Source organism: Frankia sp. R43, from assembly GCF_001306465.1.
GTDB lineage: Bacteria > Actinomycetota > Actinomycetes > Frankiales > Frankiaceae > Parafrankia > Parafrankia irregularis.
Map to the genome: position 1 here is coordinate 115,344 of NZ_LFCW01000015.1, position 40,790 is coordinate 156,133.

The 40,790-nt window shown below is 71.7% G+C and carries 27 protein-coding genes, 1 pseudogene and 2 riboswitches (1 of these 30 only partly in view); of the genes and pseudogenes, 13 read left to right on the top strand and 15 right to left on the bottom strand.

Annotated elements, in window-relative coordinates; all coding sequences use genetic code 11:
* Positions 1 to 834, bottom strand: partial view of a hypothetical protein gene (locus tag ACG83_RS39885; protein ID WP_054571434.1) — the 5' portion only. Its footprint begins 237 nt before the window's first position; only the first 834 of its 1,071 coding nucleotides appear in the window; the start codon lies at positions 832 to 834; the stop codon falls past the left edge of the window.
* A 583-nt stretch (positions 835 to 1,417) separates the two neighbouring features.
* Here ACG83_RS39885 and ACG83_RS39890 point away from each other — a divergent pair.
* The 4 genes from ACG83_RS39890 (at position 1,418) to ACG83_RS43455 (ending at position 9,378) form a co-directional block, all read left to right on the top strand.
* The gene (locus ACG83_RS39890) at positions 1,418 to 2,539 is read left to right on the top strand and encodes a cysteine--tRNA ligase (protein WP_054571462.1); all 1,122 of its coding nucleotides are present in this window, start codon (positions 1,418 to 1,420) and stop codon (positions 2,537 to 2,539) included.
* Between the two features lie 608 nt (positions 2,540 to 3,147).
* Entirely contained in the window at positions 3,148 to 4,761 is a 1,614-nt protein-coding gene (locus tag ACG83_RS39895) for a diguanylate cyclase (protein ID WP_235498490.1), read from the top strand.
* 437 nt (positions 4,762 to 5,198) lie between these two features.
* Positions 5,199 to 7,757 (top strand): MMPL family transporter, encoded by a 2,559-nt coding sequence (locus tag ACG83_RS39900; RefSeq protein WP_054571436.1) that lies wholly within the window; start codon positions 5,199 to 5,201, stop codon positions 7,755 to 7,757.
* 169 nt (positions 7,758 to 7,926) lie between these two features.
* A complete protein-coding gene (locus ACG83_RS43455) occupies positions 7,927 to 9,378 on the top strand; it encodes a class I SAM-dependent methyltransferase (protein ID WP_235498491.1) in 1,452 nt (483 codons plus the stop codon).
* A gap of 256 nt (positions 9,379 to 9,634) precedes the next feature.
* Here ACG83_RS43455 and ACG83_RS39910 read toward each other — a convergent pair whose 3' ends face one another.
* From ACG83_RS39910 to ACG83_RS39925, 4 genes are all read right to left on the bottom strand, one after another.
* A complete protein-coding gene (locus ACG83_RS39910) occupies positions 9,635 to 10,087 on the bottom strand; it encodes a MaoC family dehydratase (protein WP_054571437.1) in 453 nt (150 codons plus the stop codon).
* Between the two features lie 139 nt (positions 10,088 to 10,226).
* Positions 10,227 to 10,970, bottom strand: a complete 744-nt coding sequence (locus ACG83_RS39915; protein WP_235498492.1) for an FkbM family methyltransferase — start codon at positions 10,968 to 10,970, stop codon at positions 10,227 to 10,229.
* A gap of 433 nt (positions 10,971 to 11,403) precedes the next feature.
* Positions 11,404 to 14,664 (bottom strand): aminomethyl-transferring glycine dehydrogenase, encoded by a 3,261-nt coding sequence (gene gcvP / locus ACG83_RS39920; RefSeq protein ID WP_063793371.1) that lies wholly within the window; start codon positions 14,662 to 14,664, stop codon positions 11,404 to 11,406.
* Between the two features lie 105 nt (positions 14,665 to 14,769).
* Positions 14,770 to 14,880: riboswitch (glycine riboswitch) on the bottom strand.
* A gap of 3 nt (positions 14,881 to 14,883) precedes the next feature.
* A riboswitch (glycine riboswitch) is annotated at positions 14,884 to 14,977 on the bottom strand.
* Between the two features lie 528 nt (positions 14,978 to 15,505).
* Complete coding sequence (locus tag ACG83_RS39925) at positions 15,506 to 15,724, bottom strand: hypothetical protein (protein WP_054571439.1); 219 nt, start codon at positions 15,722 to 15,724, stop codon at positions 15,506 to 15,508.
* Between the two features lie 395 nt (positions 15,725 to 16,119).
* Between ACG83_RS39925 and ACG83_RS39930 the strand changes: the two genes are divergently transcribed.
* On the top strand, positions 16,120 to 17,682 hold the full coding sequence (locus ACG83_RS39930; protein WP_054571440.1) for a serine/threonine-protein kinase: 1,563 nt from the start codon (positions 16,120 to 16,122) through the stop codon (positions 17,680 to 17,682).
* Positions 17,683 to 17,926: 244 nt separating this feature from the next.
* Positions 17,927 to 18,604 (top strand): enoyl-CoA hydratase-related protein, encoded by a 678-nt coding sequence (locus ACG83_RS39935; RefSeq protein WP_235498493.1) that lies wholly within the window; start codon positions 17,927 to 17,929, stop codon positions 18,602 to 18,604.
* Between the two features lie 77 nt (positions 18,605 to 18,681).
* Here the strand turns inward: ACG83_RS39935 and ACG83_RS46345 are convergent, their stop codons facing one another.
* From ACG83_RS46345 to ACG83_RS39955, 4 genes are read right to left on the bottom strand one after another with little or no spacing between them, the layout of a single operon-like run.
* Positions 18,682 to 20,028, bottom strand: coding sequence for an acyl-CoA thioesterase II (locus tag ACG83_RS46345; RefSeq protein WP_235498494.1), 1,347 nt, complete (start codon positions 20,026 to 20,028; stop codon positions 18,682 to 18,684).
* Positions 20,012 to 22,717, bottom strand: coding sequence for a DUF3488 and transglutaminase-like domain-containing protein (locus tag ACG83_RS39945; protein ID WP_235498495.1), 2,706 nt, complete (start codon positions 22,715 to 22,717; stop codon positions 20,012 to 20,014). The genes ACG83_RS46345 and ACG83_RS39945 overlap by 17 nt, the downstream gene beginning before the upstream one ends.
* Positions 22,714 to 24,348, bottom strand: coding sequence for a DUF58 domain-containing protein (locus tag ACG83_RS39950; RefSeq protein WP_054571442.1), 1,635 nt, complete (start codon positions 24,346 to 24,348; stop codon positions 22,714 to 22,716). Before ACG83_RS39950 ends, ACG83_RS39945 begins: the two co-directional genes overlap by 4 nt.
* Entirely contained in the window at positions 24,345 to 25,319 is a 975-nt protein-coding gene (locus ACG83_RS39955; protein ID WP_054571443.1) for a MoxR family ATPase, read from the bottom strand. The genes ACG83_RS39950 and ACG83_RS39955 overlap by 4 nt, the downstream gene beginning before the upstream one ends.
* A gap of 914 nt (positions 25,320 to 26,233) precedes the next feature.
* Here ACG83_RS39955 and ACG83_RS39960 point away from each other — a divergent pair.
* Complete coding sequence (locus ACG83_RS39960; protein WP_054571444.1) at positions 26,234 to 27,706, top strand: hypothetical protein; 1,473 nt, start codon at positions 26,234 to 26,236, stop codon at positions 27,704 to 27,706.
* 16 nt (positions 27,707 to 27,722) lie between these two features.
* On the opposite strand, the gene ACG83_RS39965 is transcribed toward ACG83_RS39960, so the two are convergent.
* The gene (locus ACG83_RS39965) at positions 27,723 to 28,412 is read right to left on the bottom strand and encodes a hypothetical protein (protein ID WP_054571445.1); all 690 of its coding nucleotides are present in this window, start codon (positions 28,410 to 28,412) and stop codon (positions 27,723 to 27,725) included.
* Positions 28,413 to 28,740: 328 nt separating this feature from the next.
* On the opposite strand from ACG83_RS39965, the gene ACG83_RS39970 reads away from it, so the two are divergent.
* Entirely contained in the window at positions 28,741 to 30,093 is a 1,353-nt protein-coding gene (locus ACG83_RS39970) for an extracellular solute-binding protein (RefSeq protein WP_054571446.1), read from the top strand.
* Between the two features lie 181 nt (positions 30,094 to 30,274).
* Here the strand turns inward: ACG83_RS39970 and ACG83_RS39975 are convergent, their stop codons facing one another.
* Positions 30,275 to 30,826 carry a VOC family protein gene (locus ACG83_RS39975; protein WP_054571447.1) on the bottom strand — a complete coding sequence of 184 codons (552 nt, stop codon included), beginning with the start codon at positions 30,824 to 30,826 and terminating at the stop codon, positions 30,275 to 30,277.
* Between the two features lie 146 nt (positions 30,827 to 30,972).
* Between ACG83_RS39975 and ACG83_RS39980 the strand changes: the two genes are divergently transcribed.
* Complete coding sequence (locus ACG83_RS39980; protein ID WP_235498496.1) at positions 30,973 to 31,725, top strand: TetR/AcrR family transcriptional regulator; 753 nt, start codon at positions 30,973 to 30,975, stop codon at positions 31,723 to 31,725.
* A 138-nt stretch (positions 31,726 to 31,863) separates the two neighbouring features.
* On the opposite strand, the gene ACG83_RS45055 is transcribed toward ACG83_RS39980, so the two are convergent.
* Positions 31,864 to 32,127, bottom strand: coding sequence for a hypothetical protein (locus tag ACG83_RS45055; protein WP_131831176.1), 264 nt, complete (start codon positions 32,125 to 32,127; stop codon positions 31,864 to 31,866).
* A complete protein-coding gene (locus tag ACG83_RS39985; protein ID WP_054571448.1) occupies positions 32,124 to 32,363 on the bottom strand; it encodes a hypothetical protein in 240 nt (79 codons plus the stop codon). Before ACG83_RS39985 ends, ACG83_RS45055 begins: the two co-directional genes overlap by 4 nt.
* A gap of 647 nt (positions 32,364 to 33,010) precedes the next feature.
* Here ACG83_RS39985 and ACG83_RS39990 point away from each other — a divergent pair.
* The gene (locus tag ACG83_RS39990) at positions 33,011 to 34,255 is read left to right on the top strand and encodes an inorganic phosphate transporter (protein WP_054571449.1); all 1,245 of its coding nucleotides are present in this window, start codon (positions 33,011 to 33,013) and stop codon (positions 34,253 to 34,255) included.
* Positions 34,256 to 34,274: 19 nt separating this feature from the next.
* Here the strand turns inward: ACG83_RS39990 and ACG83_RS39995 are convergent, their stop codons facing one another.
* On the bottom strand, positions 34,275 to 35,159 hold the full coding sequence (locus ACG83_RS39995) for a 5'/3'-nucleotidase SurE (protein ID WP_083473954.1): 885 nt from the start codon (positions 35,157 to 35,159) through the stop codon (positions 34,275 to 34,277).
* A 630-nt stretch (positions 35,160 to 35,789) separates the two neighbouring features.
* Here ACG83_RS39995 and lysA point away from each other — a divergent pair.
* A complete protein-coding gene (lysA, locus tag ACG83_RS40000) occupies positions 35,790 to 37,109 on the top strand; it encodes a diaminopimelate decarboxylase (RefSeq protein WP_054571450.1) in 1,320 nt (439 codons plus the stop codon).
* A gap of 128 nt (positions 37,110 to 37,237) precedes the next feature.
* Here lysA and ACG83_RS40005 read toward each other — a convergent pair whose 3' ends face one another.
* Positions 37,238 to 37,972, bottom strand: a complete 735-nt coding sequence (locus ACG83_RS40005; RefSeq protein WP_235498497.1) for a dienelactone hydrolase family protein — start codon at positions 37,970 to 37,972, stop codon at positions 37,238 to 37,240.
* Positions 37,973 to 39,334: 1,362 nt separating this feature from the next.
* Here ACG83_RS40005 and ACG83_RS40010 point away from each other — a divergent pair.
* Entirely contained in the window at positions 39,335 to 40,516 is a 1,182-nt protein-coding gene (locus ACG83_RS40010) for an ABC transporter substrate-binding protein (RefSeq protein ID WP_369812954.1), read from the top strand.
* A 143-nt stretch (positions 40,517 to 40,659) separates the two neighbouring features.
* Positions 40,660 to 40,790, top strand: a pseudogene (locus tag ACG83_RS43460) (sensor histidine kinase KdpD); the annotation flags it as partial.

The following is a 40,790-nucleotide window of genomic DNA, read 5'->3' on the forward strand; positions in this document are numbered from 1 at the left end:
GCGCCGCCGCTGGAAGTAGGCCTCGAGAACATCGATTGTGAAACTGATCTCATGGAACTGCTTGACCAGGTTGTGGTAGTGCTGACCAACCTGATACTTGATCGGCAGCTCGACCTGTAGACAGTCCGCGTAGTCGAGAAGGTCCAGGGCGAGAACCTTCAGGGAAGTCTCCACCCCGTAACCGCGCGAGAACGCGAGCGACGCAAAGACGTCGGCGTCAATCACGAACTCCCCGATCAATGGCTGGATTGCCCGGGTGATGGACGGCACATGACGCGCGAGCTGCTTCGAGAGAAGCGAGCGCAGCATCTCGGTCGTTCGCCCGCCGGGCTGCCCGTCACCGGTGACCCTGCGCGAGCTTCCGTTCACGAATAGCGGAGCGTTACCGGCGGTCGCCGCCGCCGCCAGAACGCCGACCGTGATCGGGTCATAACTTTCAAGATCGGCGTCGTGGAAAATCAGCCGGTTACCGAACGCGAGGTACGCGAGGCTGCGCATGGCACCGGCCTTGCCACCGGCCGCGGCGTCCTCCGCCCCCGCGTGCCGTTCCATGACGGACTGGCCTCGGGCGACCCAGCTCGCCCCCGCCTCCGTCGCGATCCGCACCAGATCGTGCTCGTCACCGTCCGAGGACGGATCGACTATTACGCCGATCTCGTCGATGACGCTGCGTTCCTGCATCCACCGTTGCCGGTTGAGCGCGATGATGGTCCCGAGCGCCCGCGCCGCCTCAGGCCCGCGGGCGGGTATCAGCAGACTTAGCGTGACGCCTCTGTTGAGCTTGTCCACCTCGATCGCATCGAGGTCGAGGGTGGTGGGTTCGAGCGTTCGCACGGACGCCCCTCTCTCGAGACCTTTCTTGGCTTAAGACCCCCCCAGGTCCGACCACGCCCGCGCAGACGTGGCCGACATAACACCTGATGGTTCGCGTACCACGTGAACCACGTCAGGCGAAGCTTTCCGGGCAGGCGCTCCCCGGTCAACCGGACGCCGCTGGCGATCCTCCCTCTTCACACCTTTCCATACCTTTACCCGCGGATCCCCCCAGGGACCGACCGCCGTGGAACACACGGCCGGCGTGCGGGGATCAAAGTATGGATGTTGCGCGACGGATCGTCACTCCCCCGGAGGAGTCCCCCAGAACATCACTTTCGGCCCGCTCGGCGCGCCGGCCCGGGCCAGGTTCACCGGCGCCCGGCCGTCCGTCGCGCCGGCCGCCCATCCGGCCGGCGCGACGGGATACACGACGGGACACCAGACCCTTCGCCGGTGTACCCGGGAGCTGTCCGGACGACGCCCGGCGGGTCCGGACACGTCCGCGTGGATCCCGGCCGTCCCGGCTGGTCGGGCCCCGGTTGGGAAGGCCGGCTCGGCGACACGATGGCATGCTGAGGTGGTGGATGTCGTACTGGACCCGATGCGCCCGGACCTCCGGCTTGGCCGGACGCCGATCCCTGTCGTCGGCCGCGCCCGGGTCTATGTGTGCGGCATCACTCCCTATGCGGTCACACATCTGGGCCATGCAGCCACGTACCTGTGGACGGATCTGACAGCGCGGGTATGGCGTGCGGCCGGGGTCCAGGTGGAGCTCGCCCGCAACATCACCGACGTCGACGACGCGATGTTCGCCGAGGCCCGCCGGCTGGGGATGCCCTTCGACCAGGTCGCGGCGATGCAGCGGTTCTCCTTCGACCGCTCGATGTCCGCGCTCGGGATCCAGCCACCGGACCACGAGCCGACGGCGCGCGCCGCGGTGACCCGGGTGATCGAGCTCACGACCGCGCTGCTGCGCGCCGGTCATGCCTACGAACGCAACGGCACCGTCTACGCCCGCACGGCCGAGGCCGCGGACCGCGCCGGCCTCGACCGGGCCGCGGCGATCGCTCTCGCCGCCGAGTTCAACGACGACCCGCGGGATCCGAACCGTGACGACCCGCTCGACGTCGCGGTCTGGCGGGCCGACCCGGCCGACGGTGAGTTTCCGAGCTGGCCCAGCCCCTGGGGGCCGGGCCGTCCCGGCTGGCACGCCGAGTGCGCGGCGATGGTGCTGTCGACCTTCGGCTCCAGTATCGATCTTCATGTCGGCGGCGCCGACCTGCGGTTCCCGCACCACGCCGTGGAGTCGCTGCTGGCCGAGCAGGCGACGGGCGTCCGGCCGTTCGCGCGGGCCTGGCTGCACCCCGGCACCGTCCGGGTGGGCGGGGTCAAGATGTCGAAGTCCCTGGGCAACCTCGCCTTCGTCGACGACCTGCTGACCCGGCACACACCGTCCGCCCTCCGGCTGCTCTGCCTCGGGCGCGCGTGGGACGCCGACTGGGACTTCGACGAGTCGGCGTTCGACGCGGCCGAGGCGGCGCTCGACGCGCTCTATGCGGCCGCGGCGCGGCCCGGTGGCGGTGGCGAGCGGGAGAGCCCGGCCGCGGCGGAGGTCGACGCGGCGCTGCTCGACAACCTCGACACCGTCCGGGCACAGGCCGTGGCGTTGGAGGCCGGCGGCGACGCGGCCCGGCGCTTCATCTCCGTCCTGGGGCTGATCTGACAGCTCCGCGCTTCGGACAGCGCCGTGCTTCCAACAGCTCTGCGCTTTCTGATGGCTCTGCGCTTTCTGATGGCTCTGCGCTCGCGCCACCCCGAGACTGCCTCCGCCGGCAACGGCACCGCCACCATCACCGACTGATCACCGGTTGCTCACCGGCTGACCGTGGGTCGAGCCACGACAGGACCGCGCACTCGCCCACACCCGGCGTACCGGGCCGACGCCGCGACACAAGAATCAGACAAAAGCTCATACCCTGCGTCAAAGGATCGTGCACACGGAGCTACCATCAGGATGGTTCTGTTGTGGTCCAGGTCCGGCCCAACGGGCTGAAGCGCTTTTGTCGGGCTACCTCCGGTACTCGGGCCGTCTCGGGTACGAGGTGGCGTTGCGGGCCGCACCGGCGCCCCGGCTGCTGGGAGTGCGCCCGTCCAGCGTCTCCGGCGTTCGGATTCCGCGATCCCCCACACCACAACCCACGGACCCCGCTCCCGCGGACCCGCGCCCCTGCACCGGCGCCTCCGCAGCTTCACGCATTCGTATTCGGAGACGCTGCTCATGCCCCGGTCGCTTCCGCCCGGCACCCGGTCGCCGGCGATTCCCGGTGATCGGTGACCGCACCCCGAGCCATGCGGCCGTCGTCCGACCGCCGCTGGGCCCTGGCGCTGGGCGGCGGGATCGGTCTGCTGGTCGTCTTCTGGGCGCTGTCGGCAGCTGGCACCGTGTCGGCCGGGCGCACCGCCGTCGAGCTGCTGGCCGGCGTCTGTGCCACGGCCGCGGTGTGCGTGGGGGTACGCCGGCACCGCCCGGCGGCCACGCTGCCGTGGTGGCTGTTCGCCGCCGCCCAGGCCACGGCGACCGTCGGCGACTCGCTGCTCTACGGCATCGGGAACCTGCTCGACCGGCACCGTTTCCCGGGGCTCTGGGACGTCTGCTACCTGGCCCAGTACCCACTGCTGGTGGCCGGCGTCGTCGTGCTGGCCCGCCGGCGTGGCCTGCCCGGTGGGCTCACCGACGTGCTGGACAGTGCGACCATCGGGGTCGCGGGGGCCCTCCTCGCCTGGGTCTATGTGATCGCCCCAGGCCTGTCGGCGGAGCATTCGTCCTCGTTCGCGACCCGCGTCACCGCGCTGGCCTACGCCGCCTCGTTCCCGGCGCTGTTCGCGGCTGGCCTGCTGCTGGTGCTCGACCGCGGCCGGCGCGGACCGGCCGGCTACCTGCTCCTCACCCATCTCTCGGCGGTCCTGGCCGCATCGCTGCTCTACCTGCCGCGGCAGATCGACGGGACGGACCAGTTCGGCGGCGGCGCACAGCTCGTCGCCCTGCTCGGCGCGCTGGGGCTCGGCGGCGCCGCCCTCCATCCGAGCATGCGCGAGCTCACCAGCACCCGGAAACGGAGCACGGCGGTCCTGTCGACGTCCCGGCTGCTGGCGCTCACCGCGGCGGCGCTGGTCGCGCCGATCGTGCTGACGGTGCAGAGCGTTCGCGGCGAGACCGACGGCCTGGTGGTCGTCGCCGTCTCCAGCGGCGCGATGTTCGTCCTGATCATCTTCCGGATGGCGGGTCTGGTCGCGGACCAGCACCAGGCCGCGATCACCGACGGTCTGACCGGCGTGCACACCCGCCGCCACCTGGACGGTGAGCTGTCCGCGGCGGTCGACCGCGCGTTGCGGGAGGGCCACCGCCTCGGTCTGTTCCTGATCGACGTCGACCATTTCAAGTCGATCAACGACCGGTTCGGGCACCCGGTCGGGGATGACGTCCTGGTCGAGGTGGCACGCCGGCTGCGGGCCGCGACCCGGCCCGGTGACGTGCTGGGCCGGTACGGCGGTGAGGAGTTCGCCGTCCTGGTCACGGACCTGCCCGAGATCGACCTCGCGGCCGTCGGGGAACGGCTGCGCCGCCAGGTCTGCGCCACGCCGATCCGGGTCGGCACCCGTTCGCCGGGTGGTCACCTCGACCCGCCGGGCCGGCGCACCGACCCGCCGCGGCCGGGCGACGGGCCACGTCCGGCCGTCGAGCAGCTCGTCGCGGTCACGGTGTCGGTGGGCGCGGCCGCCATACCGACCCACGCCGCGGACACGCTCGGCCTGGTCGCGGCGGCCGACAGCGCGCTGTACGCGGCGAAGAGCGCGGGGCGTGACCAGGTCGCGGTCAGCGGGACCATCGGGGCGCCCGCGGACGGCGACCAGCTCGCGGTCAGCGGAGCAGCCGAAGCGCTCTGAGGCCCGGCACCGACAGGCCCGATGGGGCACCGACAGGCACCGGGTTTCGTCGGCTACGCGACATGACAGGCGTCCGACGTGCCGGCACGCGTCATCGCCAGGACGCACCCTGAGTGGTATGCGCGATTTGCCCGTTTAGGGCGCCTTTCGCGACGTAATCTCCGCGGAGAGCTCGAGCCTTCACCTGGAACGAAGAAACCTCGATCCTCCCACCGGCGTGTAGCGCCGAACACACCACCCCCCTCCCTCCCCCGCGACACCCATCCGAGCGTCCCGCCCGAACAGTCGGACGAGGCGCTCTCGACGCCGTTCCCCGCTCCCCCGCTCCCGCTCCCCGCGGCGGAACGGCGCCCAGCGGTGCACCACCCCAACGCCCACATCCACATCCACGCCCACGTCCACCGCCCACGTCGGCCCAGCGGAGTCGAGGAGGACTGATGTCCGGGTTGCTGTACCGGATCGGAGCTGCCGCGGCCACCCGGCCGTGGCGGGTCATCGGGATGTGGCTGGCCACCCTCGTCGTGGCACTGGGACTCGCGGCCGGCTCCGGCGGCGAGCCCCACGACGACTTCAGCGCCCCGATGACGGCCTCGCAGCACGGGACGGACCTGCTGCGCGCGAACTTTCCGAACCTCGCGGGCGCCGACGCCCGGGTCGTGGTGCACGATCCCGACGGCACCCCCCTGGATGCCGGCCTGCTGGCGACCGTGCGAACCCGGCTCGCCGCCCTGCCGTCAGCTGTGGTGGCCAGCCCGCCCCAGCTGTCCCGGGACGGCGACACCGCCCTGCTCACCGTGAACTACACGGATCCGGTCGCCGACATGGACGCGGAGCAGGCACTGGCGGACCTGTTCACCGCGGCCACCCCGGCCACCCAGCGGGGACTGCAGGTGGACGTCGGCGGCCAGATCTCGGAGAACCTGCAGGAGGTCGACGGCCGGGCGGAGGCGACCGGCGTCGCGCTGGCCCTGTTGATCCTGCTGATCGCCTTCGGGTCGCTGGTCGCCGCGGGGGTGCCGATCGCGGTCGCGATGATCGGTCTGGGGATCGGGGCGTCGTGCATCACCCTGATCTCCGCGGTGACCACGGTGAGCTCGATCGCGCCGTCGCTGGCCTCGATGGTCGGCATCGGCGTCGGCATCGACTACGCGCTGCTGCTCGTCACCCGGCATGTGGAAGGGCTGCGGGCCGGGCTGTCGGTGCGGGAGGCCGCGGGCCGGGCGAACGCCACGGCCGGCGCCTCGGTGGTCTTCGCGGGGCTCACCGTCATCCTGTCGTTGACGGGGCTGCGGCTCGTCGGCCTCAGCACCTATGTGACGACGGCGTTCACGACGGCCGCCGTCGTGATCGCGGTCGTGCTGGTCGCGATCACCCTCGTGCCGGCGCTGTGCGGCCTCGCGGATCTGCGGGTCCTGCGGCGCCGCAACCACGCCGAGCTGCTGGCGGCCCGATCCGTCGCCCGTTCGGTCGCCGCGGCCGGCAGCGGAGCATCCTCCCCCGGAGCCCTCCTCGGCTCGGGCGAGCCCTCCACCGCCACGCGACGCACCCTGACCGCCGCCTGGGCGAGGCGCATCGGTGACCGGCCGGGCCCGTGGGCCTTCGGCGCGCTCATCATCCTGCTGACGCTCAGCGCGCCGATCCTGACGATGCGCACCTGGCCACAGGACGCCGGCAGCCAGCCGGTCGACGTCACCCAGCGACGCGCCTACGACCTGATCTCCAGCGAGTACGGGCCCGGCGCGAACGGCCCCCTGCTGCTGGCCGTCGACCTGCGGCGGCTCCCGCCCGTTGCCCTGGCCGAACTGGCCACGAAGGTCGCCGCGGTGCCCGGGGTGGCGTCCGTCACGCCGGCGGTCGTCGCACCGTCCGGCACCGCGGCGGTGATCGAGGTGGTGCCGACGACCGGACCGAGCGACGCCGCCTCGACCGAGCTGGTCAACCGGCTGCGCGCCGACGTCCTGCCACCCGGCGTGGACGTCACCGGCACCACCGCGATCTTCGCCGACCTGTCCGCGCTGCTGGCCGAGCGGCTCTGGTGGGTCGTGGGCTTCGTGGTCGGCGTGTCCATCCTGCTGCTGACCGTCGTCTTCCGGTCGCCGGTGGTCGCCCTCAAGGCGGCCGCGATGAACCTGCTGTCCATCTCCGCCGCCTACGGCGTGGTGACGGCGGTCTTCCAGTGGGGATGGGGAACCGATCTTCTGGGACTGCCGCACAGCGTCCCGATGTCGAGCTGGCTGCCCGTCCTGATGTTCACCGTGCTGTTCGGGCTGAGCATGGACTACGAGGTCTTCCTGCTTTCCCGGATCAGGGAGGACTGGGTGGTCACCCGCGACCCGCGCGGCAGCGTGGTGCGTGGCCTCGCCTCGACCGCCCGGGTGATCACGAGCGCCGCCCTCATCATGATCGCCGTCTTCGCGGGGTTCGCCCTCGACCCGGACGTGACCGTGAAGATGGTCGGCGTCGGCATGGCCGTCGCGGTGTTCGTCGACGCGACGCTGATCCGCCTGGTGCTGGTGCCGGCCACGATGGCGCTGCTGGGCCGGGCGAACTGGTGGCTGCCGCGGTGGTGTGACCGGCTGCTGCCCCAGGTCGACGTGCACGGCGAGCGTTTCGCTCCCGGGGCGGCCGCCGCCGCGGCGATGCGGCCGGACCAGGCCGGCGACGGCAGGGCGGCCGACCACGCCACCGCCAGGAAGGCCGGGTCCGGCAGGAAAGGCAGCACCGGCACCGACACCGGCGCCGGCACCGGACGGAAGGCGGGGGCGGGCGGCGGGGAGCCGACCGGCCGCGGGTCGATGGCCACCGGGGGTGGTCCGGCACCCGACCCGCCGCCCGCCGACGGGGGTGGCCCCGACTCCGGGACCAGCCCGAAGTCGGGTGGGACAGATCGCCTTAAACCTCCTTCCGGCCCCGTGATGGCCGGTTCGGGCATCCCCACACAGGTCTCAACCGAGCCGATCGACCATTCGGCCAACGGCCGCGAACTGCACCGATGAGATTCCGTTTCCGCAGGTCAGAGCGGGTGTCGACGGCCGGCGGTTAGCACTTTCGATCAGCCGGCTAGCCCCGATCTGGGTGGCGGAATGGGGGGATCTGTCCTGATTAGCTGAGACGCCATAGGCAGAAAGTCGCCCCAGGCGGCCCGGCGGAAGAAGGCGACGCGGCGTGGACGAGCTCACCATGGACGGGCTCACCGTGGACGGGATCGCGATGGAAACGATCTCCATGGGTGGGTTCACCATCGACGAGATCACTGTCGAGCGGATCCTGCCGCCCGGCGCGCAGGGTCGGGGCACGACCCCGGAACGCGACGACGACCCGGTCCGGATTCCGGTCCGGAGCCCGAGCGTCAGCCCCGCCCGCGGCGGATGGCTCGCGGCGCACCCGCCGGCGGGCGGTCTTGAGCTCGGCGGCTTCACCTTCGCCGACCTCGAACCCGCCGGGCTGGGCCGGCTCGGCCTCGACCTGCGCCGCCTGGAACTGCTCGCCGGGTTCGACGCGGCCGAGGAGTGGCTGTCCGGTCGTGGGCTCGCCGGCGTCGAGGTGAGCCGCTTCGAGCCGGACGACCCCGCGGTGAACCTGATCACCGACCTCACCGGCAGGCGGACCGCTGCGGCCGGCACCCGGCTCGGCGCCGACGCCAGGGCGGACACTGTAACCGTGACCGCCACCAGCAACGGCCTTGACCGAGGATCAGACCTGTCAACCGGCACCGACGCCGGCACGGGCGCAGGCACGGGCACCGACGCCGGCCAGCGCGGCAGTGCCTCGTCGCCGGGGCCGGGGTCGGTGCCGGCCCCCCGTCCCAGCACCATGGTCTTCGAGCGGGCGGCCCACGACTACGACGCCGACGTCCACGGGATCCCGTTCTTCCGCCCGCTGGGCCGAACGCTGGTCAGCGCCGCCGGCGTCCGGCCCGGCGAGGACGTGGTCGATCTCGCCTGCGGGCGCGGCGCCGTCCTCATCCCCGCCGCCGAGGCGACCGGGCCCACCGGTTCGGTTCGCGCCTTCGATCTGGCGCCGACCATGGTCGCGCTGACCGCCGCCGACGTCACCGCCCGCTCGCTGCCCTGGGCGACCGTGGCGGTCGCCGACGCGACGAATCCTCCGGTCGAGCCGGCCAGTGCCGACGTGCTGCTCTGCGGCATGGGCCTGTTCCTGCTGCCCGACCCGGCGGGAGCGCTCGCGCGGTGGCGCGGCCTGCTGCGGCCCGGCGGGCGGCTGGCCGTCAGCGTCTTCGGTGCCCCGGACCCGCTGTGGAGCCGGCCCGACTACCCGCTTCGCCTGGCGACCGGCCTGGGCGCGGCCGACCGCCGGCCCGGGCAGGCCATCCTGGCGGAAGGCGCACTGGCCCGGGCGTTCACCGCGGCCGGATTCGAACTCACCCGGGACGATCTCGTCGCCACCGACCTGGTCTTCCGCGACGTGGAGCACTGGTGGCACTGGGCGTGGGGCACCGCGGTCCGCTCGATGCTCGAGAAGGTCGACAACGCCGACCTCCCGGCGATGATCGATGACCTCACCCGGTGGCACGCGCCGTCGGTGGACGCTGGTGGCCTGCACTGGCGTCCGACCATCCGGATCGTCACCGCCACGGTGGGCGCGCCCCGCGGCTGAGCCCGCCCGGTCGCAGGGCGCACCGGTCGCACGGGTAGCCGGTAGCCGGTACGGAGTCCGAATCCCGCACCCGCCCCCGCAGGCACCGACAATTCGTCTCGAGAGGGGCAAAATAGGCAGGGGTGCACCTGGCATCCCGCAAGAAGTGCGGATTCTGGTCGTTGGAGCGACCAGAATCCTTCACTCTTGCGACCCGCCAAGCGCTGCTGGGCCCCTGATCGTGACCGCGAGGCCCAACAGGTGACCGGGAAGGGCCTCAGGCCAGGTAGCGGACCACCGTCTCGGCCACGCAGACCGGCTTGGTGGCGCCCTCCATCTCGATGGTGACCTGGTTGACCGCCTGGACACCGCCGGGCACGTCGTCGACCGACAGGTTGCGGACGATGCCGCGGACCCGGGAGCCGACCGGGACCGGCTGCGGGAAGCGCACCTTGTTCAGGCCGTAGTTCAGCGCCAGCTTGATCCCGGTGACCTGCGCGACGTCAGCGGAGATCACCGGGATCAGCGACAGCGTGAGATAGCCGTGGGCGATCGTGGTCTTGAACGGCCCGTCCTTCGCCCGCTCCACGTCGACGTGGATCCACTGCCAGTCGCCCGTGGCGTCGGCGAAACCGTTCACCTGCTCCTGGGTGATCTCCCGCCACGAGCTGGTGCCCAGCTCCTGGCCCTGCAGCTTCCTCAACCCGTCGATTCCGTCGATCGTCGCCATCTGGCGAGTATCTCGAAGCCGTCGCTGACACGCACCGGGAACGACGCGGGTCCGGGACGCTCACTGCGGAGCGTGCCCGGCCCTGCGTTCAGGCCTCGCGTTCGGGCCCTGCGTTCAGGCCTCGCGTTCGGGTTCCGCGTCAGGCGTGCGCGACGAAGTTGAAGCGGCTGCCGCTGTCGAAGGTGCGGCGGAAGCTGCCGAGCGTGTACGGGCCGGTTCCGTCCATGTCGAAGATCCGCAGACCCAGATCGCCGTCGATCAGGCGGTACATCTCCTCCGCCGTGGTCCCGTACTTCCGGGCGGCGGCACCGAACTCGAAGATGATGTACGGGCGGTTCGTGGCCAGCAGCTTCTGCCCGCCCTTCAGCACGCCGTACTCGGCACCCTCGACGTCGATCTTGATCAGGTCCAGGCGGTGGTCGGGCGGGAGGGTCTCGTCGAGCACCTCGACGACGACCTCGATCTCCTCGACCTCCTCGGCGCCCTCCGCCGTCCGCTGACGCAGCCCGCTGTACGCCGGCCGGCTGCGGACGTAGGCGAACGGGCTGACCCCGGACTTCTCCGCGAGCGCGGCCTGCTTCAGCGTGACGGTCGGGAACTCCAGGCAGAGGTACTCGAAAAGGTGCGGAAGCGGCTCGTAGGCGATGTGCTCACCGCGCGGGGCGTGCAGCACGATCGACTTGAGCACGTCGCCGCGGTGCGCACCCACGTCGATGCAGTTGGAGTCCTCCTGGAGCACGAAGGAGAGCAGCAGCGCGAGGTGTTGGTCATCGACCGCGTTGCGGCGGGCGCTGGGCAGCACGGTGCGGCGGACCAGCTTCAGCGCCGGCCCCAGACCCAGCTCGACCGCGGTCTGGCGGAGCTGACCGAGCTGTCTGTTCATCTGCTCCTGCATCGCGGAACGTCCCTTTCGCGAGCCATCCGTCCGGCGCGGGCCCGACGCCGGCTGCGCTTCGCTGCGCTCGCCGCCGGGCTGGGCCATCCAGGCTGGTTGTCCGAAAAATGTGCGGTCTGTGCTGTCACGCACAACACCGCGCACTTCGCCGTCGCGCCAATTGTGACAAGTCGCCCGGGAGGGCCCACCGCCACCCCCATCATTGGCCACAGTCCGGACACTGTGCCCAGCTGCACCACCACGTACCAGCTCCAGGTCAAGGCCCGAAGGTGGTCAGAAACCGGACGGAAACCGGACAGCCCAGGCCTTGGTCCGGGCCAGTTCAGGCCCGGACCAGGCTCCGAACAGGCCCGGACTTTCCCGAACCGGCCTGGCACACCGACCGGATCAGGCCCGGGCCAGGCCCGGTTCACCGCCCGGATCAGTCCCGGGAGTCGAAGGCCTCCACCGGCGGGCAGGTGCAGACCAGATTGCGGTCCCCGTAGGCGCCGTCGATCCGCCGCACCGGCGGCCAGTACTTCGCCGCCCGCAGCGACGCGACCGGGTAGGCCGCCACGGACCGCGGGTACGGGTGGTCCCAGTCGTCCCCCGTGACCATCGCGGCGGTGTGCGGAGCGTTGCACAGCGGGTTGTCCTCCCGCGGCCAGACGCCGTCGCCGACCTTGGCGGCCTCGGCCCTGATGGCGATCATCGCGTCGCAGAAACGGTCGATCTCGCCGAGGTCCTCGCTCTCGGTCGGCTCCACCATCAGCGTCCCGGCGACCGGGAACGACATGGTCGGCGCGTGGAACCCGTAGTCGATCAGGCGCTTGGCGATGTCGTCGACGGTCACGCCCGTCGCCTTGGTCAACGGCCGGAGATCGAGGATGCACTCGTGCGCGACGAGACCATTGCGCCCGGTGTAGAGAACCGGATAGTGCGGCGCGAGCCGACGGGCGATGTAGTTGGCGTTGAGCACGGCCACCGACGTCGCCGCCCGCAGTCCGTCCGCGCCCATGAGGCGGATGTAGGCCCACGGGATCATGAGGATGCCGGCGGATCCCCACGGCGATCCCGAGATCGGCCCGACCCCGGTCTCGGGGCCTGCCTCCGGGCACAGTGGGTGGTTCGGCAGATACGGCACCAGCTTCTCGCCCACCGCCACCGGCCCGACCCCCGGGCCGCCGCCACCATGCGGGATGCAGAAGGTCTTGTGCAGGTTGAGGTGGCTCACGTCCGCCCCGAACCGGCCCGGCTTCGACAGCCCGACCAGCGCGTTGAGGTTCGCCCCGTCGACGTAGACCAGTCCGCCGGCGTCGTGCACCACCGCGCACGCCCGGGCGATGCCCTCCTCGTACACACCGTGCGTCGACGGGTAGGTGACCATGAGGGCCGCCAGCACCGACGCGTGCTTCGCCGCCTTCGCGGTCAGGTCGTCCAGGTCGACGTTGCCCTCCGCGTCGCAGGCGACCACGACCACCCGCATGCCGGCCATCGCGGCGCTCGCCGCGTTGGTGCCGTGGGCCGAGGACGGGATCAGGCAGACGTCACGCACCGGCGCGCCCGGCTCGGCGTGGTCACGGTGGTAGGCGCGGATGGCCAGCAGCCCGGCCAGCTCCCCCTGACTGCCGGCGTTCGGCTGCACCGAGACGGCGGCGTACCCGGTGATCCGCGCGAGCCACAGCTCCAGATCCCGGATCATCGACACGTACCCGGACGCCTGGTCGATCGGGGCGAAGGGGTGGATGTCCGCGAAGTCGGGCCAGGTGACCGCGGCCATCTCGGTCGTCGCGTTGAGCTTCATCGTGCAGGAACCGAGCGGGATCATGCCCCGGTCGAGGGCGAAGTCGACGTCGGCGAGACGCCGCAGGTACCGCAGCATGGCCGTTTCGGACCGGTGCGAGTGGAACACCGGATGCGTCAGGAAGGCCTCGTCCTCCCCGCGGAGCAGCGCGGCCGGCAGCGCCGCCGGCACCGACACCGCCACCCCCGCGGACGCGACCTCGGGCGCCGGGCCCTCGGGAGCACTCACACCGAAGGCGGCCCAGACGGCACGCAGATCCGCCTCCACCGTCGTCTCGTTGCAGGAGACGCCGACATGGTCGGAGTCGACGAGCCGCAGGTTCACCCCATGCACGAGGGCGTCCGCCACGACCTGCCCGGCTCGCCCCGCCACCCGGGCGAGCACCGTGTCGAAGAACTCGCCGTGGACGATCTCCACGCCGCCGGCACGCAGACCGGCCGCCAGCCGCACCGCCTGCGCGTGCACCGCGCCGGCGATCGCGGCCAGCCCCGCCGGGCCGTGGTAGACGGCGTACATCGAGGCCAGCACGGCCGGCAGCACCTGGGCGGTGCAGATGTTGCTGGTCGCCTTCTCCCGCCGGATGTGCTGCTCCCGGGTCTGCAACGTGAGGCGGTAGGCGGGGTCGCCCGCCGCGTCCACCGAGACACCGACCAGCCGGCCGGGAAGCATCCGCTCAAGGCCGGACCGCACCGCGAGATAGCCCGCGTGCGGGCCGCCGAAGGACAGCGACAGCCCGAACCGCTGGGTCGTGCCGACCACGATGTCCGCGCCGAGACCGCCGGGGGCGCGCAGCAGCGTGAGCGCCAGCAGATCGGCCGCGACGGTCACGACGATGTCGCGTTCCCGCGCCTGGGCGAGGAGGCCCCGAGGATCGCGCACGCCCCCGTCCGCGCCCGGGTAGGACAGCAGCACGCCGAAGACGTCCGGCAGGATGTCGGCTGCGACCGCTGCCACCGCTGCCGCGGCGGGCCCGGCTGATGCGTCCGACAGCGCGGTGGCTTCGTCCGCCGGGACGGGGGACTCACCCGGCGCCGGCGTCGGCCGGGGGGTGAGGCCGTCCCGGAGGTCGGCGACGACGACGGTGATGCCGAGCGCCTCCGCCCTGGTGCGGACGACGGCGACGGTCTGGGGCAGAGTGTCCGCGTCGATCAGGAAGGTGGAGCGCTTCCCCCGGGTGGCGCGGTAGGCGATCTGCATCGCCTCCGCCGCGGCGGTGGGCTCGTCGAGCAGCGAGGCACCCGCGACCGCCAGACCGGTCAGGTCCGTGATCATGGTCTGGAAGTTCAGCAGGGCTTCGAGCCGGCCCTGCGAGATCTCCGGCTGGTACGGCGTGTAGGCCGTGTACCAGGCCGGGTTCTCGAGCACGTTGCGCTGGATCACCCCCGGCATGACCGCCGGGCTGAAACCCAGGCCGATCATGGAGGTGACGCGGCGGTTACGACCGGCCAGCGCCCGCAGCTCCGCGAGGACCTCCGTCTCGGTGACCGCCGGCGGTAGATCGAGCTCGGTGTCCCGGATGGCGGCGGGTACCGCCGCGTCGGTGAGCGCGGTCAGCGAGCCCAGGCCCAGCAGATCGAGCATGGCCATCCGGTCGGCGTCATCCGGGCCGATGTGGCGGTCGACGAACCGCGGGATCGCCTCGACCACGAGCGCGGCGCCCGGCTCGGGCCGCTGCCGCGGGGGCGCCTGGCGCTCGGACCCGGCCTCACGCCCAGTCGTCGTACCGGCGCCGTTCGTGGTGCCGGCACCATTCGTGGTAGCCGCGCCATTCGTGGTAGCCGCGCGGTTCGTGGTAGCCGCGCCGTTCGTGGCACTGCCGTCAGCGGTACCGCCGCCAGTATCGGCGGGCTGAGCGGAGGAATCCGGCGGCGTCGCCGCAGTGGTGATCTCGGTGGTCATCGTCGCTTCGCTCCGGAGGTCGTGCGACGCCGAAGAGAGACCACACCGAACGGTGACGACACCGGACGGCTGTGGTCCCCCGCCCGCGTCGCGGCGGGCCTCCCCCTCTGTCATGAGCCTGAGAGCTTCGCCGGCCACCACGCCCGGGGTCACCCGGACACCAGCGGCCGACTTGCACCGTCGGCGGGACACAGTCCTCGTGTCCGCTTTTCAGAGTCGCCTGACCCGGCGGTCTTGAGCCTGAGAGTTTGTGGGGAGATCTTGCTCCTTCGGCGCTCCGAGGCTGGCCCGGAGCTCTCCCGCACGGGTGTGAGCGGCGCGATGTGCAGTTGTCGATGTTGCGGGTGGCCAGGTTGCAGGTGGCCGGGTTGCAGACAGCCATGGTGCGGTTGACGCGGGTGCGCGGTGACGCTGGTCCCGCCGCATAGGCTAGTCGGCCCTGTCGCCGGCCGCCAAAGATCTTGCAAACCCGCTCAAAGTCCGCGAGGCCACCGTCTCGTCCGCGACATCGTCGTCGCCCTCGCAAGCCCAGGCGCTCAGCAACCGGACCCGCCCCACCGCCGGATCACGGTCCGCCACCTGAGCAGGTCACCGCGGTCGGCCCACCGCACGGCGCCCCACCGGAGGTCCCGCGCCCCCACACGGCGTCGCCCCACCGGGGATCCCGCACCCCCACACGGCGTCCGCAATTCGCACTAATAAGGACAAACAGGACGCGGCACCACCTGACAACCCGCAAGAAGTGAGGATCTCGGTTGCTCCAACAGCCAAAATCCTCGCTTCCTGCTCGGAAGCAGCGGGTGGGCAGAGCGCTGGTGCGACTCCATACTGCTCACTGGAACTAGACGCTGGCGCGCTCGCGCTTGCCCGTCGGATGCGCGGTGCGGAACTTCGCGGCCTCCTCGTCGCTGCGCGCCCCGCCCCGCTCCCCTTCGAAGAAGGTCTTGGCGAGGCGGTCGTGCGACGTCTGGTCCGTCACCTGCCGGGCCATCTCGTCATCCGAAATGCCCTGCCCGGCTGGCTCCGTGTGCCGTCCACCCTTTACGACCTGGTGCGACATGTCCAACCTCCTGACATCCGCCGCCGTTGCACGCTCCTCGGACGATCCATCCGGCCGGTGATTGCCGGCCCGGATCCCGCCCTCGATGTCGACATGCCCGGATCAGACCCTGGTCATCCCAACGGCCACCGACAGCCAGCCCCCTGCCGCCGACTGCCGGACCCCACCGACAGCCAGACCCCCGCCGGCAGCCAGCCGGTCGGGACGCAACCCTCCGGACGCGCCCCGGCTATCGGGTCCACCGGATTCACCGGAACCATCCGGCACCGGTATGTTTCCCACTAGGAGATATCCGCCGATACCACGCATATAGCAGGCGACCTGGGTGCGACGTGCGCTATATCACCGGGTGTAGCGTCGCCGGAGATGAGCCGCGCCCGAGGAGCGGAAGCCAGATGATCAGCGGTTATCGGTTCCTCCGGGACCTCGGCCACGGTGGTTTCAGCACCGTCCACCTCGCCGAGCAGGAGATCTTCGATCGGCAGGTCGCCGTGAAGGTCATGCATGCCGATCTGCGCGATCCGGACGCGCGGCGCCGGTTCGTCCGGGAATGCAGGGCGACCGGCCGGCTCACCGGGAACCCGAACATCATCACCGTGTTCGACGCCGGAACCACGATCGACCACCGGCCGTACATCGCGATGGAGTACTTCCCGGCGGGAACACTGCGCGACCGGGTGATCGACCAGGGCCCCCTGCCCGTCCGGGAGGTGCTGGCACTCGCGGTTCCGGTGACCCGCGCCCTGGATGCCGCACACCGGCACGGCATTCTGCACCGCGACCTGAAACCGGCGAACATCCTGCTCCGTGCTTCGGGCGAGCCGGTGCTCAGCGACTTCGGCATCGCCAGCGTCGCGGAAGGCCTCGACCCGGCGACCTTCTCGGCGGCATTCACCGCCGGTTTCGCGGCACCGGAGGTGCTGCTCGGCGAGCAGCCGGAAACCACCTCGGACGTGTTCGGGCTCGCCGCGACGCTCTTCGCACTGCTCACCGACCGCACGCCCTTTCCCGGAAAGACCCCGGCCGAAATCTTCACCCGGATCCAGGCCGGCGAGATGCTGCCGCTCGATCGCCCGGACGCACCACCAGCCCTGGACGATCTCCTTCGCCGCATGCTCGCCCGCACGCGGGACCAGCGGCCGGGCCTGGATGAGGTCACAGCAGAGCTCACCTCGCTGCTCACCGAACTGGAGCACGGCGACCCCTACCCTTCAGCCGGCTGGCAGGGCACAGGCCCGCGCGGCGAGGAGTACGGCGAGGACAGCACAGGTGCACCGCTCGAATCGCCGCAGCGCTCCCGGCCTCGGCGCCAGCGCCGAAGCGGGTGGCAGGTCGCGGCCGTGGCCGGCTCGGCCGCGCTGCTGACGGCCGGGGCGGTCGCCCTCTTTCTGCAGCTTGCGCGCCACGGCGAACAGGATGACGCCGCCGAGCTCACCACGAGTACCAGCTCCACCGCACCGACAGCGGCGGGCGCGGTGGGCACCAGCCCCGGCGCCCCGACCAGTCCCAGCACGAACGCCAGCACCGGCACCGGCGTGGTGGTCACGAACACACCAGTGCCTGCAAGCGCCACGGCCGGCCCCTGCGGCTTGCAGTACAGGGAGATCCGTGACTATCAGAATCGCGTCTTCGAGAGCCAGTACATGTGCTCGACGGACGTCGCCTCACCGGTCTACGCCAACATCGGCGCCGGCGACACCGAGCCACTCGACGACACCGGCATGATGGAGAAGTCCAGATCGGTCTGGGTCGTCTGCCAGATCGCGGGTCGGCCGAATCCCACCACCGCCACCGGTAGGCAGAGCACCTGGTGGCTGTACACCCAGGGCGACGTGTTCGCGGAGAACAGCCACGGATACCGCGAGAAATGGGGGTACCTGCCGGCGAACACGGTGACGTACCACAACGCGGGCAACGGATCCGTACCAGGCGTCCAGGTGTGCACCGGGTCGCCCTGACCCGTCCCGTTCCACCCGGCCCCTCGCCCCTGGCCCCCCGCAGTGGTCCGTTCATGGCCTGTGGCCGTGGAAGGTGCGGCGCACATCGCGCCGCTGTACCAGGAGGTCAGGCGCTACGGCGCGGGTCAAGTACCTCGGGGCGTGAGACAGCACGCCAGGTCGCGCATGACGGCGGCCCGGTCGGCATAGTCGGCAGGAAGGGATCCCCGCCGGGAGCCGGAAACGAGTGCGCGAGGAGCGGCACGTGTCAGGACTCGACCGCGATGGTGACGTGTTCATCCTGGACCTGGGGGACGGGGAGAACCGGCTGAATCCGGATTCGGTGGCCGCCATCAACCTCGCCCTCGACGAGGTGGTGGCCGCGCCGGCACCGAAAGCCCTGGTCACGAGCGCGTCCGGCAAGTTCTGGTGCAACGGGTTCGACCTCACGTGGATGACCGCGAACCCCGGTGAGATCGAGCCGTTCATCCAGTCGGTGCGGGTGCTGTTCGCCCGCTTCGTGACCGTGGGGCTGCCGACCGTCGCCGCGGTCGGCGGGCATGCGTTCGGCGCCGGCGCGGCGCTCGCGCTCACCCACGACCAGCAGGTCATGCGGGTGGACCGGGGCTACTTCTGCTTCCCCGAGGTCGACATCGACATCCCCTTCAGCGGTGGGATCACCGACCTGATCCGCTCCCGGCTGCCAGTCCGGACCGCCCACGAGGCGATGACGACCGGCCGTCGGTACGGCGGCGACGACGCCCTTGCGGCCGGGATCATCGACGGCGTGGCGGACCAGGACAAGGTGCTGCCGACGGCGATCGGGATGGCCCGCCCGCTCACCGGCAAGGCGGGCCCGACGCTGGGCACCATCAAGTCGAGGCTGTACGCCACGGCCGTCGCCGGGCTGGTCGCGGGCCAGGCCGTCGAGGTGCCGATCTGACCGACTGCTCCGACCCGGTGATCGATGATCAGCGATCGGTGATCAGCGATCGGTGATCGGTGATCGGTGATCGGTGATCAGGCGGGTGCGGCGTCCTGGGTGGACGAGGCCACCAGCCGGCCGTCCTGGCTGAAGAAGGACGCCCGAGTGAGCGTCCGGTAGCCGGAGCCGGACGGGCTGTCCCGCACGACGAGCAGCCACTGATCCGCTCGGAAGGGCTGGTGGATCCAGACCGCGTGGTCAAGCGAGGTCATCCTGGCCGGATGGAGTGACCGACCCGGTTCTGGATGCGGATGCGGGCCCGGCCCCGAGTCGGGGTGCGGGTTCTGCCGCGTTCGGACGAAGGCCGCCAGCATCTGCCGGGCGAAGGCGGCTGTCACGTGATCGGCCAGGTAGGTGAGCGCGCCGGCGTGCAGAGGCGGATCATCCGGGAGGGCCTGGCCCAACCGCACCCAGGCCACCGGGCGCACCGACGCCCGTGCGGCGCCTCGGGCGTCACCATCCGCGACGACTCGCAGATCTATCAGCCGGCCGGTGGCCTCGGACGGGCGGTCCAGATCCGCGGGCGGCGGAACGGCCGGAGCCCTCAGCTGATGTCCCGTCCGCCCGTTGGGCCGGAAGAGCAGGGACATCACACAGACCACCTCACCGCCCTGGACGCCGGTGACCCGCCGGGAGGTCGCACCGCCGCCGTCGCGGACCCGGTCGACGAGATAGACGATCGTGCGTCGCCCCTGCGCCGGCCGCGGGAAATGCGCGTGCAGCGAATGGACGGGCGGACCGCTCGACACGGTGCGGGTGGCGGCGAGCTGAGCCTGCACCGCGATCAGCCCGGTGTGGACGGGTTCGTCACCGTCACCGCGCCACCGGGCACGAAAGACGTCACGGTCGATGTCCTCCAGCGCGGCGAGCTCGAGGAAGCCCGGTCGTGGCCTCGGCCCCGCCGCCCGAAGCGGCCTGGTCGAAGGGTCGAGCGGAGGGCCGAGTGGAGGGCTGGACGGAGAACCGGACGACGGTCCGAGCGGAGGACTGGGCGGTGGTCCGAGCGGAGGACTGGGCCGAGGAACAGCCGGCGGGGCCCCCGTCCGGAGCCGGTCAACGGTGAACCGGACGGGTGTCACTTCGACCGAATGGACCACGCCGGGACCACTCCGACGCCGCCGCAGCCGGTACGGAAGGGTCGGCCGGTCATCCGGGACGGCACCGGCGTTCGAGCCCGGGCTGCCAGTCGAACCCGGCCTGCCGTCCGAACCCGGCCTGCCGTCCCCGCTCGGGACCGCGCCGCCGCTCAGGCCCGGGCAGCCGTCGGGGACAGCGCCGCCGTCCGGGGCAGTACCGCCGCTCAGGCCCGTACCGCTCGCGACGGAGCGGGCATCCGCGACGTCGCCGGTGGCGACACGCCCGGGGTCACGCCACCGAGGCAAGACTGTCCCTGTCCGCGGCCCCCGTGGTCTCCGCATCGGGGCGGCCATCCGCCGCGCTCGACGCGCTCCCGTACGGGGAATCCGGCGGGTTTCCGTGGTCCCGCGGGCCACGCAGCCGCGACCACACCGTCCCCGGTGCCAACAGGCGGCGAAGCCTGCGGACCCGACGAAGCCGATGGAACCGTCGGTTCCGCGGCTCCTCCGGGTTCCGTGCCTCCTCCGGGCTCCGCGGGTTCCGCAGGCCGCGCGGCCGGTTCCGCCCACGCGGCCCACGGCCGCGCAGTGCCCGCTCGGCCCGGTCGAGCTGGCGCCACGCCTCCTCGGCGGCACGCGCCCCGGCGGCGCCGTCCCAGTCCAGGGCTGTGTCGGGGGCGAAGATCGCGATCGTCACCAGATCCGCCAGCCCGCGCAGGGCGGCCTCGACGGCCGGTCCCGCCTGCGCGGCGGCGGCGAAGGTACCGCCGAGATGGACGACCTGCACCGGGCTGGCCGCCGCCGGGACCGTGCACCCGGCTTCGGCGAGCGCCTCCAACGCGCACTGCCAGGCACCGACCACACGCTCGCGCCGCTGGGCCGCGAACCGGAGCCTGCGGCGCCGGACACCGGACGCCGCCAGGGCAACCGCGAGGTACAGGCCGGCCAGCCCGACCAGGATGAGGACACCGAGGACCACGTGCTTCCACCAGGCACCCGCCCCGTCGGAGGGGGCCGAGGGCCCCCCGTCCGGGCCCCCGTCGCCGCCCGCCGTCATGGGAGCCGCGGGTTTCGTGGCCGGAGTCGCCTCACCCGCGGCCACGGAGCGCAGCGCGACCTCGATCAGCTCCGCCTGTTCGGGTGTCTCGCCCTGGTTCGATCCGGCCACACTCGCGCCCCTTGCCTCGGCGGACCGTGGGGTCGGGAAGAACGGCAGCCAGCCGACCCCGTCGAAGCGCACCTCCGCCCAGGCCAGCGCATCCGAACCGTGCACGGTGCGGATCTGGTCCGCGGCACCCGCTCCGTCGCCCGAGGCCGCGGGAGCTGAAGCTGGAGCGGTGAACCCGACCGCCAGCCGGGCCGGCAGCCCGAGCAGACGTGCGGCCAGGACGAAGGCGGTCGCGAACTGCTCGGACGTCCCTCGCCGGGTATGACCGAGGAAGTGGTCGATGTGCCCATACGCATGCCCCGGCGGGACCTCGGGATCGAAGACGAAGTTCGCGCTCAGATAGCTACCCAGCAGGGCCGCCCGCTCGAACGGCGTCCGCCCCCGGGCGGTTGCGAGCTCGGCCATCGACCGCAGGATCGACGGCGGGTCCGCGGGAACGGCCAGGTCAGAGTCGTCGTGGTCAGCCGCGGCGGCGCCAGCCGACAGCGCGGCGATCTGCGCCGGCTCGGGTCGAGGCTCCGGAACCGACGTGATCTCGAAGCGCGAGCCGGCGGCCAGCGGAAGGTCACTGCGCAGCATCCCGGTACCCGGGTCGACCCGCACACCGGGCGGGCCGCTCAAAGGCGACCCGTTCGCCGGCAGCAGGTTTCCGCCCAGGCCCACGACCTCGACCTCCTGGCGCACCGACGGATCCTGCCGCGGCTGCGCGGCCGCCGTCCCGGGCGGCACGATCGTGGCTCCCGCGGCGACGAACCGCGCTGTGGAGCGCCAGCTCACACCGTCGTAGTCGTCGAAGACGGCCAACCGGAAGATCACGGGAGCAGCCGGGTCCGGCCCGGTGACCGCGGCGCGGAAGAGCACGTCATCGGGGTGGGCGGTCCAGCCGCTGAGCGCGGCGAGCGGGCTGGTCTCGGTCACGTCGACCGGTGTCGTCGAGCGATGATCCCGGGGATCGACCGGATCGCCGAGGCGACCGCCGGTCACCGTCACCGCGGCCAGGATCCCGACGAGCAGGACCGTCAGGGTCGCGACAAGCCCTCTGGCCGAGGAGCGGGCCAGGCCGTACCCACCCGTCCGGGGCATCCGCGCCAGGAGGTGGCCGGCGGCCAGTGCGACGAGCACCCCCGTCTGGGGGAGGTTGTCACCCGGGACGGGCAGGGCCAACGCGGTCGCGGCCAGCAGGGTCACGACCGCGGGCAGCACCGGCAGGAGCGCCGCCCGGGTTCGGATCGTCAGCTCGGCGCCGATCGCCGCCGCGAGCCAGGTCGGGGCGAGGGCCACGATCAGCAGATCGGGGTCGGCCGGCGCCGGCGCGGCAACGTCGAGGAGACGGGCCCAGCCGTCGATGACACCCACACGGACCAGCTCGAGCCTGGCCAGGAACCCGCCCGCCTCGGCCGCGACGGTGTAGCCGGTCCAGACGACGAATCCGACCATCCAGGCCGGCACGGTGAGGACCGCGGGTGCCGGCCGGCGGCCCCGGCGCGGCCCGCCCAACAGGGCCACCAGCACGACCGGCAGGACAGCGGCCACCGGCAGGGGGACCCACAGATCCCGAGCCGGGAACAGCCGCGTGAAGCCACTCCCGCCGACGAGCGCCAGGGCCGCGACGAACGCCAGCTCGACGGCGCGGCGCGCGGCACCCGGCGGCGTTTCCTCCGCGTGCGCGGCATCCGACGTTGTGCTGGTCGCCGCCGCACCGGCCGACGCCACACCAGCCGACACCGCAGCCGGGCCCGCCGACGGCACGCCAGCCGACACCGCAGCGCTGGGTGCCGGGCCGGCCGGCGGCCTGACAGCCGGTGGCTCGACGGTCAGGTCCTTCATGCCTGGACCAGCCCGCGGTCGTCGATGGCTATCGGCACGGAGCCCGCCACGGGGCCTGACACCGCCCGACCGGGCGACGGCTCCGGCCCGGCAGGCGTGGCCGCGGCCGAGGCCGAGGGGGATGTGGTCCGGGGCGATGCGGTCTCGGCCGAGAGGGGCCAGATCTCCCCCAGCTCGGCGGCGGTTGTCAGGTGCAGCACCCGCACCTGGCCCGATCCGGTGGCGTTCGGCGCGGCCGCCGGCGGAGCCATCTCCACCTCGCCTCGAGGACCCCGGCGATCCTGGGAGGCCCAGGGGTCCCGCCCGTCCGAAGAGTCGAGGATTCTGGTCGTCCCAGCGGCGGAAATCCGCCGATCTTCGCCCTTCGCCCGGTGCCGGCGCAGCCGGGCCCGGTCTGCCGGGGTCCGCCGGCCCCACGCGCGGGCGACGGCCTCGCTGCGCGGCCCCAGCCGCAGGACGATCACCTGGCCGAAGGCATGCGCGACCGGTGTCAGGGCCGTGATCGCGTCACGCCCGATCCCGCCGGTGACCAGTACGAGCGTGCCGACCGGGCCACGGCGCAGCGTCCGCAGCACCTCCAGGTTCGTGCCCTCGTCGGGCGCGACCGCCGCCAGTTGGTCGAGCAGCGAATCAACGTCCGCGGCACGGCGGCGGCCCGTCATCCGCACACCGCCCGATGTGACCAGGCGGACGCCATAGGCACCGCGCGCACAGGCCAGCACCGCGGAGGCCGCGGCGTCGACCGCGTCCTCGAAGACGGCTGCCCCGACCGGGCCAGCGGGGTAGGCACACCGGCGGGTGTCGAGCACGACGGTGGAGGCGGGCTCGCTCGGATCCACATGGGTGCGGACCATCAGCGTGCCCAGCCGAGCGCTGGCGGCCCAGTGCACCAGGCGCAGGTCCTCTCCGGGGGTGTACTCCCGCAGGGTGTGGAACATCAGCCCGCCCGCCGTTCCGCTGCCGCTGGAGCCGTCGGGATCACGGGCGGGCGCGGTCGGGGGCGAGACCAGCGCCTGCGTGCGAGGGCGCACCCGCAGCGTGACCGCCTCGCCCAGGGACTGCCGGCGGTGTGCCAGACCGAACGGATCACGCCGGTCCACCCAGCAGGGCCCGATTCGGCTGACCGCGCGGACAGCCGTGTCCAGCGGCAGCACGACCTCGTGGCCGGCACCGCCGCGAAGCCGACGGACGCCCACGACAGCCGGCCGCGCCAGCGGCCCGGACAGCACCCCCGGGCCGGACAGCACCGCCGGGCCAGGCAGCACCCCCGGAACGGACGGTGCCCCGGGGCCGGACGGCGCCCCCGGATCGGCGGGTGTCGCGGACACACAGAGCGTGAACGGGGGCGCCGTCCACCGCGAGTGGTTGACCACGGTGATCACCAGCGCCGCCTCGTCGCCGCGGCTGACCGATTCGGCGGTGAGCCGCAGACCGACACCGACCCGGGGCGGTCGAGCCACCGACACCACGGCCAGCAGCAGCGCCGCCGCACCCGCGGCGGTGAGCAGCACCAGCTCGGCGTAGCGCAGCAGCGACGCCGCGGCGCCGAGCCCGACCAGTGCGGCGAGCAGCCCCCAGGCCGCGGGGGTGATCTTCGGTAGCCCTGGGGTGGTGCGCGTGCCCGCGCTCACGTGGCGACGAGACGGCGCGGCGACGGCACGGTGTCCAGGACCTCCGCGACGACGTCCTCCGCGGTGACCCGACGCAGCTCGGCCTCGGGGGTCAGCACCAGCCGGTGCGCGAGCAGCGGCCCGGCGAGCACTCCGACGTCGTCCGGTGTGACGAAGGAACGTCCCGTCGAGGCCGCGCGGACCTGGGCCGCCCGAAGCAACGCGACGCTCCCCCGCGGGCTCGCGCCGAGCCGCACCACGTCGCGGCGGGACCGCGTCGCGGCGACGACCCGCACGATGTAGCGCCGCATCTCGGGGGCGACGTGCACGCCCAGCGTCCGATCGGCGTGGGCGACGACGTCCTCGGCCCGCAGCACCGGTCGGAGGTCCTCGACCCGCCGGCCGACCTGGCGCCCCTCGAGGATCTCCAGCTCCGCGTCCAGCGTGGGGTAGCCGATGCGCAGCCGCATGAGGAAGCGGTCGAGCTGCGCCTCGGGCAGCGCGTACGTCCCGTCCATGTCCACCGGGTTCTGGGTGGCGATCACCATGAACGGCGCGGGGACCGGGTAGCGGGTGCCGTCGACGGTGACGTGGCGTTCCTCCATCACCTCCAGCAGGGCGGACTGGGTTTTCGGCGAGGCCCGGTTGATCTCGTCGCCGATGACGATGCCTGCGAAGACCGGGCCGGGACGGAACGTGAACTCGCTGGTCCGCTGGTTGAAGACGTTGGTGCCGGTGATGTCGGCGGGCAGCAGGTCGGGCGTGAACTGGATCCGGTGGCAGCGTGCGTTCACCGACGCCGCGAGGCTGCGGGCGAGCGTGGTCTTGCCCAGTCCCGGTACGTCCTCCACGAGCAGGTGGCCCTGCGCGAACAGGCAGATGGTGGCTAGTTCCACCGCGGCCCGCTTACCGCGGATGACCTGCTCGACGTTGGCGACGACGTCCTCGAAGGCGATCGCGAACGGGATGGCCCGATCGGTGCTGACCGTCATTGCCGAACCTCCGCGTGTGGTGAGGCTTCGTGTGAGCCGGGTGGATCGTGCGAGGTGGGCGACGTGTGCGAGGTGCTCGGGTCGTGAGAGGCGGGCCGGCCGGTCGAGGGGGAGCGACCGGCCGGCCCGCCACGGGCAGCAGGGGGGAGCTGCCCGGGAAACGGAACGGCCCCCGGCGCGCCTCCCACGGGTCAGGCCGCCAGTGCCCACCGACACCGCCGGCCAGCACCACCAGGCGGTGTCGCTGGCGACCGTCACCGCAGCGTCGCTGCCACGGAGCCGAACCGTTCCGATGCAGTAGACGACGGAGTCTCCCGATTCGTTGTCCCCGGTCCGGAAAATGTTGTCGAACCCGTGGTGAGGGTCCTGCCGCCCCTACGCACCGGGGGCGACCCGGCCGACCCGGGAAGTCACCCCGGGGGCGTCAGATGTGACGCTCCGACCAAAATGGGTCGCAACCAGTCGGCACAGTAGCGCGTCAGACCTGTCGACGGACCACGACGGAAGGCCGGGAGCCCGCGGGGGCAGCCGCGAGCCCCTTCCGCATCACGACACACAGACCACATATGCCCACTTGATGTTGGGCTTCATTGTGTTCTCTTTGTTGTGTATGGGGTCCGTCACCGGCTTCCGCCCGGCTTTCCCTCCGGCCGGGCGGAAGCCCCCGGTGACCCGGCCCGCCGCGTCGCCGGGCCCACCTGGTGGCTCCTGGCGTCTGGGGAGGTCGGATCATTCTCGGCAGCTGGCGTCAACCGCCACGAGGACTGCCCGTACGGAGACCCTCCGGGCCCGGCCCACGAAATCTCGGCGTACCAAAGGCCGAGGTACCAGAGGCCGGCGCACGAAGGGCCGGCGCACGAAAGCTCGCCGAACGAGGGCTCGGCCGGGCGGCGCGGGTCGTCCCGGCGGCTCGCGTGCTCCTCCCGGGCGCGGCCGTCGTCACCGTGACCGCGCTGATCGGCGCCACCGGCCAGGGCACAGCTCCGGTCCGGCTCGATCTGGTCGACAACGGGACCTGGCTCACCGACTCGGCCACCGGCACGCTGATTCACCTGAGCGGCCCCGCCGGCCGGGCGAACGCCGCCGTGACCGTTCCCGGCATGGCCGGCCGTGACCTGACTGTCACCTCGACCACCCACAAGATCGTCGCCGTCGATCCGAGCGCCGGTCAGGTGTTCCTGGTCGACCCGGCACGCCTGGCCGCTGTCGGCTCGGCGGCTCTCCGGCCCGGCGTGGCGATCACCTCGGCATCCGGGATCACCTACGCGGTCGAGGCCGGAGCCGGGCGGGTCCAGCCGCTGTCCGCGGACGACCTGTCGCCCATCGGTACGGCCCTCGACCTCCCGGCACCGCTCGGCGCGGCGGCCCAGAGCGACGACGGCACCCTCTGGGTGCCGCTGCGCTCCACCGGGACCGTCGTGGCGGTACGCGACGGTGTCGCCACGCCGGCCGCCGGCCCGGTCGCACCGCCCGGAAACGCCATCGACGTGGTGCTGGCCGGCGGGCGCCCGGTCGTCGTCGACAGCACCGCGCGCAGCCTGACGACGCTCGGCGGCCCGGGCGCCCCCGGCGAGTCGGGAGCCAGAGCCGGAGCGCGTACGGTCCTGCCCCTGTCTGAGACACCGGCCCCGGCCGGCCCGGAGCTGCTCGTCGCCCCCCGGACGGAGAGGGGCGTCGTCCCCCTGCTCGACCCGGTGGCCCGTCGGCTCTACCTGGCGGATGTCGATCACGGCACGGTGGCGGCGACGGATCTCCCCGGCCGGGATCAGGAGCCGGGGCAGGGGCGGCCCGGCGTACCAGTGGTCCAGGCGGGCCATGCCTATGTGCCGGAATCCGCGCTTGGCGTCGTGCTCGACTATGACCTCGCCCACGGCACGTTCGGTGCTCCCGTAGCGGTCGCCGCGGCCGACGGGCACGCACGGATCACGGTGACCGTCGACGACGGCCAGGTGTGGATCAATGACACCGCCGGGCCCAACGCCGTCCTGATCAATGATCGTGGCCGGACTCCGATCAGCAAGCAGCCGCCGGATCTCCCCGGCCTGCCCACCGGCTCGGCCCAGCCGCTGCCTGCGGCCCCACCACTGCCCAGGCCGCAGCAGCCGCGCCCCGACGGCACCGCCCACGGCCAGGGTGCGGCACGGCCCACGCCGGCAGCGACGACGACCCGCACCCCGACCGCCGCCACGTCCAGTCCGGGCACCGGCACCCGGACCGGTACCGAGGCGGAGCACGATCAGACCACGTCCGAACCGACACGGACGCCGACCACCCCGCCGCCGCGGACACCGTCGCCTCCTCCGGTGACGACGCATCCGGTGACCACCCCGCCCCCGTCACCCACCACCGGCCCATCCGCAAGCCCGGACGGGCTCCCGATCGAGTGATCCGGCCGGGTGGTCGTCAACCAGCGAAGTCGATCACCAGGCGGTCGGGGTTCGTCAGCTCGAGGACCCGGAAGCCCGCCCGGGTGCTCAGGCCGGCGCCGACGTGCACGTAGCCCTCGAAGTCCCCGGCGAGCACGTAACTGGTCAGTACGGGTAGGCCACCCCCCGTTCGGGGGGTGGTCAGCGTCGTCACACCGGCGTCGTCATGAGCCGCGGCGGGGGTCACCACGACCTCGAACGTGACCGCCCCCTCCAGTGGCAGGGGCGCCCCGGAGCCCGGCCGGACCACCTCGTCGACGTAGCCGGCGGTGTAGCCGGGAAGACCTCCGCGAAACTCCAGCACCAGCCGGTCGAATCCCGCACCGCCCACCGTGTTGTGGGCGCCCCGAAGGGCGACCAGTCGTGTGGTCGTCGCAGGCTGGCGCTGCGTGCTGACCGCACCGGTACCCCAGCTGGACGGCGGGCTCGAGACCACCGCGCCGACCCCGGCGCCTGGGTCGGCGCTGGCACTGCCAGTGCCACTGCCACTGGCGCCGGGGTCGGCACTGGCACTGGCACTGGCCGCAGGGACCGAACCGCCCCGCGGGCCTGACCCGTCACCGCAGGCCACGACTCCGGCGCAGAGCAGGATCGAGAGGGTGGCGGCGCCGGTCGTCCGCGGCCGGTGGATGGGCCAGGCGCGGCGGCGCACGACAGATCGCTCCATGGGAGCCTCCGAGACGATCAGCGATCAGCGGGAACAAGGCGATACCCGCAGTCTGAGCCGCGCGTCGTGAAAAGCAATGCCGCTTCGGGCGGCGGAACCGGGACGCGCGGTAGGGTTCGCGCCGCGGGCCGGGTTAGCCGGTCGGAATTGCCGTGGCGGATATCCCTTCACCGTGCCCGGCCGGGCACGGGACGATGTCCGTACGACGGGGTCCAACGGCTAACGGCAGCCGTCGGGCGGAAACCGACGAGAGGGAATGCCGATGCTGCGCGATGCGCCAGAACCACGGTCGAGGCCCCGCGAGGCGGGGACGCGTCCGAGGCGGACCATGCGGGCGGTGCCTCTGACGGCGGCCTTGGCCGGTGTCGTGACGGCCGGTCTGCTCACGGCGTGCGGCGGCGGTTCCGGCACCGCTGTCGACCCGGCCGAAAGCCTGCGCCCGACCGCCCGGGCGGCCACCGCGAGCGTTGACGACGTGAACGGGGCGAAGGCCTCCGCCGAGTGCGCGGCATCCGTGAAGACCCTGCGGATGTACGCGGTCGGTTCGCTCAACGACGCGGCGAAGTCCGGCAAGGCCTACATGGAGGCCGCCCATCCAGGGCTCACTGTTGAGCTCTCCGCCGACGCGACCGGCTATCCGGAGCTGGTGGCGCAGCTCAGTGCCGACCGCGCGGCCGGGCGCCCCGCGGACGTCGCCGTCGCAGGCTTCGACCTGCTGCCCACGTTCGCCGACGAGCTCGGCGCCCAGCCGCTCTCACCCAAGCTGCTGCGGGCCTCGTACGACCAGCGTTTCCTGCACCTGGGCGAGTACGACGGCAAGCTGGTCGCCATCCCGCAGCAGGTTTCGATGCTCGCCCTCGTCTACAACGTGGACGCCCTGAAAAAGGCCGGGGTCGACCCCGCGACCCTCAAGACGACCACGGGTGTGCTCGCGGCAGCCGAGAAGATCAAGAATTCGGGTCAGTCGATCCAGCCGATCGACCTGCCGACCCAGGGCTTCGGCCAGTGGTATCTGAGCACGCTGGCCAGTTCCAAGGGAACGCCGGTACAGAAGGCTGATGGTCAGCCCGATCTGACGACCCCCGCGGCCCGTGAAGCCGCGGCCTTCCTCCGCAAGGTGGGCACCTACGGACCACAGTCCGGTGACGCGACCAGGGAGGGGCTGCTGCGGTTCGGCATCCGCCGGGAAACCGCGATCAGTGCGGTCACCCTGCCCTCGATCTCCGGCGGGCTGAAGTACATCCACGATCAGGGCGCCGCCGGCTTCGAGGTCGGGGTCATGCCCTTCCCGACGCTTCCGGGCGGCACCATCCGTCCGGTCTCCGGGGGTAACGGCCTGGCGATTCTGTCGACGGACCGCTGCCAGCGGGAGATGGCCACCGAGCTGGTCGTCGCGCTGCTCTCCCCCGACGTGATCAAGGCTGGCACGGAGGCCTTCAGCTTCTTCCCGGTCGACAACACCGCCCGGACGCAGCTCGCGTCCTTCTACCAGCAGTACCCCGAGCTGACCCAGTTCGACGCGTTCATTCCGTCGCTCGTCCAGGCCCCGCAGTGGGGTGGCACCCGCGGCGGCGAGGTCCATGACGCGATCAACGACGAGGTCGTGGCGATCATGACCGGCGCCGACCCGAACTCCACGCTGGCCGGCGCACAACGAAAGGTCACGGAGCTGGTGCGCTGATCTTCGAGCCGGCCGGCTCGGATCGACTGGACCGGCCGGCTCCGGCCGGGTTACGAGCCCACAAGATCTGGGGATCCTGATCGTTTCCACGACCAGGATCCCCAGATCTTGCTCGCGAGCAGCGACAGAGGCGGCAGCGGGCAGGCCGGGCCTCGGAGCCTCCGCCCTTTGGACGGGGACCTCAGCCGATCGAGCGGACCGGGTCGCTGCCGTCCCAGTTCTCGGCCGCCGCACGGACGAGACCGGCCAGGCCCTCGGTCGCGGGATTGAGCTCCATGATCTCGATGATGGTCGCCGGACCCGCCGGCGGTTCGACGTAGGCGAAGCGGGTTCCCCCGTCGCCGCCGCCCGACCACACAACCGGCAGGCCGGCCGCCGTCACCGCGCTCATGGTCGCGTCGAAGTCCGGCGCCCAGAAGGCGAGCTGGTGGTAGCCCTCCCGCCCGGACTCGAGGAACTCGGTGTAGATGCTGGGCTCGTCACCGTGCTGCGCAATGAGCTCAAGCTGCAGGTCGCCACTGTTCGCGAACGCCACCGACACCGTCACCTCGCATTCCTGGCCGCGGTAAAGCCCGGCCTGGGGCCGCTCACGCAGCACGTACCACGGGCCGACCCCCAGGCTCAGCCAGGCGGCGATCGTGGCGTCGAGATCGCGCACGACGTACCCGTTCTGACGGACTACTCCGGGCAGGATGTTCGGATTGATCGAGGTAGGCAGGCCAGCGACCGGCACGGTGACGCTCCCAGGGTGCGAGGGGCTCCAGGTGCGACCCGGGCGGACGTCGGTGCGCTTGTCCGGGCGTCCGGCTGGCCGCCGGTCAACGCTAATCCGGCAATTGAAATCGAGTCAACATTCTCAAACGGCGTTAGAATCGCGCGATGACCGCCGGAGGAGCCAGCACAGGTGCTGACCGTGGTCAGCGGCGCGCGTCCTACCAGCAGGCTCGATCACGCGAGACCAAGCGTGTGCTGGTCCAGGCGGCGCTCGCGCTGTGGCGTGCCAACGGGTACGCAGAGACCACGGTCGCCGACATCTGCCGGGCGGCCGGGGTTTCCAAGGGGCTGTTCTACTTCTACTTCCCGCGCAAGGAGGACCTGCTTTTCGAGATCAGCATGCTGTCCACCGACGCGGCCAGGGACACGGCGCGGGAGCTGTCGCACGGCCCGTATGAGATCTCCGCGGTCGTCACCGCGACGCTGAGCTCACTCGAGCGGTCGATGCGCCGGAACCCACCCGAACTGATCATGGAGATGGTCCTCGAAGGCCTCCGCTACGAGTACCGGGCCCTCACCTCCTCCGGCGAGGTGCCCTCCCGATCGACACTCATCCTCGGCGAGCTCTTCGAGCGCGCGGTGGCCGCCGGAGAGCTGCCCCCACACGTCGACGCGGCACGGCTGGCGCGGCTGGCGCAGTCCCTGATCAGCGAGGGTGCTCGCCACTGGGCCGCCGGCGCCTACGCCGGCAGCTCGTTCACCGAGGTCGTCTCCGCGGACATCGCCGTGCTTATCGCCGGATTCCGGCAACTGCCGCCAGCCAAGCACGTGGCGCCGGCCGACCACCTCGCCCAGGCCGATCACCTGGCGCAGGCCGATCACCTGGCGCAGGCCGATCACCTGGCGCAGGCCGACTGAGCCCCGCCCCAACCCCTGGCCACGGCGGCCACCGTGGACGGCATCGCCCGACACGAGTTGATGTCGGGCGATGCCGTCCGCGGTGGACTCCAACAAGCCGAAACAGGTCAGACCAGGCCGAGCCGGAAAGGGTCGGGGTCAGGCCTCGCGGGCCCCGCTGTCCCCGCGCGGGTAGGGCGGGGCGGGAACCGGATGCCGAGACAGGACCAGGCAGGTTCGCGTCAGGAAGACGGGCGTCCGGGCCTTCGCGGGCGGACGGATCACCCGGCCCGCCTGACCGCCTGCCTGGCTGGCTGGCTGGCCACCCCCCTGGGCGCCGGCCTGGACGCCTGGTCGACCGCCGCGCAGGGACAGCGGCCTGCCGGCGCATCGCCCGACCGGGCTGGACCCCGACCCGCTCATGCCGCGGATCCGAAGGCCATCAGACCGAGCATCCCGAAGGCGAGCGCGATCGTCATCAGACTGGCCGTGGTGGCGAGCAGCGCGGACCTGCGGTCGGCGGCGTCCCGGAGCACAGGACGCGCCGGGCTGCAGGCCCGGTCCGCGACCTGGGCGCGAAACGCCCGGTAGGCCCGGTCGACCTGCCGGCTGCGGACAGGCCCGGCCGCCCGTCGCCGCGCGCTGTGCCGGCCGCTCACGCGGCACCCAGCTCAGGCCGCGGCCGCGGAGCACGGGATCCGGAGAACCCGCCCCTCACCCGCCGGCACAGTTGCCCGTCTGTTGATGTGTTGATCCTGACTGCATGACACGGCGGGACAGCCACCACGCCAACCCTGGCATCCCCGCCAGCACCCTGCCCATCCATCAAGGCCGCCTACCTCCCTGTTGTGCCGGGGCCCACACCCGCTGACCCACGACGCCCTGGCCGCCCCCCTCCCCCGAACGGGGAGCCGGTGGCATCCGGAAGGTGCCGGGAACACCAACACCGCCACCACCAGCCCCCGTTCGGGGTAGTGGAAACGTAGAGCTTTCCCCGTTTTCGGGTGTGACGTCTGACAGTCGGGCATGAAAGGTAGCCGCCGTGTTACGGCCAGATACCAGCCCGCAGCGGGCCTCGGACGGCCAACTACGGGGCATGCTGCCACTTCAGGCGGATTCCCATGATCCATCGCGAGATGTGCCGGCAACACGGGTAACCGCCGCCACACCACCCACCGACAACCCGGCGGCCCGACAGCCGCCGGACGGCCACCGACAGCGGGCGGCCGGACGGCCGGGACGGCTCGCACCCGGGCTCACCCTCCGGGCGTCATTCGACTCACCCTCGGCCGGGTAACGCGACGGCGTGGACCTCACGACGGTCTCGCTGGTGGGACTGATCGCGCTCGCGCTGCTGTTCGACTACACCAACGGCTTCCACGACGCGGCGAACGCGATCTCGACCGTGGTCGCGACGCGGGTGCTGCCGCCACGCTGGGCGGTCGCCTGGGCCGCGATGTTCAACCTGATCGCCTTCACGATCTTCGGCACCCTGGTCGCGAACACCGTCGCGGCAACCGTGAAGGAGCCGTATGTCAGCCTCGCCGTGATCTTCGCGGCGCTGCTGGGGGCGATCACCTGGAACTACCTCTCCTGGTACGTCGGCGTCCCGACGTCGTCGTCACACGCGCTCGTCGGCGGCCTGGTGGGAGCCGGGCTGGCTGCCGCGGGCACCGACGCGATCCGGGCGTCCAGCCTGCAGAAGACCGTGCTGTTCGTGGTCATCTCACCGATCGCGGGCCTGGTGGTCGGATACCTGTTGATGGCCCTGATGCGCCTGGTCCTCGCCCGGCGCGACGTCGCCCGCACCGAACGCGGATTCCGGGTCGCGCAGCTGGCGTCGTCGGCGGCGGTCTCGCTCGGGCACGGCGGCAACGACGCGCAGAAGACGATGGGCGTGATCGCCGCGACGCTCGTCACCACCGGTCACCTCGAGGGCGGCGACCATCTCGACATCCCGCTGTGGGTGGTGCTCTCGGCGCATGCGGCGATCGCCGCCGGCACCCTGTCCGGCGGCTGGCGACTGGTCCGCACGATGGGCATGAGCATCACCGAGCTACGCCCCGTCAGCGGGTTCGCGGCGGAGACGTCCGCGGCGGCGGCCATCTTCGCCTCCACCGCGGTCGGTGCCCCGGTCTCGACCACCCACACCGTCGCCGGCGCCATCACCGGGGTCGGCAGCGCGAACGGGGGCGCGCCGGTGAACTGGTCGGTGTTCGGCCGGCTCGCCATCGCCTGGATCGTCACGATCCCGTTCTCGGCCGGCTGCGCGGCGGCCGTGTACGCCCTGACGACGATCCCGGTCCATCCGCTCGCGATCGGACTCGTCACCGCTCTGCTGCTGGCCCTGCTCGGCGCGCTCTGGCTCGCCCTGCGCAACGCGCCGCGAGCATCCGACATCAGCGCCGAGCTCGCCGCCGGCCCGGAGGGCGAGACGGCGGTGCCGGTACGGACTGGAGCCGGCTCGGTGATCGTCTACGGGCATGAGGGGGTCCGCGAGGAGGGCCGGAGCGCCTCCTCGCGGAGTACCGGCCGCGGTCCTCCGCTGTGAGCGATCGCGGCGCGGTGGATCAGGAGGCGGCCGGCGAGGGCACCGCTGCCGGGGCCGCCGAAGCCGCCGGGGACGGGACCGGGGACGGGGCCACCGGGATGTCGGTCAGGGTCGCATAGCCCGCGTTGAACGCCGGCACCTCCTCGGCCGGCTCCGCGGTCGAGGCGCAGTCCTGCTTGTTCAGCGCGCCCGCCGCGAGCGCGCTGTTCAGGTCGGGGGCCGTCTGGGTGGGCAGCTGCTTGAGGCCACGGAGCTTCCCACCCGCGGCACAGTTCGGAATGTTGAGGTTCGCGACGCTCTCCTGGGTACGCGCCGACGTCGCGGTTTCGGCGAACTCCGCCCGGTGCTTGGTAACCCAGTCGACGACGAGCGTGACGCCGGCGCTGTAGTCGTAGCTGTCCGCGAGTCCCATGCTCGACGCGATCGACGGAATGCCCCGGGACGCAGCCGCGCGGGCGGCACCGACAGTCCCGGAGAGGTCGACCACCGGCCCAAGGTTCTGGCCCTGGTTGATACCGGAGACGACGACGTCCGGCTTGAGCCCGAGAACGTCCAACGCCACCAGAACGGAGTCGGCCGGGAATCCGTCAACGGCCGTCGCGGCAACGCCGCTGGCGGTGGCGGCATCGTGGTGCGCGGGCGTCGGCTGGGTCGTCTTGCCGCCGGTACCGGACTGGTTCGCCGCGGGCGCGACGACGGTCACCGTCACAGCGGGCAGCGCCTTCAGGCCGTTGACGACCGCGTCGATCCCGGCCGCGCCGACCCCGTCGTCATTGGTCACCAGGATGTCGATGGGCGCGGGGCCGGTCGGGCTCGCACTGGTCGTCACCGGCGAGCCATCGGCCTTCTCATCGCCTCCGCAGCCGGCGGCACCGGCACCGGCGACCAGCGCCGCGAGCAACACCGCCGTCGCCTGCCGGCGCCCGCGGGTTGATCCCGAGTCCCCACCCCACCGACCAGCACCCAGCACTGTGTTCCCCTTCGGTAACCGCGAACGTCAGTAGTCGCGAACGTCAGTAGTCGCGAACGGCGGAAGTCGCGAGCGTGGTCAACGCGAACGTGACCCCGTCGTCCCCGCCGGGCCTGCGCCGGCTCGGGCGAGCCCGAACATGCCCCTCGACCTGCGACGTTCGAGAGTATGGCCACACTTCCCAACTGAGTCACCCGATTCGACGGGATGGCGGTGGGTGGACGGTCGCCGTTCACTGCGCCGCCGCACGCTGTTGGCAACGTCGACATCCGCGGGACGTCCGGTAGATCGACCAGCCGGTGGCCGCCGGCGCCGTCACTCACACGTCCAGCCACCGATCACGCAATGTGACGGTCACCGCCGGCCACGGGTCAACCGCCTCCGGTCGCCGCGAGACGGCAGCTCCCCGCCGGCGGCATCCGTCGCGGCCGATCTCCGCCGCGCAGAACGGTCATCCGTGCACGGGGCACCAACGATCCTTGCCGTAGCCTCTAGTCAGCCTTTGCCACCGAGCCCGGTGATAGTTCCGGGTAGGCCGGCACCGGCCATCACGGTGAGGATGAGATGGACGAATTTTCTTTTCGCGACGGCACCTTGTGGTGCGAACAGACGCCGTTGCGTGAGGTTGCCGAGAAATTCGGTACTCCTACGTATGTCTACTCGGCCTCGACGCTCGTCGACCACTACGTCCGGTTCGCCAAGGCCTTCGAGTCGATCGATCCACTCATCTGTTTCTCCGCCAAGGCGCTGAGCAATGTGCACCTGCTCCGCCTCCTCGGCGACCAGGGCGCCGGGATTGACACGGTCAGCGGCGGCGAGCTGCACCGGGCCCTGCTCGCCGGCGTCGACCCCGAGCGCATCGTCCTGGCCGGCGTGGGCAAGTCGGCCGACGAGCTGCGCGAGGCGGTGCGGCGTGACATCCGCTGCATCAACGTGGAGTCCGAGGAGGAGGTCGCGCTCCTGGCCCGCATCGCGCGGGAGGAGGGCGGACGTCCCCGCCTGGCCATCCGGGTCAACCCCGACATCGCCCCCGACCTGCGCACCCCGGCCCGGACGACCACCGCGGTCCGGGGCGTCAAGTTCGGGGTGGACATCGAGCGGGCCGCGGCCCTGTTCAGCCGCGCGGCCGACGACGGTTTCCTGCGGCCCGAGGGCATCCATGTCCACATCGGCAGCCCCATCTTCGACCCGCAGGTCTACGCGATGGCGATCGAGCGGGTGCTGGCCCTGGTCGCCGACATCGAGGCCGCCGGGAACCCGGTCACCACGATCAACCTCGGTGGCGGATTCCCCGCCGAGTACACCGAGGGCAGCGCTCCGGGCTGGGACGAGTTCGCCGACGCCATCTGCCCCCGGCTGGAGGGCTTCGTCCGCCGCGGCGGCCAGATCATCTTCGAGCCGGGCCGCACCATCGCGGCCAACGCGGGTGTCCTGCTCGCCGCCGTCCGTTACCGCAAGCAGGCCGGCGAGCGGGAGCTCGTCGTGATCGACGCGGGTATGACGCACATCGCCCGGGCCGCAATGTATGACAGCTATCACTTCATGTGGCCGGTCAGCCCGGTAAACGGGGCGATTCCCAGCTCTCGTGACCAGGAATCGGTTGACGATCTCGTCGCGTATGACGTGGTCGGCCCGATCTGCGAGTCGAGCGATTATCTGGCGAAAGGCCGGGCGCTGCCGGCAATGGTCGCCGGCGATCTCGTCGCGATCTTCACGGCCGGCGCCTACGGAATGACGATGACGAGCAACTACAACAGCCAGCTCCGGCCGGCCGAGGTCCTCATCCAGGGCGCGGACGTGAAACTGGTGCGGCGGCGCGAGACCTACGACGACCTGGTGGCGCTCGAGTTCCCCGACGACACCCCGCCGTCCCTGCCCTCCTAGTCCGCACGACCTGGCCCGCGCCAGCTCTGGCCCGTGCCGGCCGCCTGGCCCGCACGGTCTGTCTGACCCGCACGGTCCGGCTGACCCGCACGGTCCGGCTGACCCTTGTGGGCCGGGCAGCCACCGGATCAGCCGGTAGCCTCCGACGCCGGGGCGGAGTCCGGCTCCGCCCCTGAATGGGTGTGCAGCCAGCGGAGCATCCGCTCCCAGGCGTCACGCGCCGCGGCCGGGTCGTGGGTCGCCGGGCGCTCCGGGGTGTGGAACGCGTGCTGGGCGCCCGGATAGCTCACCAGCTCGGTGGGGACGTGAGCTTTCCGGGTCGCCGCCCGCAGGGAACCGATCTCGCCGAGAGTGACCCAGGTGTCGTTCTCCCCGTACAGGCCCAGCCAGGGGGTGCGCAGCTCGCCCGCGACCGCGAGCAGCGGCGGCGCGTCGGCCCAGTAGGGGTCGCTGACCGCCCCGCCGTAAAACGACACCGCGGCCGCGAGGCGGTGCCGCGCCGCAGCCAGGAAGGCGGCCGTGCCGCCCATGCAGAACCCGATGACCGCTGTCGCCGCCCGCGCGATCCCGGCCTCGGCCAGCCAGGCCAGGCCGGCCTCGATGTCCTCGTCGAGACCGCGCGCCGTCAGCGTGCGCATCCGCGCCGCGCCCTCGGCCAGCGGCACCTCCGCGACACCGTCGCGGTGATAGATGTGCGGAGCGAGCGCGAGCCAGCCCAGGTCACGGAGCTGCTCGCAGACCGAGAGCACATAGCCGGTGACGCCCCGGGCATCCCCCACCACGATGACCCCACCGTGCGGCGTCACGCCGGCGGCGGGGGCCGCCACGCTCAACGGCACGGACCCGACACGAACCGTCTTCACCGCCACACCGGACATCATTCACGGCCTCTGACATCACGCGACACCGACCCGGTCGACCAGTAGGGCTCAGGCGTGCCCGCGCCTTGCCGAACAGATCAGACAAATTAGACAGATCGGAAAGATCCGAAAGATCGGACGGGTTGTAACCAAGCACCCCGTTCCGTCCCCCCGGCGGGTGAATCCGGGCAGCCAGGCCGAAGAGCTCGGTGGTCCGGATCCGCCAGCGGCGGCAGCCCGAAGCCGCAGCGCGAAGATCCGATGATTTCGGTCGTTCCGGCGACCAGGATCCTCAGGTCCCACTCCGCGGCAGCGGCAGCGGAAGCGGCGGCCCGAAGCTCGGGGTTTTGCTGCGCGCTCCCGGACACCGACCATCCTCAACTCTTCGAACTGCGGATGGTTCTCTTCTGAGAGATCGATGTTCTCTCAGTTTGATCGATATCTACCGGAATTCTGGAAGTGAAATTCCCCTGAGCGAAGAGCACACTGCGGTTTCGCCGCCGACGGTGAGGATGCCGCGGTCGCGGCCGCGCGCACGCTCGGGTATCAGCCGGATCCGCCGGAAACTTCCTCCCGGCCGGCGGCCTGTCGAATACCGGCCGGCCGGCCGGTTGGCCGGCCAGCCCGCCGGCCCCAACACCACAAGTACCGGACGCATTTCCTCCACATACCGGGTACCGTTCCGCCGGGCGGTGGCCAGCAGGCCCTCGTCGCGGTTCCCGCCCGCCACCAGCCATGTGCACCGGGGCTCGCGCCACCCAGGACGATCACCGCCCGGCCGACCGTCACCGCCTTCCATGATTTTCGATGCCACCCGCTCGAGTTCCGTCGGACCCAGCCCCACCGGGGCCACCTGATTCTCCGGCCGACGACCACGCAATGACCCCGATCAGTATCCGATGCATTTCCCCACCCCAGGAAAATATTTCAACCGGTCACGCCAGAGAGTTTCCGGATACTCACCCATCTCCCACCAGCCCGGTGCCACCGTGGCGCCGCACACCAGGCGGAAGATCGCTTATATGGGTTCGATCCAGGACGGCCCCCGGATCAACTTCCCCCGACCGGGGCGGGTAACCGGTTCCGACGCCCGCGCGGAACCACGCCCATCCGGAGGCGAACCCGACCGAGGGCAAACGAGCCCGGGAGCTGGCAGAGGCGACCTGCTACCATCGGCCGACCATTCACCATGAATGAACGTTTCGATGGCGTCACCGACCCGCGCCCAAGCACCGCCTGGCCCGCTCCGCCATGCCCTTGCCTCCGCAGCCGGCCTTCCCGTCGCCATCGCCATCTGCCTACTGGGGGAAATTGATGTACTTAGGCCGACTGACAAGGCATCCCGCGGTTGGAATTGTCGCCGCGTTGACCGCCGTCATCGCCGGATGCTCGGGCTCGGGAGCGGGCTCGGAGGGCAGCCAGAACGGCGCCGGCGCGGCCTGCGCCGCGCCCGGGGTCACGGCGGACCAGGTGCGGATCGGGCTCGTCTACACGGACTCGGGCACCGGCAGCAGCTCGCTGGCCTCGGCACGCGCCGGGATCGACGCCAGGCTCGGCCTGATCAACGAGCAGGGCGGCGTGAACGGCCGGCGCATCGTCTACACCTGGCGGGATGACGAATCCTCCGACGAAGGCGCCCTGCGGGGTGCGACCGAGCTGGTGCAGAAGGAGAATGTCTTCGGCCTCATCTCGACGTCCAGCTCCCTTGCCAGCGCGCTGGACGGCCTGGCGAAGCAACAGATTCCCGTCACGGGGCTCGTCCAGTCGGGCTGGGGAAGCTACAGCAACCTCTTCTCCTTCATATACGACGTCTCACCGGAGATTACCGCCCGCTACATCCAGGGCCACCAGGGCGACAGGGTGGCCTTTCTGATGTCCGGGTCGGAGGATTTCACCCGACAGATAATCGCGAAATATCAGGCCTCGTTCCAGGGTGCCGGCCTCTCCACCAACCCCGATATCATCTCCTATACATCAGGCGTTGACAGCCCGGTCCGGGTCGCCCAACTCCTGGAAAGCTCCAGGGCCGATTCCATAGTTGCCTTCACCGACCCCAGGGATCTCGCCGAGATAATGCAGGCGGCCCAGGCCAGAAATGTTCCACTCGTCAGCGTCGTCTCGCTCACGGGCTACGACCACAGCGTGCTGCGCGCCTACGGCCCGGCCCTGGCCAATGTCGCGATGGCGGTGAACTTCCGCCCCTTCGAGGCCGGTGGTGCTCCCATCGAGCAGTACCGGGCGGCGATGGCGCGTTTCTCTCCGGCGGTGGTGGATCCAGAACAGCAGTTCGCGATGTACGGCTATCTCTATGCCGACCTGTTCATCCGCGGGCTGCAGGCCGCCGGCGACTGCCCGACCCGCGAGGGCTTCATCGACGGGCTGCGCAGGGTGGCCGACTACGACGGCGGCGGCCTGGTCGAACCGGTGAACCTCGCCAACATCGCCAACCAGCCGCTGCAGTGCAACGCGTTCGTCCGGGTCAGCCCGGACGGCACCGCCTTCCAGCTCGACAACCAGCGGGTCTGCGCCAACGGAACGACGGGCTAGCCGGCCCGCGCCGCGCCGGCCCCCGGGGCTGGCCGCGACCGATCAGCGACAAGCCCACTGGCCGGCGGCGCCGACGAACGGCACGCCGCCGGCCAGTGCGGCGAGGGCTTCCGGCGCAGCCCGGACGGCCCCACGATGGGGAGGTGGCACGAGGGACACTGCGGATCTATCTGGGTGCCGCACCAGGCGTCGGCAAGACCTACGCGGCACTCGACGAGGCCCACCGGCGAGCCGAACGAGGCACCGACGTCGTGGTCGGCTTCGTCGAGACCCA

Coding starts and splice junctions, on each gene's coding strand:
- ACG83_RS39890 (WP_054571462.1), top strand. CDS start 1,418: ATGCGCCCGGACCTCCGGCTTGGCCGGACGCCGATCCCTGTCGTCGGC.
- ACG83_RS39900 (WP_054571436.1), top strand. CDS start 5,199: ATGTCCGGGTTGCTGTACCGGATCGGAGCTGCCGCGGCCACCCGGCCG.
- ACG83_RS39910 (WP_054571437.1), bottom strand. CDS start 10,087: ATGGCGACGATCGACGGAATCGACGGGTTGAGGAAGCTGCAGGGCCAG.
- ACG83_RS39915 (WP_235498492.1), bottom strand. CDS start 10,970: ATGAACAGACAGCTCGGTCAGCTCCGCCAGACCGCGGTCGAGCTGGGT.
- gcvP (WP_063793371.1), bottom strand. CDS start 14,664: ATGACCACCGAGATCACCACTGCGGCGACGCCGCCGGATTCCTCCGCT.
- ACG83_RS39925 (WP_054571439.1), bottom strand. CDS start 15,724: ATGTCGCACCAGGTCGTAAAGGGTGGACGGCACACGGAGCCAGCCGGG.
- ACG83_RS39930 (WP_054571440.1), top strand. CDS start 16,120: ATGATCAGCGGTTATCGGTTCCTCCGGGACCTCGGCCACGGTGGTTTC.
- ACG83_RS39945 (WP_235498495.1), bottom strand. CDS start 22,717: ATGAAGGACCTGACCGTCGAGCCACCGGCTGTCAGGCCGCCGGCCGGC.
- ACG83_RS39955 (WP_054571443.1), bottom strand. CDS start 25,319: ATGACGGTCAGCACCGATCGGGCCATCCCGTTCGCGATCGCCTTCGAG.
- ACG83_RS39965 (WP_054571445.1), bottom strand. CDS start 28,412: ATGGAGCGATCTGTCGTGCGCCGCCGCGCCTGGCCCATCCACCGGCCG.
- ACG83_RS39970 (WP_054571446.1), top strand. CDS start 28,741: ATGCGGGCGGTGCCTCTGACGGCGGCCTTGGCCGGTGTCGTGACGGCC.
- ACG83_RS39980 (WP_235498496.1), top strand. CDS start 30,973: ATGACCGCCGGAGGAGCCAGCACAGGTGCTGACCGTGGTCAGCGGCGC.
- ACG83_RS45055 (WP_131831176.1), bottom strand. CDS start 32,127: ATGAGCGGGTCGGGGTCCAGCCCGGTCGGGCGATGCGCCGGCAGGCCG.
- lysA (WP_054571450.1), top strand. CDS start 35,790: ATGGACGAATTTTCTTTTCGCGACGGCACCTTGTGGTGCGAACAGACG.